The 48,207-nt window shown below is 70.2% G+C and carries 37 protein-coding genes and 1 riboswitch (1 of these 38 only partly in view); of the genes, 33 read left to right on the top strand and 4 right to left on the bottom strand.

Going from position 1 to position 48,207, the window contains the following annotated elements; genetic code table 11:
• From M3T53_RS08080 to pgi, 3 genes are all read left to right on the top strand, one after another.
• A protein-coding gene (locus tag M3T53_RS08080; protein WP_272433993.1) for a dicarboxylate/amino acid:cation symporter crosses the window boundary here: on the top strand, positions 1-708 show its 3' portion. 624 nt of this gene lie to the left of the window's left edge; the window shows 708 of its 1,332 coding nt (coding positions 625-1,332); its start codon lies off the left edge, out of view; its stop codon occupies positions 706-708.
• Between the two features lie 153 nt (positions 709-861).
• Complete coding sequence (locus tag M3T53_RS08085; protein ID WP_272433994.1) at positions 862-3,138, top strand: 6-phosphofructokinase; 2,277 nt, start codon at positions 862-864, stop codon at positions 3,136-3,138.
• A gap of 39 nt (positions 3,139-3,177) precedes the next feature.
• Entirely contained in the window at positions 3,178-4,854 is a 1,677-nt protein-coding gene (pgi, locus tag M3T53_RS08090) for a glucose-6-phosphate isomerase (RefSeq protein ID WP_272433995.1), read from the top strand.
• A 69-nt stretch (positions 4,855-4,923) separates the two neighbouring features.
• Here pgi and M3T53_RS08095 read toward each other — a convergent pair whose 3' ends face one another.
• Positions 4,924-5,958 (bottom strand): LacI family DNA-binding transcriptional regulator, encoded by a 1,035-nt coding sequence (locus M3T53_RS08095; protein ID WP_272433996.1) that lies wholly within the window; start codon positions 5,956-5,958, stop codon positions 4,924-4,926.
• Positions 5,959-6,231: 273 nt separating this feature from the next.
• On the opposite strand from M3T53_RS08095, the gene M3T53_RS08100 reads away from it, so the two are divergent.
• From M3T53_RS08100 to M3T53_RS08130, 7 genes are all read left to right on the top strand, one after another.
• On the top strand, positions 6,232-7,530 hold the full coding sequence (locus tag M3T53_RS08100) for an ABC transporter substrate-binding protein (protein WP_272433997.1): 1,299 nt from the start codon (positions 6,232-6,234) through the stop codon (positions 7,528-7,530).
• Between the two features lie 56 nt (positions 7,531-7,586).
• Complete coding sequence (locus M3T53_RS08105; RefSeq protein ID WP_272433998.1) at positions 7,587-8,528, top strand: carbohydrate ABC transporter permease; 942 nt, start codon at positions 7,587-7,589, stop codon at positions 8,526-8,528.
• Positions 8,521-9,327: a carbohydrate ABC transporter permease gene (locus M3T53_RS08110; RefSeq protein ID WP_272433999.1), complete on the top strand. Its 807-nt coding sequence runs from the start codon at positions 8,521-8,523 to the stop codon at positions 9,325-9,327. The genes M3T53_RS08105 and M3T53_RS08110 overlap by 8 nt, the downstream gene beginning before the upstream one ends.
• Positions 9,324-12,386, top strand: coding sequence for a glycoside hydrolase family 2 TIM barrel-domain containing protein (locus tag M3T53_RS08115; protein ID WP_272434000.1), 3,063 nt, complete (start codon positions 9,324-9,326; stop codon positions 12,384-12,386). Before M3T53_RS08110 ends, M3T53_RS08115 begins: the two co-directional genes overlap by 4 nt.
• Positions 12,387-12,476: 90 nt before the next feature.
• On the top strand, positions 12,477-13,088 hold the full coding sequence (locus M3T53_RS08120) for an MptD family putative ECF transporter S component (RefSeq protein ID WP_272434001.1): 612 nt from the start codon (positions 12,477-12,479) through the stop codon (positions 13,086-13,088).
• Positions 13,085-13,828, top strand: coding sequence for an energy-coupling factor transporter transmembrane component T (locus M3T53_RS08125; RefSeq protein ID WP_272434002.1), 744 nt, complete (start codon positions 13,085-13,087; stop codon positions 13,826-13,828). Before M3T53_RS08120 ends, M3T53_RS08125 begins: the two co-directional genes overlap by 4 nt.
• The gene (locus tag M3T53_RS08130) at positions 13,825-15,372 is read left to right on the top strand and encodes an ABC transporter ATP-binding protein (RefSeq protein ID WP_272434003.1); all 1,548 of its coding nucleotides are present in this window, start codon (positions 13,825-13,827) and stop codon (positions 15,370-15,372) included. Before M3T53_RS08125 ends, M3T53_RS08130 begins: the two co-directional genes overlap by 4 nt.
• A gap of 231 nt (positions 15,373-15,603) precedes the next feature.
• Here M3T53_RS08130 and M3T53_RS08135 read toward each other — a convergent pair whose 3' ends face one another.
• Complete coding sequence (locus M3T53_RS08135) at positions 15,604-17,226, bottom strand: alpha/beta fold hydrolase (protein ID WP_272434004.1); 1,623 nt, start codon at positions 17,224-17,226, stop codon at positions 15,604-15,606.
• Positions 17,227-17,641: 415 nt separating this feature from the next.
• On the opposite strand from M3T53_RS08135, the gene M3T53_RS08140 reads away from it, so the two are divergent.
• From M3T53_RS08140 to M3T53_RS08215, 16 genes are all read left to right on the top strand, one after another.
• On the top strand, positions 17,642-18,631 hold the full coding sequence (locus tag M3T53_RS08140) for a malate dehydrogenase (protein WP_272434005.1): 990 nt from the start codon (positions 17,642-17,644) through the stop codon (positions 18,629-18,631).
• A gap of 339 nt (positions 18,632-18,970) precedes the next feature.
• Positions 18,971-19,534: an alkyl hydroperoxide reductase subunit C gene (gene ahpC / locus M3T53_RS08145; protein WP_272434006.1), complete on the top strand. Its 564-nt coding sequence runs from the start codon at positions 18,971-18,973 to the stop codon at positions 19,532-19,534.
• A complete protein-coding gene (ahpF, locus tag M3T53_RS08150) occupies positions 19,534-21,078 on the top strand; it encodes an alkyl hydroperoxide reductase subunit F (protein WP_272434007.1) in 1,545 nt (514 codons plus the stop codon). Before ahpC ends, ahpF begins: the two co-directional genes overlap by 1 nt.
• Positions 21,079-21,287: 209 nt before the next feature.
• Positions 21,288-22,154, top strand: a complete 867-nt coding sequence (gene purU, locus M3T53_RS08155; protein WP_272434008.1) for a formyltetrahydrofolate deformylase — start codon at positions 21,288-21,290, stop codon at positions 22,152-22,154.
• A gap of 53 nt (positions 22,155-22,207) precedes the next feature.
• Positions 22,208-22,292: riboswitch (ZMP/ZTP riboswitch) on the top strand.
• A 39-nt stretch (positions 22,293-22,331) separates the two neighbouring features.
• Complete coding sequence (glyA, locus tag M3T53_RS08160; protein ID WP_272434009.1) at positions 22,332-23,621, top strand: serine hydroxymethyltransferase; 1,290 nt, start codon at positions 22,332-22,334, stop codon at positions 23,619-23,621.
• Complete coding sequence (locus M3T53_RS08165; RefSeq protein ID WP_272434011.1) at positions 23,618-24,520, top strand: bifunctional methylenetetrahydrofolate dehydrogenase/methenyltetrahydrofolate cyclohydrolase; 903 nt, start codon at positions 23,618-23,620, stop codon at positions 24,518-24,520. The genes glyA and M3T53_RS08165 overlap by 4 nt, the downstream gene beginning before the upstream one ends.
• A 418-nt stretch (positions 24,521-24,938) precedes the next feature.
• Positions 24,939-26,162: an arginine deiminase gene (locus M3T53_RS08170; protein ID WP_272434012.1), complete on the top strand. Its 1,224-nt coding sequence runs from the start codon at positions 24,939-24,941 to the stop codon at positions 26,160-26,162.
• A 34-nt stretch (positions 26,163-26,196) separates the two neighbouring features.
• Entirely contained in the window at positions 26,197-27,198 is a 1,002-nt protein-coding gene (argF, locus tag M3T53_RS08175; RefSeq protein WP_272434013.1) for an ornithine carbamoyltransferase, read from the top strand.
• Position 27,199: 1 nt separating this feature from the next.
• The gene (locus M3T53_RS08180; RefSeq protein ID WP_272434014.1) at positions 27,200-28,180 is read left to right on the top strand and encodes a carbamate kinase; all 981 of its coding nucleotides are present in this window, start codon (positions 27,200-27,202) and stop codon (positions 28,178-28,180) included.
• A 106-nt stretch (positions 28,181-28,286) separates the two neighbouring features.
• Positions 28,287-29,414 carry a serine/threonine protein kinase gene (locus M3T53_RS08185; protein ID WP_272434015.1) on the top strand — a complete coding sequence of 376 codons (1,128 nt, stop codon included), beginning with the start codon at positions 28,287-28,289 and terminating at the stop codon, positions 29,412-29,414.
• 80 nt (positions 29,415-29,494) lie between these two features.
• Positions 29,495-30,562 (top strand): DMT family transporter, encoded by a 1,068-nt coding sequence (locus tag M3T53_RS08190; protein WP_272434016.1) that lies wholly within the window; start codon positions 29,495-29,497, stop codon positions 30,560-30,562.
• A gap of 13 nt (positions 30,563-30,575) precedes the next feature.
• Positions 30,576-31,928, top strand: a complete 1,353-nt coding sequence (locus M3T53_RS08195) for an MFS transporter (RefSeq protein ID WP_442866942.1) — start codon at positions 30,576-30,578, stop codon at positions 31,926-31,928.
• 135 nt (positions 31,929-32,063) lie between these two features.
• Positions 32,064-32,663 carry a TetR/AcrR family transcriptional regulator gene (locus tag M3T53_RS08200; protein ID WP_272434018.1) on the top strand — a complete coding sequence of 200 codons (600 nt, stop codon included), beginning with the start codon at positions 32,064-32,066 and terminating at the stop codon, positions 32,661-32,663.
• Positions 32,664-32,754: 91 nt separating this feature from the next.
• Positions 32,755-33,756: an ornithine carbamoyltransferase gene (gene argF, locus M3T53_RS08205; protein ID WP_272434019.1), complete on the top strand. Its 1,002-nt coding sequence runs from the start codon at positions 32,755-32,757 to the stop codon at positions 33,754-33,756.
• A gap of 13 nt (positions 33,757-33,769) precedes the next feature.
• The gene (gene argB / locus M3T53_RS08210) at positions 33,770-34,708 is read left to right on the top strand and encodes an acetylglutamate kinase (protein WP_272434020.1); all 939 of its coding nucleotides are present in this window, start codon (positions 33,770-33,772) and stop codon (positions 34,706-34,708) included.
• A 5-nt stretch (positions 34,709-34,713) separates the two neighbouring features.
• Positions 34,714-35,544 carry an exodeoxyribonuclease III gene (locus M3T53_RS08215; RefSeq protein WP_272434021.1) on the top strand — a complete coding sequence of 277 codons (831 nt, stop codon included), beginning with the start codon at positions 34,714-34,716 and terminating at the stop codon, positions 35,542-35,544.
• Here the strand turns inward: M3T53_RS08215 and M3T53_RS08220 are convergent.
• Positions 35,532-36,617, bottom strand: coding sequence for a YhjD/YihY/BrkB family envelope integrity protein (locus tag M3T53_RS08220; protein WP_272434022.1), 1,086 nt, complete (start codon positions 36,615-36,617; stop codon positions 35,532-35,534). The two genes, M3T53_RS08215 and M3T53_RS08220, sit on opposite strands and share 13 nt — an antisense overlap.
• A 64-nt stretch (positions 36,618-36,681) precedes the next feature.
• The gene (locus M3T53_RS08225; protein WP_272434023.1) at positions 36,682-37,224 is read right to left on the bottom strand and encodes a 2'-5' RNA ligase family protein; all 543 of its coding nucleotides are present in this window, start codon (positions 37,222-37,224) and stop codon (positions 36,682-36,684) included.
• A 105-nt stretch (positions 37,225-37,329) separates the two neighbouring features.
• On the opposite strand from M3T53_RS08225, the gene galK reads away from it, so the two are divergent.
• From galK to M3T53_RS08260, 7 genes are all read left to right on the top strand, one after another.
• Positions 37,330-38,574: a galactokinase gene (galK, locus tag M3T53_RS08230; RefSeq protein WP_272434024.1), complete on the top strand. Its 1,245-nt coding sequence runs from the start codon at positions 37,330-37,332 to the stop codon at positions 38,572-38,574.
• Between the two features lie 31 nt (positions 38,575-38,605).
• A complete protein-coding gene (locus tag M3T53_RS08235) occupies positions 38,606-39,469 on the top strand; it encodes an SGNH/GDSL hydrolase family protein (protein WP_272434025.1) in 864 nt (287 codons plus the stop codon).
• Entirely contained in the window at positions 39,459-40,058 is a 600-nt protein-coding gene (gene pth, locus M3T53_RS08240; protein WP_272434026.1) for an aminoacyl-tRNA hydrolase, read from the top strand. Before M3T53_RS08235 ends, pth begins: the two co-directional genes overlap by 11 nt.
• Before the next feature lie 29 nt (positions 40,059-40,087).
• Entirely contained in the window at positions 40,088-43,669 is a 3,582-nt protein-coding gene (gene mfd, locus M3T53_RS08245; RefSeq protein WP_272434027.1) for a transcription-repair coupling factor, read from the top strand.
• 88 nt (positions 43,670-43,757) lie between these two features.
• Complete coding sequence (locus M3T53_RS08250; RefSeq protein ID WP_272434028.1) at positions 43,758-44,357, top strand: hypothetical protein; 600 nt, start codon at positions 43,758-43,760, stop codon at positions 44,355-44,357.
• Between the two features lie 204 nt (positions 44,358-44,561).
• Positions 44,562-45,848, top strand: coding sequence for a phosphopyruvate hydratase (gene eno / locus M3T53_RS08255; protein ID WP_442866940.1), 1,287 nt, complete (start codon positions 44,562-44,564; stop codon positions 45,846-45,848).
• Positions 45,849-46,496: 648 nt separating this feature from the next.
• Entirely contained in the window at positions 46,497-47,687 is a 1,191-nt protein-coding gene (locus M3T53_RS08260) for a hypothetical protein (RefSeq protein ID WP_272434030.1), read from the top strand.
• Positions 47,688-48,207 lie beyond the last annotated feature (520 nt).

Below are 48,207 nucleotides of genomic sequence, written 5' to 3' on the forward strand. Positions count from 1 at the left end.
CTCGTGCGCGTCGTCGTCGTTGTCCTCCTCCTCGAGGTCGTCATCCTCGGCGCCCAATACCTCCTGGCCGGCGCCGTCGCCGGCGTCAACCCCCTCACCGCCATCGCGACGATGATGCCCGCCTACCTCACCGCCCTGGGCACCTCCTCGTCGGCCGCGACGATCCCCGTCACCCTGCGCCAGGCGAAGAAGAACGGCGTGTCCGACGCCGTCGCCTCCTTCACCGTCCCCCTGTGCGCGACGATCCATCTGGCCGGGTCCACCTCGAAGATCTTCGCCTTCGCCTTCGCGATCGTCCTCACCCAGGGGATCCCGGTCGGCCCGATCCAGTGGGTCGGCTTCATCTTCATGCTCGGCATCACCATGGTCGCCGCCCCGGGAGTCCCCGGCGGGGCGATCGTCGCCGCCACCGGCATCCTGTCGTCGATGCTCGGCTTCGACGACGCCCAGGTCGCCCTGATGATCGCGACCTACATCGCCCTCGACTCCTTCGGCACCGCCACCAACGTCACCGGCGACGGCGCGATCGCGCTCATCGTCGACCGGATGACCGGGGGCCGCCTCGGCGACGAGGGGGACCCCCGCAACGCCCAGGAGCTGTCCTTCGACGGGATGAAGTACCTCGACCGCGTCTCGGTCGAGGGCGTCGTCAGCCCCGAGGAGCTCGCCGAGTCCGCGGCGCGCAACGGCGCCGACGCCTCCGCCTGATCCCGGGGGCCGCCTCCTCGCGGGCCCGGGGCGCCTGCCCGTCGGGGCCGTCGCCGGACGGCGCCCCGGCCCCCGGCCCGCCCCCGCCCGTCCTAGACTGGACGCGACTCGCGCGCCCGCGAGCCGCACCCGAGGGAAACGGAGCAATCCGGCATGGAAACCGCTGAGCAGACCGCCGTCGACCTGCGCCTGGGCGTCCTCACCTCCGGGGGAGACGCCCAGGGGATGAACGCCGCCGTCCGAGCCGTCGTGCGCACCGCCCTGGCGATGGGGGCCCAGCCCTACGCGATCCTCGAGGGATGGGCCGGGGCGGTCAGCGGCGGCGACGCCATCAAGCGGATGGGCTGGTCGGACGTCTCGAGCATCCTCGCCGAGGGCGGCACCGTCATCGGAACCGCCCGGTGCCCCGAGTTCCGCGACTACGAGGGCCGCCACGCCGCCGCCCTCCACCTCGTCGAGCGCGGCATCGACCGCCTCGTCGTCATCGGCGGCGACGGATCCCTGTCGGGCACCGACGAGTTCCGCGGCGAATGGGCCCAGCACATCGCCGAGCTCGTCGACGAGGGCGCCATCTCCCCCGAGACGGCCGCCGCCCACCCCGACCTCGTCGTCGTCGGCCTCGTCGGCTCCATCGACAACGACATGGTCGGCACCGACATGACGATCGGCGCCGACACCGCCCTCCACCGCATCGTCGACGCCATCGACCAGCTGACGAGCACCGCGGCCTCCCACCAGAGGACCTTCGTCGTCGAGGTCATGGGCCGCCACTGCGGCTACCTCCCCCTCATGGCGGCCGTCGCCGGCGGCGCCGACTACGTCTTCACCCCCGAGGACCCCGCCGGGCCCGACTGGCCCGACGACCTCGCCGAGCACCTGCGCCTCGGGCGCGAGGCGGGGCGGCGCGAGTCGATCGTCCTCGTCGCCGAGGGGGCCACCGACCGCGACGGCACTCTCCTGACGACCCAGCTCATCGCCGACACCATCAAGGAACGCACCGGCGAGGACGCCCGCGTGACGATCCTCGGCCACGTCCAGCGCGGCGGCGCCCCCTCCGCCTACGACCGCTGGATGTCGACGATCCTCGGCTTCGCCGCCGCCCAGGAGGTCCTCACCCGCACCGGCGACGACGCCCCGTGCATCCTCGGCGTCCGGCACAACCGGATCACCCGCATCCCCCTGATGACGGCCGTCCGGAACACCCGCGCCGTCAAGGACCTCGTCGCCGCCGGCGACTACGCCGCCGCCCAGGCCTCGCGCGGGCGCTCCTTCACGATGATGGTCGGCATCAACGAGATCCTCTCGACTCCTCCCCAACTGGCCCCCGACCCGACGGGCTCCCCCCGCAGGATCGCCGTCCTCCACGCCGGCGGGCTCGCCCCCGGGATGAACACCGCAGCCAGGGCCGCCGTCCGCCTGGGCATCGCCCGGGGCTGGACGATGCTCGGCGTCGACGGCTCCTGGAAGGGCCTGGCCGACAGCGCGGTCCGCGAGCTCACCTGGGCCGACGTCGAGGGGTGGGCGTTCAAGGGCGGCGCCGAGCTCGGCACTCGCAGGGACATTCCCGAGGTCGAGGAGTTCTACGCGCTGGGCAGGGCCATCGAGCGCAACTCCATCGACGCGCTCCTCGTCATCGGCGGGCTCAACGCCTACCTCGCGGTCAAGGCGATGATGACCGAGCGGGACCGCTACCCCGCGTTCCGCATCCCCATCGTCCTCGTCCCCGCGAGCATCGACAACAACCTGCCCGGATCGGAGCTGGCGATCGGCGCCGACACCGCCCTGAACAACGCCGTCTGGGCGCTCGACCGGATCAAGGAGTCGGCCGCCGCCACCCGCCGGTGCTTCGTCGCCGAGGTCATGGGCCGGCGCTGCGGCTACCTCACGCTGATGTCGGCCCTCGCCTCGGGCGCCGAGTACGCCTACCTCAACGAGGACGACATCGACCTGGAGGATATCGTGCGCGACACGCGGACGATGTCGACGAGCTTCGACCGGGGGCGCCGCCTCTTCCTCGTCCTCGTCAACGAGGCCGTCTCGAAATTCTACGACCGGGGGTTCCTCGCCTCGGTCTTCGAGGCCGAGGCCGACGGCAAGTACGACGTGCGCCACTCCGCCCTCGGCCACCTCCAGCAGGGCGGGGCTCCCAGCCCCTTCGACCGGCTGCTCGCCACGCGCCTGGCCAATCGGGCCCTCGAGCACATCCAGAACCAGTTCACCCGCGGCGAGTCCGAGGGTGTCTACATCGGGCAGGTCGGCAACCGGATCGAGGCCCGGCTCGTCAAGAACATGTTCGAGGACCTCGACATCCGCAACCGGCGCCCCTTCTCCCAGTGGTGGCACGAGCTGACCCCGATCCACCGGGTCGTGTCGATCCAGGGCGAAGAGCCGGTGACCGCCCGCATCCGAATCGCGGACGCCCAGGCGTGACGGGTAGTCTGCAGGCCGTTGACGACGACAGGAGATGACATGACCGACATCGTGGTGACCGACCCGACGAAGACCCCCGCGTGGGAGGCCCTCGACGCGCGCGCCGAGGACTTCGACCCCGATCTGCGCGCCTGGTTCGCCCAGGACCCGGGCCGCGCCGACGCCTGGACGCGTCGGGCCGCCGACCTGCACGTCGACCTGTCGAAGAACCTCGTCGATGCGGCGGTCCTCGACGACCTCCTCGCCCTCGCCGAGCAGACCGGCGTCCTCGATCTGCGCGATCGGATGTACGCCGGCGAGCGCATCAACGTCACCGAGGACCGCTCGGTCCTCCACACCGCCCTGCGCCGACCGGCCTCCGACAGCCTCGTCGTCGACGGGAGGGACGCGGTGGCCGACGTCCACGCCGAGCTGACGCGCCTGTACGACTTCGCCGAGCGCGTGAGGTCGGGGGAGTGGACCGGCGTCACCGGCAAGCCCGTGCGCACGATCGTCAACATCGGCATCGGCGGCTCCGACCTCGGGCCCGTCATGGCCTACGAGGCCCTGGCCCCCTTCGTCGCCGACGGCCTCGAGTGCCGCTTCATCTCGAACATCGACCCGACCGACGCGGGAGAGACGACGAAGGGCCTGGATCCGGAGACGACCCTCGTCATCGTCGCCTCCAAGACCTTCACGACCCTGGAGACGATCACGAACGCCACGGTCGTGCGCGAGTGGTTCCTCTCGGCGCTGCGCGAGCGCGGGCTGGCCGGCGACGAGGCCTCCACCCGGGAGGCGATCGCCAAGCACTTCGTCGCCGTGTCGACGGCCCTCGACCGGGTCGCCGAGTTCGGCATCGACCCGGCCAACGCCTTCGGGTTCTGGAACTGGGTCGGCGGGCGCTACTCGGTGGACTCCGCGGTGGGCGCGGCCCTGGCCATCGCCATCGGCCCCGATGGATTCTCCGACTTCCTCGGCGGGTTCCACGCGATGGACCGCCATTTCGCCGAGGCCGCCCCCGCCGAGAACGTCCCCCTGATCATGGGCCTCCTCAACGTCTGGTACTCGAACTTCCTGGGGGCGGACACGCACGCGGTCCTGCCGTACTCCCAGTACCTCCACCGCTTCCCCGCCTACCTCCAGCAGTTGACGATGGAGTCGAACGGCAAGTCGGTGCGCCGCGACGGCGCCCCGGTGACCTACGAGACGGGGGAGATCTTCTGGGGCGAGCCGGGGACCAATGGCCAGCACGCGTTCTACCAGCTCATCCATCAGGGGACGCGCATGGTCCCGGCGGACTTCATCGCCTTCGCGAATCCGGCGTGGCCGTTGGCCGACGGGGAGTCGGACATGCACGAGCTGTTCCTGTCGAACTTCTTCGCCCAGACGAAGGCCCTGGCGTTCGGCAAGACCTCCGACGAGGTCCGGGCCGAGGGCACGGACGAGGCGATCGTGCCGGCGCGGGTGTTCACGGGCAATCGCCCGACGACGTCGATCATGGCGCCGTCGTTGACGCCGAGGGTGCTCGGCGAGCTCATCGCCCTGTACGAGCACATCACTTTCGTCCAGGGCGCCGTGTGGGGCATCGATTCCTTCGACCAGTGGGGCGTGGAGCTGGGCAAGGTCCTCGCCAAGCAGATCCTCCCGGCGATCGAGGGGGATGAGGAGGCGCTGGCCTCGCAGGATGCGTCGACTCGTGGGCTCATCGAGTACTACCGGGCGAATCGGGTGTGATCGTCGCGCGGATCGCGCGCGGGGGCCGCTCCTTCGGGGGCGGCCCCTCGTCGTCGGGCGGGCGGGGGCTCAGCGGGAGGGCGCGGGGCCGGTGGAGTCGCGCACGACGAGGGAGGCGGGGACGATCCGGCGTTCGAGGGAGGGGGCGGGCGAGCCGATCCGCGAGAGGAGGAGGTCGACGAGGCCGGCGCCGATGGCGGGGAAGTCGAGGTGGGCGGTCGTCAGCGGGGGGGAGCAGAACTCGGAGAGGGGGATGCCGTCGAAGCCGGTGACGGAGACGTCGTCGGGGACGCGGCGGTGGCGCTCGTGGAGGGCGCGGATGGCGCCGAAGGCGCTCTCGTCGTTGGCGCAGAGGACGGCGGTGGCGCCGGGGTGCTCGTCGACGAGGCGCAGGCCGGCTCGGTAGCCGGAGTGGGCGCTCCAGTCGCCGGGCAGGAGGGGCCCCTCGGGCAGGCCGGCCTCGTGGAGGCAGGACCTCCAGGCGGCGGCGCGCTGGAGGGCGGAGCGGGAGTCGTCGGGGCCGGCGATGTGGGCGATGGAGCGGTGCCCGAGGGAGATCAGGTGGGCCATGACGTCGCGCACGCCCCGGTCCTGGTCGGCGACGACGGAGGGGTAGTCGTTGATGAGGCGGGAGTCGGAGACGACGACGGGCAGGCTCGTGGGCAGGAGGAGGGAGCCGCGGTCGGCTCCCCCGGCCTGGACGATGATGAGGCCGTCGATGGTCTGCTGGCCCAGGCGGACGCCGGCTTCTTGGAGGTCGCCGGTCTCCGGGTGGCTGACGCGCATGAGGGCGACGGAGTATCCGCGGGACTCGGCGGCCGAGGCGATGCCGGCGGTGATGAGGTTCTCGCCCGTGCGCTCGGGGTTCTGGGTGATGACGCCGATGGTGCGGAAGGTTCCCGAGCGCAGGGCGCGGGCCGCGCGGTTGGGGGCGTATCCGAGTTGGTTCATCGCGTCGAGGACGCGTTGGCGGGTGGTCGGGCGGACGTTGGGGGCGTCCCGGGATACGCGTGAGACCGTCTGGGCGGAGACCCCGGCCAGACGGGCGACGTCCTCGATCGACGGGGCGGGGGCGATGCGCCCGCGCGGTGCGGAGGGGGTCATACCGGGGATCGTATCAGAGGCCAAGCGCCGATATATTGATAACGTCAACAATTAGAAAGTGGATGGAGTCGTTCTCAGCACGTACTCAAGTATTTGCTGGAATATCAACAAATAAAGACCCATATGTTATGGAATCGTGATCTGTTTCCTTGTGAATCAAGACGTGATGATCCTACTATTGGCGACGTCAACATCTGCTTGTTCCCGACGTTCGCCGACGAGCGGCCAGCCCCTCGGCGCCCCGGGAGCGCGACACGACGAAGGAGCTCAACGATGAGTGCTACGACCCGGATGATCGCCGCCGCGACGATCGCCCCCCTGTGCCTGGCGATGACCGCCTGCTCGGGGGCCGGCCAGGCCCCGGCCGCCGATCCCGCGCAGGACCAGACCCTGACCGTGTGGGCCTGGGACCCGAACTTCAACATCTACGCCCTCACGGAGGCCGAGAAGATCTACCGGGAGACCCACCCCGACTTCCGCCTCGACATCGTCGAGACCCCGTGGGACGACCTCCAGCCCAAGCTGACGACGATCGCCCAGGCGGGCCAGACCGACCAGCTCCCCGACATCTTCCTCATGCAGAACTACTCCTTCGAGAAGAACGTCGTGAACTACCCCGACATCTTCTCGCCCATCGACGGCGCGGCCCTCGACTTCGACGAGTTCCCCGCCTCCGTCGTCGCCAGCTCGACCGTCGACGGCGCCCACTACGGCGTCCCCTTCGACTCGGGCACCGCCATCACTGCCCTGCGCACCGACGTCCTCGCCCAGGCCGGCTACACCATCGACGACTTCACCGACATCACCTGGGAGGACTTCATCGCCAAGGGCAAGGACGTGCTCGCCGCCACCGGCATGCCGCTCCTGTCGACCACCTCGGGCAACTCCGACCTCGTCATGATGATCATGGGCAGCGCCGGCGCCGGACTCTTCGACGCGCAGGGCGCGCCGACCATCGCCGGCAACGACACCCTCCTCGACGTCGCCGCCATCTACAAGGAGCTCATCGACTCCGGGGTCCTCGTCATCGTCAACTCCTGGGACGAGTACATCGGCAGCTTCGTCAACGGCTCCGTCGCCGGCACGATGAACGGCGTGTGGATCGCCGCGAGCATCCAGACCGCGCAGGACCAGGCCGGCCAGTGGGCCATCACCAACGTCCCCCGCCTCGACTCGGCGCCCGCAGCCACCAACTACACCTCCAACGGAGGATCCTCCTGGGCCATCAGCGCCAACGCCAACGTCGATCTGGCCACCGACTTCCTCGCCTCGACCTTCGCCGGATCCGTCGACTTCTACAACACGATCCTCCCCAAGTCCGGCGCCATCGCCAACTGGACGCCCGCCGCGGGCGCCCCCGCCTACACCGAGCCGCAGGAGTTCTTCGGCGGGCAGGCCATCTACGCCCAGGTCGTCGACTACGGCGGGAAGGTCCCCACCGCCCCCACCGGCGTCTACCACACCGAGGGCCGCGACGCCGTCAACACCGCGCTGACGAAGATCGCCGACGGCGGCGACCCCGTGCAGGCCTTCGCCGAGGCCCAGGCCACCGTCGAATTCGCCATGAAGTGACCCCGTCGGGGCCGGCGGCGCGAGCCGCCGGCCCCGCGGACGAAAGGACCCGCACCATGACGCCGATCCCGGCCCCGACGGCCCCCGAACGCCCGGGGGTCGACACCCGACGGCGCTGGACGACCTCGCGCCGTCGCAGCCTGACCGGCTGGGCCTTCCTCATCCCCGCCTCCCTGCTCATCGCCGTCATGAGCTTCTGGCCGATGATCGAGGCCCTGATCCTGTCCTTCAAGACCGGGCGCGGAACGCGGCTGTCCTTCGCCGAGCCCCTCTGGTCGAACTACGAGCGGCTCCTCCACGACGACGTCTTCCTCATGACCCTCAAGACCACCGTCGTCTACCTCGTCGTCCAGGTCCCCCTCATGCTCCTGGCCGCCCTCGTCCTCGCGGTGATCCTCAACCAGCCGGGCCTGCGATTCACAGCCTTCTGGCGCACCTCGATCTTCCTGCCGTGCGCCGTCTCCCTCGTCTCCTACTCCCTCGTCTTCCGCACCCTCTTCGCCACCGATGGATTCGTCAACGACGTCCTCGTCTCCTGGCACCTCATCGACGGGCCCATCAACTGGCTCGGACAGCCCTCCACCGCCCGCATGGTCATCATCCTCGGACTGCTGTGGCGCTGGACCGGGTACAACATGGTCTTCTTCCTCGCCGGGCTGCAGAACGTCGACCCCGCGACCATCGAGGCCGCCCGCATCGACGGCGCCGGCCCCATCGCCACCTTCTGGTACGTCATCGTCCCCCAGCTCAAGCCCATGATCCTCCTGACCGCCATCATGTCGACCAACGGGACCCTCCAGCTCTTCGACGAATCGTGGAACCTCACGCGCGGGGGCCCCGCCTACGCCTCCATGACGATGTCCCACTACCTCTACGAGCTGTCCTTCCAGAAGAACCCCAACTTCGGCTACGCCGCGGCCCTGTCCTACGTGATCCTCCTGCTCGTCGCCGTCCTCGCCCTGATCCAGATGAAGGTCGGTGACCGCCGTGATGACTAAACTGCGCCGAGCCCCCCAGTACCTCGTCCTCTCCCTCGCCTCCGCCTTCTCCCTCTTCCCCCTGTACTTCATGGCGGTCTCGGCGACGAACACCAGCCAGGACGTCCTATCGACCCGGCTCCTGCCCGGCACCCACCTCCTGCGCAACCTCGACGACCTCCTCGCCGTCCAGGACCTGCCCGCCGCCCTGTGGCACTCGAGCCTCAACGCGGTCGCCACCACCGTCGCCGCCCTCCTCGTGTGCTCGATCGCCGGCTACGGGTTCGAGATCTTCCACTCGCGGGCCAAGGACCGGCTGATGAGCGTCCTCCTCCTGGCGATGATGATCCCCTTCGCGGCGACGATGATCCCCCTGTTCCGCATGTTCGCCACCGCCGGCCTCGTCAACTCCACCCTCGCGGTCATCCTCCCGGCCGTATCCACCCCGTTCCTCATCCTCCTCTTCCGCCAGTCCTCGCGCTCCTTCCCCCACGAGGTGCTCGAGGCCGCCCGCATCGACGGGCTCAGCGAGATCGCGATCTTCCTGCGCATCTACGTCCCCACGATGCGCGCCACCTACGCGGCCGCCGCCGTCATCACCTTCATGACCGCCTGGAACAACTTCCTGTGGCCCAAGGTCATCCTCGTCGACAACGCCTACCAGACCATGCCGATGCTCGTGTCCAACCTGTCGGCCGGGTACGTGACGAACTACGGCGTCCTCATGCTCGCCGTCCTCATCGCCTCCCTGCCGGCGATGATCGTCTTCCTCGTCCTCCAACGGTCCTTCGCCAACGGCATCACGGGAGCGATCAAATGACCCGACGCGCACGCGAATTCTCCCCCGACTGGATCGACGACCCCACGGTCGTCGCCGTCAACCGGCTCGCCCCCCATTCCGACCACCGGTGGTACGCCACCGACGCCGAGGCCGCCGCGCGCGACTCCTCGTACGAGACCGTCCTCGACGGCACCTGGCGCTACCGGCACGCCGATGCCCCCGGCCTCGTCCCCGACGGCCTGGAGGCCGCCGACTGCGACCTGTCCGACTGGGACGAGATCCCCGTCCCCGCCCACGTCCAACTCCACGGCTACGACCGCCCCCAGTACGTCAACGTCCAGTACCCCTGGGACGGGCGCGAGGACGTCGACCCGCCGCGCGCCCCCGCCCGCTACAACCCCGTGTCCACCTACGCCACCGACGTCGACCTCGACGCCCCCGCCGACGGCCAGGGCCTGCGCCTCGTCATCGACGGCGCCGAATCCGCCTGCGCCCTGTGGGTCAACGGGCGCTTCATCGGCTACTCCACCGACTCCTTCACCCCCGCCGAATTCGACATCACCGGGGCCGCCGAGCCCGGGCGCAACCGCATCGTCATCCGAGTGTGGAAGTGGTGCGCCGGATCATGGCTCGAGGACCAGGACTTCTTCCGCTTCTCCGGGATCTTCCGCTCCGTGCGCCTCCTGCGCACCCCCCGCGCCCACGTCGAGGACCTCCACGTCGTCGCCGACGTCCACGACGACCCGGCCCGCGCCGTCCTCACCGTCGAGGCCCGCCTCGACGGCCCCGGCGCCCCCCGGTGCCGCGTCGACTGCGACCTCGCCGGCGTCGGCCCCCTCGCCCCCGACGGCCCCGGACGATGGCGCCTCGAGATCGACCGCCCCCGCCTGTGGAGCGACGAGGACCCCCACCTGTACGACCTGGCCGTGCGGGTGAGCGACGAGGACGGCCGGCTCCTCGAGCACATCCCCGTGGACGTCGGCCTGCGCCGCTTCGGCATCGAGGACGGGCTGCTGCGGATCAACGGCAGGAGAGCCGTCCTCAAAGGGATCAACCGCCACGAGTTCGGCCTCGACGGCCGGGTCGTCGACCGCGCCCGCACCGACGCCGACCTGCGCGCCCTCAAAGCCCTGGGGGTCAACGCGATCCGCACGAGCCACTACCCGAACTCGACGGACCTCTACGAGCTGTGCGACCGCTACGGCCTCTACGTCATCGACGAGGCCAACCTCGAGACCCACGGGACGTGGGACCCCATCGTCCGCGGGCGCCGCCCGATCGACGACGCCGTGCCCGGGGACCGGCCCGAATGGTCCGGCGCCGTCGTCGACCGGGCCGAGTCGATGATCCTCAGGGACCGCAACCACCCGTGCGTCGTCATGTGGTCGCTGGGCAACGAGTCCTTCGGCGGCACCGTCCTGCGCGACCTCGCCGACCACGTCAGGGCCCTCGACGACCGGCCCGTCCACTACCAGGGCATCGAGGAGGACGGACGCCACCCCCAGACCTCCGACGTCGCCTCCCTCATGTACCCGAGCGCCCGCGCAGTCGCCGACCACCTGCGCGAGCACCGCGACAAGCCGCTGATCCTGTGCGAGTACGCGCACGCGATGGGGCACTCCCTGGGGGCCGTCGACGACTACCTCGAACTCATGCGCTCCGACGCGCTCTTCCAGGGCGCCTTCGTCTGGGACTTCGCCGATCAGGCGCTGCCCCTCGGCGACGACGCGGGGCGCCTGGGCTACGGCGGGGACTTCGGCGACGCCCCCCACGACGCGGACTTCTGCGGCAACGGGGTCTTCTTCGCCGACCACACCCCCACGCCCAAGGCCCGAGAGCTCGCCCACCTGTACCGGCCGATCCGCATGACGATCGGAGCGGGGGGCATCGAGGTCGTCAACGACTACGCGTTCACCGGGGCCTCGGAGCTGACCTGCGCGCTCGAACTGGCCCGATGGGGGCGGCCCATCGACTCGCGGACCGTCGACTTGACCGCCGGGCCCGGGCAGTCCGAGCGCATCGAGCCCCCCTTCGAGATCCCCGACGACGGCGCCGAGTACACGATCACCGCCGTCGTCCGACGCAGGGGGGCGACCGCCTGGGCCCCCGCGGGCCAGGTCGTCGCCTGGGACCAGGGCGTCGTCTCCGCGAGCCCGTCGGCCGTCCGCCGCGCCCGCGCCGTCGGCCCCCTCGAGCTCATCGAGGGCCGCCACAACATCGGCGTGCGCGGCGACGGGTTCTCCGTCCTCTTCTCCCGGCTCGCCGGCGGCCTCCAGTCCTACCGCCTCGAGGGCGGCAGCGGGCCCGGGCGCGAGCTCCTGCGCCGCGTCCCCGCCGTGAACTTCTGGCACGCGCCGACCGCGAACGAGCGCGGGTGGGGGGCTCCCGCCGAGGACGGGCAGTGGCTCCTCGCCTCCCGCTACGCCTTCCCCGAGCGCGGGTTCGACGCCCTGGGCGCCGTGCGCCTGGACGACCGGGTCCGCGTCGAGTGGGGGCTCGTCCTGCCGAGCGCCCCCGCCGGGTCCGCGTCGATCCGCGCCGACGTGTTCGCCGACGGCCGGGTCGACACGACGGTCGTCGTCGATCCGGGGCCCGGACTGCCGCCGCCCCCGGAGTTCGGCGTCCTCTTCGCGCTCGACCCGGCCCTGGGCCGTCTGCGCTGGTACGGCGACGGGCCGGAGGAGACGAGCGCCGACCGCAGGTCGGGGGCCCTCCTGGGCCTGCACGAGGCGCGGGTCGTCGACCAGCTGACCCCGTATCTGCGCCCTCAGGAGTCCGGGGGCCATACCGGGGTGCGGTGGGCGTCGGTGACGGACGACGCCGGGGAGGGGATCGCCTTCGAGGCGGGTGGCGCGCCGATGGAGTTCTCCGCTCTGGCGTGGAGCCTGTTCGAGGTCGAGAACGCCGCCCACCCGCAGGATCTGCCGGTCCAGACGGCGACGTGGGTCCGTGCGATGGCGATGCGCCGGGGCGCCGCCGGCGACGACTCGTGGGGGGCCCGCCCCCATCCCCGCTACGAGCTGCCCGAGGGGCGACTGGAGTTCTCGTTCTCCTTCCGGGGGATCGGGCCGACTCGCGAAACCGGGGGTTTTTCCTGACAAATCCGTCACGACCGGGGCCGGGGGCGTGTCGGGCCGGACGGGGCCCGTAGCCTGCTGGGCGGACAGAACCGACACCCAGGAGGACCCATGCCCCCCAGCCCCGCCCCCGCACCGACCGGACGCGGCCCCTCCGTCACGGACCTCGTCGTCATCGGCGCCCTCGCCGCCGTCTACTTCGTCGTCCTCGGCGCCTCGACGATGCTCACCCTCATCTCCCCGGCCTTCCACCTCGTCGGCATCACCCTGTCGACGTTCCTCAACGCCTTCGTCGTCATGGCGCTCCTGGCGCGCAGCCCCCGCATGGGGACGCTGACCATCTTCGGCTCCGTCGTCACCGCCGTCATGGTCCTCCTCGGGCAGTTCTGGGGCTCCATCGTCCTCGGCGCCGCCTGCGGCCTGGCCGCCGACCTCGTGCGCCGGGCGCTGGGGGAGACGACCCGCCGGGGAGCCGTCTGGTCCTACGGGGTCCTCCAACTGTGGCTCATCGGGCCGCTCCTGCCGGTGATCCTCACCCCCGAGGCCTTCTTCGGCAGGATCGCGGTGCGCAGGGGCGCCGACTACGTCGCCGCCATGGAGGCCCTGTTCACGCCGACGAACCTCGTGATCTTCCACGTCCTCAACGCCCTGGCCGGCGTCGCCTTCGCCGCCCTGGCCGCCCGGGCGCTGCACCGCCACTTCGAGCGCTCCCAGGTCCTGTGAGCGCCCTGCGGGCGCTCAGCGCGCCCGGAGCGGCGAAGGGCCTGGGCCCCGCCCTCGACACGAGGACCAGGCTCGCCGTCCTCCTGTGCGTCAACGCCGTCGCCCTGGGACGGTCCTCCCTCCTGTGCGCCTTCGTGTGCGCCGGACTCGTCTCCGCCATGCTCGCCTCGATCCACCGCGCCCTGGCCGCCGGAGCGGTCCTCGCCGTCGCCGCCGCCGGAGCGGCGCTCCACGAGCTCCTCCCCCCGCACGCCCCCGGGGCGGCCTCCGCGGTCCTCGCGGGACTGGGATTCTGGGCGATGCGATTCGCCGTCTGCGCGGGCACCGCCCTCTGGCTGCTCGCGACGACCCGCGTCGGGGCCCTGGCCGCCGCCCTCGACCGCCTGAGGGTCCCGCGGGCCGTCGTCATCCCCCTGACCGTCATGCTCCGCTTCCTCCCGGTCGTCGTCGACGAGGCCCGGGCCGTCGTCGACGCGATGCGCCTGCGCGGCGTCGTCCCCGGGGCCGGGTCCTGGGCCCGCCACCCGGTGCGCGTCGCCGAGTACGTGATGATGCCCCTCCTGGCGGCGACCATGCGCGTGTGCGACGACCTGGCGGCCTCGGCGATCCTGCGGGGCCTGGGCGGCCCCGCGCGACGCACGAGCATCGTCGCCATGGGATTCGGGGCGACCGACGCGGCGGCCGCACTGGTCCTCGTCGGCCTGGTCGCCCTACGGTTGAGCGCGTGGGGCGGGCTGTGAGCGCCCTCCTCCTCGACGGCGCCGGATTCGCCTACGGCGCCCGGGGCGCGCGCCAGTCGTGGCTCGGCGGCGAGCGCCCATCCCCGACGGATCGGGCCGTGTCCGGCGTCGACCTCGACCTGTCCGCGGGGCGCGTCCTCCTCGTGTGCGGGCCATCGGGATGCGGCAAGTCGACGCTTGTGCGGATGGTCAACGGGCTGGCCCCCGAATTCCACCCCGGCGCCCTGACCGGGCGCATCGAGGTCGCCGGCGTCGACGTCGTCGCCGGCGGGCTGAGAGCCGCCGGGGCGCTGACGACGACGGTCTTCCAGAACCCGAGGACCCAGTTCTTCACCGCCGACGTCCTGTCCGAGCTGGCCTTCCGAGGCGAGAACCTCGGGGAGGACCCGGCAGGCCTCGTCGAGCGTGCGCGCGCGGCCCTGGGGGCGCTCGGCGTCGTCGACCTGGAGGACCGGCTCCTCGCCGACCTGTCCGGCGGCCAGCTCCAACGCGTCGCCTGCGCCCAGGCGATCGTCGCCGACACCCCGGTCGTCCTCCTGGACGAGCCGACGTCGAACCTGTCGCCGGCGGGGATCGGCGCCCTGGCGGAGGCGATCGGCACGCTCAAGGACCGGGGGGCGGCCGTCGTCATAGCCGAGCACCGCCTCCACTTCCTGCGCGGGATCGCCGACGAGGTCCTCCTCATGGACCGGGGGAGGCCGGTCCGGCGCTTCGACGCCGACGACTTCTACTCCCTCGACGACGACGCTCGGCGTGGACTCGGGCTGCGCAGCCTCGTCGAGGTCCCGCTGGCCGCGGCGCCGAACGGTCCGCGCCTCGGACCGGGGGAGGCCGCCGACGCCCTCGGGGACCCCGGCGGATCGGTCGCGGGGAGACCGGGTGGCGGCGGATCGCGGGAGGCGGGGGAGTCCGGCGTGCGCATCGAGGGGGTCGGCTTCTCCTACGGGAGGACGCCGGTCCTCGACGACCTCGACATCGACCTGCCCTCCGGGACGATCAGCGCGATCGTCGGTCCCAACGGCGCCGGGAAGACGACTCTCGCCAGACTCCTGTGCGGCCTGGCCTCTCCGCAGAGGGGGAGGATCCTCCTCGACGGGCGGCCGGTCCGGCGCCGCCGACTCCTCGGCGAATCCGCCCTCGTCATGCAGGACGTCACCCGCCAGCTCTTCGCCGAATCCGTGCGCGCCGACGTGCGCCTGGGCGTCGACCCGTCGGCGCTGAGCGACGAGGACGTCATGCGGATCCTCGAATCCGTCGACCTCGCCGACGTCGCCGACCGTCATCCATCGACGCTGTCGGGGGGCCAGAAACAGCGGGCCGCCATCGCCTGCTCCCTCGCTCGCCGCGCCCGCATCCACGTCTTCGACGAGCCGACCTCGGGAGTCGATCTCGCCCACCTCGAATCCATCGCGCGGCTCCTGCGGCGGTTGGCCGACGACGGCGCGGTCGTCGTCGTCATCACGCACGACGCCGAGCTCGTCGAGGCGTGCGCCGACCGCGTGATCCGCCTCGACGCGGTCGAGTCGGCGGGTCTGCGGCCGTAGAGGGGCTGCCGACGAGCGCCCGGGGCCGGTCCGGGTCCCACGGCGCAGGCGCGGCGCGCCCCCGATCCATCGTCGAGGGCGCGCCGCGCCTCCCATGGCCGCTCGCCTCCTCGCTCGTCCGCGCCCGAGGGCGGGTTCGGGCCCGGACCCGCGTCCCGGTCTCGTGAGGACCCGGCCGGGGACAAGGGAGGCCCCCCGCCGACTGGCGGAGGGCCTCATCCGATGAGCGGGTCACGCCGCGGGATCGGGGGAGCACGTCGCGCCCGCGTCGGGCACGACCCCGTCGACGAGGTACTTGCTCGCAGCCGCGTCGGCGCACGACGACTTGCCGGAGAACGTCGCGCCATGGCCGGTGCCCTCCAGCGTCAGGAGGACGGCGTTGCCCAACTGCTCGGTGAGCGTCTGGGCGTGGGGGTACGCGGTCGCGTGGTCGCCGGTGATCCCGACGACGACGATCGGCGTCGTCACACGGGAGGCGTCGAAGGAGGTCGTGATGTCCTGGCCGAACTCGGGCAGGACCGAGCACGACAGGTCGGCGAGATCCTTGAGGAGATCCTCCGTGGACTGGGCGTCGTCCTTGAACAGGCCCGGCAGCTCGGTCGCCTCGACCTCGTCGGCGAGGGCCTGGATGTCGGGGGTGCGGGGGAACGAGTGGCAGGCGACGATCTCACCGGCGATATCGACCTCGGCCTTCGACTCCGCGGCCTTGGCGATGAGGGCGTCCACCGTCTCCTGGCCGGCCGAGGTCGCCTGCGACAGGAGCGTGAGGGAGTCGGCGCGGTCGGCGGGCGAGCCGTAGAGGGAGCCGGCGATGAACTCGACGAGGCTCTGGCCGTTGAACTCGGTGCCGTCGCTGCCCGTCAGCGGGGAGCCGTCGAGCGTCTTCTTCAGCTCGACGATCCCCGACTCGTCGGTGAAGGGGCACGAGGCGGGAGCTCCGTCGGAGGTGACGAGCTCGGGGCAGGAGGCCGCCATCTCGGCGGCCGCGCGGCCGACGGCGACCTGCTGGCCGAAGCTGTGGGAGAGCGAGGCCCACTGGGCGTCCTCGGCGGAGTCGAGGATCATCCGCCCGGTGTTCCCGGGGAAGAGCGTGGCGTAGGTCGCGCCGAGCATCGTCCCGTAGGAGTAGCCGAGGTAGTTCAAGCGATCGGCGCCCGACAGGGCGCGCAGCATCTCCATGTCGCGGGCGACCTGCGAGGTCCCCATGTAGTGGGCGATCGGGTTCGCCTCGATGCACTCGGCGAGCTTGACGGCCCTGACCTCCGTGTCGGATTCGCAGGAGAGGGGGGTGGAGGCCCCGATCCCGCGGGGGTCGAATCCCCACAGGTCGTAGGAGGCGAGGATGTCGGAGAATCCCGGGTTCAGGGGCAGGCCCAGCGTGTACTCGACGCCGGAGACGCCCGGCCCCCCGGGGTTGCCGAAGAGGGGCGTGGACTTCTCGGGGTCTCCGGTCGAGGGGATGCGGATGATCGCCAGATCGACGGTCCGCTCATCGGCGGGATCGGCCCAGTTCATCGCGGCCTTGACGGTCGCGCATTCGATGCGCTGAGGGTCGACGCCGACCTGGGACAGCGCGTCCGTGTACTCCTCGGGGAAGCCGTCGCCGCCCCCGCAGGTCGCCCAGTCGATCTGCTGGCCGTACAGGCCGGCGAAGTGCTCGGCCTGCCATGCGGCGTCGAGGCCGGTGTCGGAGGCGACGCGGGCGACCGCCGTCGAGTCCTGCTCGGCGGAGGACTGCGCTCCGGCGGTCGGGGCGGGGGAGCAGGCCGCGAGGACGAGGGCGCCCGAGGCGAGGGCCGCGAGGCGTGGGAGGCGGGGGGAACGGGTGCGGAGTCCGGGCATGGCTGATGCCACGAGGAGTCCTCCTTCTTCAGATACGTCGTGGTTTCGGGGCGGAGGTGCGAGTGCCGGTCTGCGCCGGTGTCCGAGTGCCGATCATGGGCGGGCCCGCTTTCAGGATCCTGAGCGCATCCTGAGGGAATACTGGGAGGGGGTGAGCGCTGTGGGCGGAGCGGCCTCCGGACCGCCCGGGCATGCGCAGATCGGGGACTAAAGGCCCGTCTCGCGGAGTGATGAACGACTCGACGGCCTTCGCTGCGTCAATCGGCGGGGCCAACGGCCCGCCTCGCGGGGTTGGGCGACCCATCTGGGACCCGTCTCCCTGTGCGCTCGTGGCACGGGGCCGTAGGCTTAGAGCATGTGCGCGGCCGTAGGCCGCCACCAGGGCGACGGACGTCGTCTTCCCCCACCACTGAAGGAGTGCCTCATCATGGCAGAACCTCGCATCGTCACCGTCACCGGCGCCGCCGGCAACATCGGCTACGCCCTGCTGTTCCGCATCGCTTCCGGTCAGCTCTTCGGTCCCGATGTCCCCGTCAAGCTCCACCTCCTCGAGATCCCCCAGGCCGTCAAGGCCGCCGAGGGCACCGCGATGGAGCTCGACGACTGCGCGTTCCCGACTCTGGCCGGCGTCGAGATCTTCGACGACGCGACCAAGGCCTTCGCGGGCACGAACGTCGCCTACCTCGTCGGCGCGATGCCGCGGCGCCAGGGCATGGAGCGCGCCGACCTGCTCGAGGCGAATGCGGGCATCTTCGGCCCTCAGGGCAAGGCCATCAACGACGGCGCCGCCGACGATGTGCGCGTCCTCGTTGTGGGCAACCCCGCCAACACCAACGCGACCATCGCGCAGAACGCCGCGCCGGACGTCCCCGCCTCCCGCTTCACCGCGATGATGCGCCTCGACCACAACCGCGCTGTCGCCCAGCTCGCCCACAAGGTCGGCGCCCCCGTCGCCGACATCAAGAACCTCGTCGTGTGGGGCAACCACTCCGCCGACCAGTACCCGGACGTCTCCTACGCGACCGTCGCCGGCAAGCCGGCCGCCGACCTCGTCGACGAGGCGTGGCTGGCCGACACCTACCGGCCCGTCGTCGCCAAGCGCGGCGCCGCCATCATCGAGGCCCGTGGCGCCTCGTCGGCCGCCTCGGCTGCGAACGCCGCCATCGACCACATGTACTCGTGGATCCACGGGACCCCCGAGGGCGAGTGGGTCACGGCCGGCGTCATGTCGGACGGGACCCACTACGGCGTCCCCGCGGGCCTGTGTTTCGGCTTCCCCGTCACTTCCGACGGCGGCGAATGGCAGGTCGTCGACGGCCTGGAGATCTCGGATGCGACCCGCGCCGGCATCGATCACAACATCGCTGCTCTCCAGGAGGAGTACGACGCCGTCAAGGAACTCGGCTTCATCAAGTGAGCCCGACCGGAGCCGATCCGGCTCCACATCGACCGGGGCCGCGCATCCATTCGGGTGCGCGGCCCCGCCGTGTTTGCGCGGGGGTGTGCACCGGCGTGCGTCTCGACGAGGTTTACCGCCGGATCGCGGCCATTCATGACGCCGAGATGCATCCCGGTGCACAAGGTCACCGGTGAACGAGCCTCGGGCGAGCATCTTTTCGGCTCGTCGCGACCTCGAACGCGACTCTGTTCACATCGGCGCCCCCGGGGTTGACTTCGGGCGCAGGAAAAATATTGTTGAATTTGTAACAACAAGCCGATGAGCCGGTCCACCGCCGGCAGGACGAAGGAGGCACGCATGTCACTCATCAATACCCGGGCCGCCGAATGGTCGGGCACCGCCTACTGCGACGGCGACTTCATCGAGGTCTCGAGCGAGGACCATCGCGGCCAGTGGGCGATCCTCTTCTTCTACCCGGCCGACTTCACCTTCGTGTGCCCCACGGAGCTCGAGGACATGGCCGACCACTATGACGAGTTCCAGCAGCTCGGAGTCAAGGTCTACGCGTTCTCAACGGACAAGCACTTCTCGCACAAGGCCTGGCACGACACCTCCGAGCGGATCGGGAAGATCCGATTCCCCATGGTCGGGGACCCGACCTGCCGGACGGCCGCCGCCTTCGACGCCCTGCGCGAGGACGAGGGCGCCGCCGATCGCTCGACGATCCTCATCGACCCCGACGGGGTGATCCAGTACGTCGAGACGACGTCGGAGGGCGTGGGCCGCAACGCCGCCGAACTCGTCCGCAAGGTGAGGGCCGCGCAGTACGTCCACGCCCACCCCGGAGAGGTCTGCCCCGCGAAGTGGGAAGAGGGCGAGGAGACGCTGGCCCCCTCCTTCGATCTCGCGGGCAAGCTCTGATGGTCCTCGACGACAAGACGATCGACCAGCTCACGGGCCTCATCGGCCACGTCGTCGTCCCGGTCCGCTTCGAGGCCTCGCTCGACGACTCGCCCCGATCGCGCCAGGTCCGAGAGATGCTCGACCAGGTCGCGGCCCTCTCCCCGCTCATCGACGTCGTCGAGGCGCCCGACGAGCGCACCCCGTCATTCGCGATCCGCAGAGTCGACTCCGACGTCTCCGTGCGGATCGCCGGACTGCCGATGGGGGAGGAGTTCTCCAGTTTCGTCCTCGCCCTCGTCCAGGTCGGCGGGCATCCCGTGCGCGCCGACGAGGACGTGATCGAGGCGATCAAGGCCCTCGACGAGCCCCACGAGTTCGTCACCTACATGTCGTTGACGTGCCAGAACTGCCCGACCGTCGTCCAGGCCCTCAACTCCATCTCGATCCTCAACCCGCTGATCCGGCACACGGCGGTCGAGGGAGGGGCCTTCCAGGACGAGATCTCCTCCCGGGGCATTCAAGCCGTCCCGACCGTCTTCATGGACGGGGAGGTCTTCGGACAGGGGCGGATGGGGCTAGCCGAGATCCTCGCCAAGCTCGACGCCGGGTCGGGCGCCAGGCGGGCTGAGCGGCTCAACGCCGCCGAGCCCTTCGACATGCTCATCGTCGGCGGCGGCCCCGCCGGCGCGTCGGCGGCCGTCTACGCGGCCCGCAAGGGCCTGCGCGTGGGCGTCGCCACCGAGAACATCGGCGGGCAGGTCCTCGACACGGCGCTCATCGAGAACCTCACGGTCGTCGATCGGATCGCAGGTCCCGCCCTGGGTGCGGAGCTCGGGCGCTCGATGGACTCCTACGGCGTCGAGGTGATGAGCGGCCTGCGCGCCATCGGGCTGCACGAGAAGGACCAGTCGGGGCTCGTGTCCGTCGATTTCGACGGGGGCGCGACTCTGCGAGCCAGGGCCGTCGTCATCGCGACCGGCGCGCGCTTCCGAACCACCGGGGTCCCCGGCGAGGCCGAGTACCGCAACAGGGGCGTGAGCTTCTGCCCGCATTGCGACGGCCCGCTCTTCAAGGGCAAGCCCGTCGCGGTCATCGGGGGCGGGAACTCGGCGATCGAAGCGGCCATCGATCTGGCGGGCGTCGCCTCGCGCGTCACGGTCATCGAGGTGATGCCCCGGCTCAATGCCGATGACATCCTCTTGAGGAAGCTCGACTCGCTGGGCAACGTCGACGTCATCACCTCGGCCGAGCTTCAATCGGTCGAGGGCGACGAGTCCGCGATGACGGCGGTGACCTATCGGGATGAGGCCGGCCAGGAGCGCTCCGTCGCGGTCAACGGGATGTTCGTGCAGATCGGCCTGGTGCCGAACGCCGAGTGGGTCGACGGGGCGCTCGCCCTCGACCGCGGGGCGATCGCGGTCGACGACCGCAATGCGACGTCGATGCCGGGCGTCTTCGCCGCCGGCGACGTGACGAGCATCCCGTACAAGCAGGTGCTGATCTCGCTGGGGGCGGGGGCCAACGCCGCGCTGAGCGCATTCGACCACCTGATCCGCCAATGAAACCGGTCGCGGGCCCCGCGGGGCCCGCGACCCCCGGCGCGAAGCCCGGGCGCCCTCGGCCCGCGGCGGCCGCCATGAGCCGCGATCCGCGGAGGGCGGTGCGCCGCCCGCAGCCCTCCGTCGAGGCGGCCATCCCCCGGGGAGGGGCCGCCCGCCCGGGCGCGCGGACGTCGAGGGGGAGGGGCGCCGGGGCCCGCTACCCTGGGGGCATGAACGACTCCGCCTCGCAGCCCGTCAAACTCGTCATCACCCTGTCGTGCCCGGATCAGCCGGGGATCGTCCACGCCGTCACCGGCGTCATCGGCGGCGTCGGCGGCAACGTCATCCAGTCCCAGCAGTTCGGGGACCCCGATTCGGGGCTGTTCTTCATGCGCGTCGAGGTCGACTCGCCCGTGGGCCGCGGGCCCGTCGAGACCGGCCTCGCGGAGGTCGCCGAGCGATTCGGGGCGACCTGGAGCATCGATCTGCTCGGCCGCCCCCTGCGAACGGTCATCATGGTGTCGCGCGAAGGGCACTGCCTGACCGATCTCCTGTACCGCCAGCGCACCCAGGGCCTGCCGATCGAGGTCGTCGCCGTCGTGGGCAACCACCCCGATCTCGCCCCCGTCGCCCAGTTCTACTCCGTTCCCTTCCTCAACATCCCGGTGACGGCCGCGACGAAGGAGCGGGCCGAGGCCGAGCTCCTCGACCTCGTGCGCACCGAGCGGATCGAGCTCGTCGTCCTCGCGCGCTACATGCAGATCCTCTCGGAGAAGGTCTGCGAGGAGATGAAGGGCCGGGTCATCAACATCCACCACTCCTTCCTCCCCTCCTTCAAGGGGGCGCGCCCCTACGCCCAGGCCCACGACCGTGGCGTCAAGCTCATCGGCGCGACCGCGCACTACGTGACGGCGGACCTCGACGAGGGGCCGATCATCGAGCAGGACGTCACCCGCGTCACCCACGCGGATTCGACGCCGGACATGGTGGCCCTGGGCCAGGACGTCGAACGGCGGGTCCTCGCCCAGGCGGTCCGCTGGCACGCCGAGCGCCGGGTCCTCATGGACGGATCGAAGACCGTCGTCTTCTCGAAGTGAGGCCCACCCGCGCGCACGGCCGGCGGCCGGGTCCGTGGGGCGACGAGATACACTCGCCGTGTCGTGACTGGCGAACAGGTGGGCGACCACCGGGGAGCGACGAAACGGCATCATCGGCCGCCCGCCTGGGTCGATGCGCCAGCCGCATGCGGTGAGTCCCAAACCCAAGGAGAACCCGTGGATTCCCTCAATGACATGACACTGGCCGAGCTGGATCCGCAGATCCGCGCCGTCCTCGACGACGAGCTCGAGCGCCAGCGCACCACACTGGAGATGATCGCCTCGGAGAACTTCGTCCCCCGGGCAGTCCTCGAGGCGCAGGGGTCGGTCCTGACGAACAAGTACGCCGAGGGCTACCCCGGTCGGCGCTACTACGGGGGCTGCGAGGCCGTCGACGTCGCCGAGTCCCTGGCGATCTCGCGCGCCAAGGAGGTGTTCGGCGCCGACTACGCCAATGTCCAGCCCCACGCCGGCGCCCAGGCCAACGCGGCGGCCCTCATGGCGATGGCGGACGTCGGGGACACGATCCTCGGCCTGTCTCTGGCCCACGGCGGGCACCTGACCCACGGCATGAAGATCAATTTCTCCGGCAAGCACTACAACGCCGTCGCCTACGAGGTGAGCCGCGAGACCATGCGGATCGAGCCCGAGCAGGTGCGCGAGGCCGCTCTGCGCGAGCGTCCCCGGGTCATCATCGCCGGATGGTCCGCCTACCCCCGCCATCTCGACTTCCAGGCGTTCCGGCAGATCGCCGACGAGGTGGGAGCGGCCCTGTGGGTCGACATGGCGCACTTCGCGGGCCTCGTCGCCGCGGGGCTCCACCCCAGTCCCGTCCCCTACGCCGATGTCGTGACGACCACCGTCCACAAGACCCTCGGCGGGCCGCGCTCGGGCATGATCCTGTCGTCGCGCGGCGAGCAGTGGGGCAGGAGGATCAACTCCGCCGTGTTCCCCGGCCAGCAGGGCGGCCCCCTGATGCACGCGATCGCCGCCAAGGCCATCGCGATGAGGGTCGCCCAGACCGAGGAGTTCAAGGATCGTCAGCGTCGCACCCTCGAGGGCGCCCGGCTCCTCGCCGAGCGCCTGGGCGCCGAGGACGCCCGGAAGGCGGGGATCAGGCTCGTCACCGGGGGGACCGACGTCCACCTCGTCCTCGTCGACCTCGTCGATTCGAGCCTCGACGGCAAGCAGGCCGAGGATCTCCTCCACGAGGTCGGCATCACCGTCAACCGCAACGCCGTCCCCTTCGACCCGCGCCCGCCGGCCGTCACCTCCGGCCTGCGGATCGGCACCCCGGCGCTGGCCACGCGCGGCTTCGCCGCCGACGACTTCGCGGAGGTCGCGGACATCATCGCGACGGCCCTGGTCCAGGGGGCCTCGGGCGGCGCGGTCGACGTCGACGGCCTGCGCCGTCGCGTCGCGGCCCTGACCGACGCCCACCCGCTCTACGCCGGGCTCGGCCGGTGAGGGCGCCCTGGGCGGGCCCCGCCCGCGTCCTCGACGGCGCCGCGTGCGCCGCGGCCGTCAAGGCCGAGCTCGCCGAGCGGGTGAGGGCCCTGCGGGCGCTCGGCGTGGTCCCGGGGCTCGGCACCGTCCTCGTCGGCGACGACCCGGGGTCGCGCACGTACGTGGCGGGCAAGCACCGCGATTGCGCGGAGGTCGGGATCGAGTCGATCCGGGTGGATCTGCCCGCCGACGCCTCGCAGGAGGAGATCGAGGCGGCGATCGATCGGCTCAACGCGGATCCGGCGTGCACGGGGTACATCGTCCAGCTGCCCCTGCCGTGGGGCGTCGATCAGAACGCGGTCCTGGAGAGGATCGACCCGGACAAGGACGCCGATGGCCTCCATCCGATGAATCTCGGGCGCCTCGTTCTGCGCGGCTCGGGCGCGATCGACTCGCCGCTGCCGTGCACGCCGCGCGCCGTCATCGAGCTCGTGGGGCGCCACGGGATCGACCTGGCGGGGGCGGACGTGTGCGTCGTCGGGCGAGGGGTGACCGTGGGCCGGTCGATCGGGCTCCTGCTGACCCGGCGCGAGGTCAACGCGACCGTCGACGTGTGCCATACCGGGACCGTCGATCTGGCCGATCATGTGCGCCGCGCCGATGTCGTCGTGGCGGCCGCCGGTTCGGCGGGGCTGATTACTCCGGGCATGGTCAAGCCGGGCGCCGTCGTCCTGGACGTCGGGGTGTCCCGGGTGGCGGGCGAGGACGGTCGTGCGCGCTTGGCGGGGGATGTGGCCGACGGCGTGGACGAGGTGGCGTCGTGGATATCGCCGAATCCGGGCGGGGTGGGCCCGATGACGAGGGCGCTGCTGGTGGCCAATGTCGTCGAGGCGGCGGAGAGAGCGGCGGGCGGACGATAGATAGCGCGCATCGCCGTGGAGACGTGGCGGGGCCTTGGGCCCCGCCACGTCGGTTGTTGGGGGCGGTGGGAGCGGGCGCCCGGGAGGGGCGGGAGGCGCATTTGTCGCCTGCGGTTCGGGCTGCGTCGCGCAAGTGGTGGTGGGGGCTCGGGTTCGAGGACTCCCATGGGAGGCGGCGTCGCGCGTGGGGTGGGGGCGCTGCATGGTCCGCCGGCGGGCGTAGACGACAAGGTCGATGACGGTACGAATGTCAATAGGAAAAAAGTCCTAGATTTTAATGTAAAAAGTACGTTTGTACTACCTGAGAAATAGCTGAAATTGCTCAACCCTCTTGTTGGCACAAGCGTACTGCTAGTACGTTTGTGCCAACACGACGACGTGTGATCCCTCTAACGAAATGACACAGGAGGACAGGGCGATGAAACCCCGAGTCTCATCCGAGGTCGGCTCCCTCAAACAAGTGATGCTCCACCGGCCCGGCAAGGAAATGCTCCGGCTGACGCCGTCCAACAAGGACGACCTCCTCTTCGACGACGTCCTCTGGCTCGAGAAGGCCCAGGAGGAGCACGACGCCTTCGCCCAGTCGCTCACCGAGCGCGGCGTCGACGTCCTCTACTTCCAGGAGCTGCTCGGGCAGGCCCTCGACAACCCCGCCGCCCGCCTTGAGGCCCTCAACGCCGTCTTCACCGAGGAGACCTGCGGAACCGGCGCCGTCGACGTCATCGCCACCTACGCCGAGCAGCTCGACGCCCCCGACCTCGCCGAGCTCCTCATCGCCGGCATCACGAAGAAAGAGCTCTTCGACCGGATCGCCTACACGCGCTCGGTCTCCCTCGAGGCCATCGACAACGACGACTTCGTCCTCGCCCCCCTGCCCAACCACCTCTTCACGCGCGACACCTCGTGCTGGATCTACGACGGCGTCTCCATCAACTCGATGCGCAAGGAGGCCCGGCGCCGCGAGACCATCAACGCCCAGATCGTCTACCGCTACCACCCGCGCTTCACCGCGGACGGCCCCCTCATCCACTCCAACGGCGTCGAGGCCGGACCGGCGACCGTCGAGGGCGGCGACGTCCTCGTCATCGGCAACGGCGCGGTCCTCATCGGCATGAGCGAGCGGACGTGCCCCCAGGGCGTCGAGCGCCTCGCCGCCCGCCTCTTCTCCGCGGGCGAGGTCACCAGCGTCATCGCCCTCGAAATGCCCAAGTCGCGCGCCCAGATGCACCTCGACACCGTGATGACGATGGCCGACCGCGACACCTTCGTCAAATACCCCGGCCTGGGGATGCTCCGCTCCCAGACGATCCGCCCCGGCGACACCCCCAAGGAGCTCGACGTCACCGTCAACGCCCCCGAGGCCATGCACGACGTCATCGCCGACGCCCTCGGCCTCGACTCCCTACGGATCCTCGAACCCCCCTTCGACTCCCTGACCTCCGAGCGCGAGCAGTGGAACGACGGATCGAACGTCCTGGCCATCGCGCCCGGCGTCGTCTCCACCTACGAGCGCAACACGGCGACCAATGAATTCCTCGAGGGCAACGGCATCGAGGTCGTCGCCATCCCCGGCAACGAACTGGGCCGGGGCCGCGGAGGCCCCCGCTGCATGAGCTGCCCCATCGTCCGCGAAGACGCGTGACGCAACCACCCCCACCGAGAAAGGAACGCCCACCATGGCACACGCACTCCAAGGCCGTCATTTCCTCAAGGAGATTGATTTCACTCCGAAGGAGTGGAAGTCGCTTCTTGATTTGTCCGCGTATTTGAAGGCGGCGAAGCGTGAGGGGAGGGAGGCGCAGTATTTGCGGGGTCGGAATATTGCGTTGTTGTTTGAGAAGACGTCGACTCGTACGCGGTGTTCGTTTGAGGTGGCGGCGTATGACCAGGGTGCTCGGGTGACGTATTTGGATCCGTCGGGGTCGCAGATGGGTCATAAGGAGTCGGTTGCTGATACGGCTCGTGTGTTGGGTCGGATGTTTGATGGTATTGAGTTCCGTGGTGCCAAGCAGGAGCATGTTGAGGTTTTGGCGCAGTTGTCGGGTGTTCCGGTGTGGAATGGGTTGACTGATGATTGGCATCCGACTCAGATGCTTGCTGATCAGTTGACGATGATCGAGCACGGTGGTGGTCGTGATTTGTCTGAGTTGTCGATCGCGTATGTGGGTGATGCGCGTAATAACGTGGGTAATTCGATTCTTGTGTCGTGCGCGATGATGGGCATGGATGTGCGGATGGTGGCGCCTGCGGCTCTTCAGAATGATGAGGCTGTGGTGGCTAAGGCGCGTGAGTTGGCTCAGGCGTCTGGTGGCAGTGTTCTGATGACGGATTGTGTTGATGAGGGTGTTGCTGGGGTTGATTTTGTGTACACCGATATTTGGGTGTCGATGGGTGAGCCCAAGGAGGTGTGGGATGAGCGGATTGGGTTGTTGCGTGGGTATCAGGTGAATGCGGGGTTGATGGCGAAGGCTGGTGCTGGTGCGAAGTTCTTGCATTGTTTGCCGTCGTTCCATGATCGCAAGACGAGTGTGGGTGAGGAGATTTTCCAGCGGACGGGTTTGGATGGGCTGGAGGTCACCGATGAGGTGTTCGAGTCTGAGGCGTCGATCGTGTTCGATCAGGCCGAGAACCGGATGCACACGATCAAGGCCGTCATGGTCGCCACACTAGGAGACTGAGATGCGGATCGTCGTCGCACTGGGGGGCAACGCCCTCCTGCGCCGGGGGGATGTCCCCGACGCCACCACCCAGATCGCCCACGTCCAGCACGCCGCCCAGGAGCTCGCCAAGCTCGCCGAGCAGCACGAGCTCATCGTCACCCACGGCAACGGCCCGCAGGTCGGCGTCCTCGCCCTCGAGAGCGCCCAGGACGAGCGCCTCAGCGAGTGCTACCCCTTCGACACCCTCGGCGCCGAGACCCAGGGCATGATCGGCTACTGGCTCCTCCAGGCCCTCCAGAACGCCCTCCCCGGACGCCACGTCGCCTCGCTCGTCAACCAGACCCTCGTCCTGGCCGGAGACCCCGCCTTCGCCAACCCGACGAAGTTCATCGGGGAGGTCTACACGAAGGAGCAGGCCGAGGCCCTCGCCGCCGAGAAGGGATGGGTCGTCAAGCCGGACGGCGAGCACTACCGCCGCGTCATCGGCTCCCCCAAGCCCCAGCGGATCATCGAGACGCGGATGCTCCACGTCCTCGTCAACGCCGGCGCCGTCGTCGTGTGCGCCGGCGGCGGCGGGATCCCCGTGATCCGCAACGAGAAGGGCAAGCTCCAGGGCGTCGAGGCCGTCATCGACAAGGACCGCACCGCCTCGGTCCTCGCCGAATCCCTCGACGCCGACGCCCTCCTGATCCTCACGGACGTCGACGGCGTCCAGGAGGGCTACGGGACCCCCCAGGCCCGCACGATCCGACGGGCGACCCCCGCCCAACTGCGCGGCATGGGACTGCCCGCGGGGTCGATGGGCCCCAAGGTCGACGCCGTGTGCGACTTCGTCGAGCTCACCGGCGGCATGGCCGCCATCGGGCGCCTCGAGGACGCCGTCGACATCATCGCCGGCCAGGCCGGGACGATCGTCACCGCCGGCGGCGACTACGGAGGCCCCGACGATATCCGCCCCGAACTGCCGGACGCCCTCGACGGCCGGATCCGCCGGGTCTGAGCGAATGGGGCTGTGAGAAAGGAGGTGGGAGCACCCGATCGACGGCTTGCGCCGCCACCACGGTCCGGGAGCCGGACCGCCACACCACCACAAAGGAGTGAGAACAATGACGAAGATCGTCAACTCGTGGAATGATTTCGATCCGCTCAAGCACGTCATCGTCGGGCGCGCCGACTTCTCGGTGATCCCGCCCGAGGAGCCCGCCACCTCCGAGAAGGTGCCGATCGACTCCGAGATGCGCGGCATGTGGGGGCCCCGCCCCACCGCCACCGTCGAGGCCGCCAATGAGCAGCTCGACAACTACGTCAAGATCCTCGAGGGCCTGGGCGTCAAGGTCGACCGCCCGACCCCGCTGCAGTGGAACCAGGCCATCCAGACGCCCGACTTCCGCACCGAGTCCGGCTTCACGCAGATGCCGCCGCGCGACATCCTGCTGACCATCGGCGACGAGATCATGTCGTCGGCGAACTCCTTCCGCTGCCGCTACTTCGAGTACCTCGCCTACTGGCCGCTGATGAACCAGTACTTCGAGGAGGACCCGGAGTTCAAGTGGACCCAGGCCCCCCGCCCGCGCCTGACCGACAAGTCGTACAAGCACAACTACTACGACGAGAAGATCACGCTGGAGGAGCGCCTCGAGCGCACCGCGGCCAAGGACTTCGTCACCACCGAGGTCGAGCCGATGTGGGACGCCGCCGACGTCATGCGCATGGGCAAGGACCTGTTCATCCAGCACGGTCTGACCACCAACCGCAAGGCGATGGAGTGGTTCAAGCGGTACTACCCCGACTTCCGCGTCCACGCCGTCAACTTCCCCGGCGACCCCTACCCGATCCACATCGATGCGACCTTCGTGCCGCTGCGCCCGGGCCTCATCATCAACAACCCGCACCGCCGTCTGCCCGAAGAGCAGCGGAAGATCTTCGAGGCCAACGACTGGCAGATCGTCGACGCCGCCCAGCCGGCGCACGACAACCCGCCGCCGCTGTGCTACTCGTCCGTCTGGCTGTCGATGAACTGCCTGGTCATCGACCACAAGACCGTCTGCGTCGAGGCCTCCGAGGTCCACCAGATGGAGCAGATGGACAAGCTCGGCATGAACGTCATCCCGGTTCCGTTCCGCGACGCCTACGCCTTCGGCGGCGGCCTGCACTGCGCGACCGCCGACGTCTACCGCGAGGGCACCTGCGAGGACTACTTCCCGAACCAGGTCGAGGACCCCACCCTCGTCTGATCCCCGATCCGGGGCCGCGCCGGTCCATCCGACGCGGCCCCGGCCTCCCATATCCTCTCGACTTTGACAGGGGGACAACGATGTCCGCTCCCATCTCTCACGAGTACTCGATGAACAAAAGGCTCGGCGCCCTCGCCATGGTGCTCTCAGCCACGGGCATGGGCCTGGTGGGGACCTTCTCCCGCGGCGCGACCGATGGGCTCCTGCCCGAGCACAAGGCCGTTATCGGCTCCTTCCTCGCCTTCGGGCGCATGTCCTTCGGAGTCATCGGCTTCCTCATCATCGCCCTGGCGACGAAGAAGCTCTCCGACGTCTTCCATGCGCGCATCACTCCCGCCGTCGTCCTCGGCGGCATATCGATCGGCCTGTCCCTGGGCTGCTACATCTCCTCGACGCTTCTGACCTCGATCGCCAACGCGGTCTTCCTCATCTACACCGGGCCGCTCTTCTGCACGATCCTGGCCCGGATCTTCCGCAAGGAGAAGGTCTCGCCGCTGGCAGCGGCCTTCCTCTCCCTCGTCTTCATCGGCATGCTGATGACGATCGGCATCATCGGCTGGGAGAACGGGCGCCCGACCTTCGGCCTCGACCTGTCGGCCTCCTCGGCGGAGTACCCGCTCAAGCCGCTCGGCGACCTCCTCGGGCTCCTGTCCGGGGTCTTCTACGGACTCGCCCTCTTCTTCTACGGCTACCGCAAGGACATGGACTCCATCGTCCGGGGGACGTGGAACTTCATCTGGGCGGTCGTCGCCACCCTCGCGATGTCGATCGTCCTGCGCCCGTGGGAGGGCGTGTCGACGTTCACCGGCTCGAACTGGGCCTGGGGCGTCGGCCTCTTCCTCGTGTGCGGACTGTTCGCCCTCGGATGGCTCGTCGTCGCCGGGCGCAACCTGCCCGCCGTCGAGATGTCGACGATCTCCTACTGGGAATGCGTGGTCGCCATCATCTGCGGCCTGCTGATCTTCCACGAGTCGCTCGACTTCGTCTCGGGGATCGGTGGCCTGCTGATCATCATCGGCGGCCTCGCCCCGATCTTCGTCTCCTCCGATCCCGAGCCGATCGTCGAGGCCCCCGCGCCTGAGGCCCACCTCACTGTTGAGGACGGCTCCGGCGAGCATGTCGCCTCACCGACGCGGACCAGGGTATGAGAGGTGTCCCATGATGAACTCATCCTCGACACCATCCATACCCGACGCCCCGGCACCATCCGGCGACGACGAATGCCATCGGCAGACCCTGCGCCGGGCCGCGTCGGCGAGCTTCATCGGGAACTTCATCGAGTGGTTCGACTACGCCTCCTACGGATACCTCGCCACCGTCATCGGCATCGTCTTCTTCCCCGAATCGGACGCCTCGGTCAGGCTGATGTCGACCTTCGCGGTCTTCGCCATGTCCTTCGTCCTGCGACCGGTCGGCGCCGTGATCTGGGGGATGTGGGGCGACCGGTGGGGGAGGCGCTGGGCCCTGTCGTGGTCGATCCTCATCATGTCCGGATCGACCTTCCTCGTCGGGCTCCTGCCGGGCTACTCGTCGATCGGCATCGCCGCCCCCCTGGCCCTGCTCGTCCTGCGGATCATCCAAGGCTTCTCCGCTTCGGGTGAATACGCGGGGGCCGCGACCTTCCTCGCCGAGTACGCGCCGACCGAGCGCAGGGGCGTGTACACCTCGCTCGTCCCGGCCTCGACCGCCGCGGGTCTGCTCGGCGGCTCCCTCATGGTCACCGGGCTCCACTTCTTCCTCGACGCGGCCCAGATGCAGGCGTGGGGATGGAGGATCCCCTTCCTCCTCGCCCTGCCGCTGGGATTCATCGGGCGCTACATCCGTGTCCATCTCGAGGACTCCCCGGTCTTCCAGGAGCTCGTCGAGTCCTCGTCGCGCGCGAGCACGCGCCACTCCTCCCCGCTGCGCGACCTCCTGCGCCATCACTGGCGGGCGGTCCTCATCTCCTTCGGGGTCTCCTCGCTCAACGCGGTCGCCTTCTACCTCCTGTTGAGCTACATGCCGACCTATGTGCACGAGGAGCTCGGGCTGGGGGAGACGATCTCGACGGGCCTGTCCTCGGCGACGCTCGTCATCTACATCCTCGCCATCAGCCTGATGGGGAGGTTCTCCGACCGGTTCGGGCGCCGGCGCATGCTGGTCCTCGCCTCCGTCGGATTCATCGTCGCGTCGGTGCCGATCTTCTGGCTCATGGGATTCGGCTCGATCGGCGTGATCCTCGGCTGCGAGATCGCCTTCGCCCTCATGCTGACGATGAACGACGGGACGCTGGCCACGTTCCTCGCCGAGTCCTTCCCGACCCAGGTCCGGTACTCCGGGTTCGCCCTGTCCTTCAACGCGGCGAACGCCCTGCTGGGAGGGACGGCCCCGTTCATCGCGACGACGCTCATCGCCTGGACCGGGTCCCGCCTGGCCCCGGCCGTCTACCTCGCCGTCATCGCCGCCGCAGCACTGGGCGCGATGCTGTGCGCCCACGAGAACACGGGGCGCGACCTCGTCGATATCGAGGGCTGAGACGAGGCCGCGAGGACGTCGGCGGCGCCGTGGCGCTGCGGGGCCGCCGACGTTCATCACATCGCGCCGCCGTGCGACGGTTGCCCTGGATTCGTAGAATTCAGGAGCGCGAGCAGACGATCCCGAGGAGATGTGATGACGACCGAGACAGCGGATTCCATCGCCTCAACCCGGCGGGGGGAGGAGCGCCGCCGACAGATCGTCGAGGCCGCCGCGGCCATCGTCTCCGAAGAGGGGCCGGGCGCCGTCACCCATCGCTCAGTGGCCGCGCGCGCGGGATGCTCCCTGTCGGCGACGACCTACTACTTCTCAGGACTCGAAGACCTCCTGGGACGGGCCGGCGAGCTCAACATCTCCCGGTGGGCCTCCCGGGCCGAGCGGGTCGCCGAGACGGTCGAGACCCTGAGCGGACCGATCTCGACCGACGCCGCGATCGGCCATCTCCTGAATGCGACCCTCCCCAGGGACGTCTCCCTGTCGGGCCACTATGCGGGACTCATCCACGCCGGATCCTCCGTCCCGATCTCACGGGCCTATCGGACGGGCCGCTCCCGATTGAACTCGGCCGTCGGCCGCGTCCTCGCCCATCTCGGCATCGGGGTCCCCCCCGAACTGGTGATCTCCATCGTCGACGGGGCCGCCGTCTCGGCCCTCTCCGAGGGGCGGGACGTGCGCGAGACAGCCAGCGCCCTGCTCCACCAACTCGCCGAGAAACTGGCCGGGACGAGACGATAGGGCCCGACGGCTCCGGAGCGTCCGGCCCCCGCGGGAGGACACCCAGGGGCGGAAGGGCGATGACGGACATCCACAACGAACGGAGGACCTCATGACCCACCCCCTCGCCGGGAGGCACTTCCTCAAGGAAATCGACTTCACTGCCGATGAATGGCGATCCCTCCTCGACCTTTCCGCCGAGCTCAAGGCGGCGAAGCGTGAGGGGAGGGAGGCGCAGTATTTGCGGGGTCGGAATATTGCGTTGTTGTTTGAGAAGACGTCGACTCGTACGCGGTGTTCGTTTGAGGTGGCGGCGTATGACCAGGGTGCTCGGGTGACGTATTTGGATCCGTCGGGGTCGCAGATGGGTCATAAGGAGTCGGTTGCTGATACGGCTCGTGTGTTGGGTCGGATGTTTGATGGTATTGAGTTCCGTGGTGCCAAGCAGGAGCATGTTGAGGTTTTGGCGCAGTTGTCGGGTGTTCCGGTGTGGAATGGGTTGACTGATGATTGGCATCCGACTCAGATGCTTGCTGATCAGTTGACGATGATCGAGCACGGTGGTGGTCGTGATTTGTCTGAGTTGTCGATCGCGTATGTGGGTGATGCGCGTAATAACGTGGGTAATTCGATTCTTGTGTCGTGCGCGATGATGGGCATGGATGTGCGGATGGTGGCGCCTGCGGCTCTTCAGAATGATGAGGCTGTGGTGGCTAAGGCGCGTGAGTTGGCTCAGGCGTCTGGTGGCAGTGTTCTGATGACGGATTGTGTTGATGAGGGTGTTGCTGGGGTTGATTTTGTGTACACCGATATTTGGGTGTCGATGGGTGAGCCCAAGGAGGTGTGGGATGAGCGGATTGGGTTGTTGCGTGGGTATCAGGTGAATGCGGGGTTGATGGCGAAGGCTGGTGCTGGTGCGAAGTTCTTGCATTGTTTGCCGTCGTTCCATGATCGCAAGACGAGTGTGGGTGAGGAGATTTTCCAGCGGACGGGTTTGGATGGGCTGGAGATCACCGATGAGGTGTTCGAGTCTGAGGCGTCGATCGTGTTCGATCAGGCCGAGAACCGGATGCACACGATCAAGGCCGTCATGGTCGCCACACTAGGAGACTGACCGGGAGGCCCGAATGTCCGATCACACCAGCGCCCTGAGCGCCGCCGAGCGCGCCCACGTCCTCGGCCAGGCCCTGACCTGGATGCGCGAGTTCCGCGGCGAGATCATCGTCATCAAATACGGCGGTCACGCGATGACAGACCCCCAGGCCCAACGGGCCTTCGCCACCGACATCCAGTTCCTCTACCATGCCGGGCTGTTCCCGGTCATCGTCCACGGCGGAGGGCCCCAAGTCACCGCGATGCTCTCCCGCCTGGGGATCGACACCCCCTTCGTCGACGGGGTGCGGGTGACGACCCCCGAGGCGATGGACGTCGTCCGCATGGTCCTCACCGGGTCCGTCCAACGCCGCCTGATCTCCCTGCTCAACGAGTCGGACTCCCTGGCCGTCGGCATCTCCGGCGAGGACGGGGCGCTCCTGCGGGCCAGGCGCCGCACCGGGCGGGCCGCGGACGGCAGGCTCGTCGACTTCGGCCTCGTCGGCGACGTCGAAGCCGTCGACCCCGACCCCATCGTCGAGCTCCTCGCCGCCGGACGGATCCCCGTCATCTCGTCGATCGCCCTCGACGCCGACGACCCCAGCTCCGTCCTCAACATCAACGCCGACGCCGCGGCCTCGGCCATCGCCGTGGCCCTGGGGGCGGCCAAGCTCCTCATGCTCACCGACGTCGAGGGCGTCTACGCCGACTACCCCGACCCCGACTCCCTGGTCAGGAGCGCCACGGCCTCCCAGATTCGTGCCCTCGCCCCGGCGATCTCCACCGGCATGATCCCCAAGATCGAGGCGTGCCTGGAGGCCATCGACGCCGGCGTCGAAGCCGTTCACATCGTCGACGGTCGCCAATCCCACTCCGTCCTCGTCGAGGTCATGACGGACGACGGGACCGGCACGATGATCGTCCCCGACCCCCCGGACGCCCGCGCCTCCACGACCCCGGATCGGAAGGACTGAACCCCATGCCCCTGCGCGTCACCTCGATCAACCTCAACGGCATCCGCGCCGCCGCCAAACGCGGCTTCGAGGACTGGCTCGCCGCCGAGGCGCCGACGGCCCTACTCATGCAGGAGGTCCGCGCCGACGAGGACATCACCCGCACGATCCTCGGCGACGAATGGGACGCGGCCCTCGTCCCCTGCCGCATCAAGGGGCGCGCCGGCGTCGGCATCGCCGTCCACCGCGATCGCGGCCAGATCATCGGCGAGCCTCGATCGATCCTCGACGACGCGGAGTCCGACGTCGACTCGGGCCGATGGGTCGAGGCGCAGGTCCTCGCCGACGGCGCCGACTCGCCGGTGCGCCTGGTCTCCGCCTACTTCCATTCGGGGGAGAAGGACACCCCCAAGCAGGAGGCGAAGATGGCGCATCTGCCGCGCATCTCCGAGCGCCTCGCCCGCCTGCTCGACGAGGCCCGCGGCGCCGACGGCCCCCAGACCGTCGTGTGCGGGGACTTCAACATCGTCCGGTCCCGCGCCGACATCAAGAACTGGACGCCCAACCACAACAAGCGCGCGGGCGTCCTCGACGAGGAGATCGCCTTCCTCGACGCATGGGCGACCGCCGGGTGGCGCGACGTCGTCCGCGAGCTGGCCGGCGACGTCCAGGGCCCCTACTCGTGGTGGTCCTGGCGCGGCAAGGCCTTCGACAACGACGCCGGCTGGCGCATCGACTACCACTGGGCGACGCCCGGACTGGCCGATCGCGCCAGGTCCTTCGCCATCGGCAGGGCCGCGTCCTACGACGATCGCTTCTCCGACCACGCGCCCGTGCGCGTCGACTACGACGCCTGATCGGGGTCGATGATCGCCCGAACCCGCGCGTGGAGGGGGTCCGGCAGGAGGATCCCCGAGTACTCGTCGTAGGGCCAGTCGAGGGTGCGGGGCTCGGAGACCGTGACGTAGTTCGGGGTCTCGTCGAAGTGGAGCTCGTCGTTGGAGTCGGGGATCCTCGCCCGCGGGGGATTCGCGATCCACGCGCACGTCGTGAGGATCACCCGCACCTGGAGGTTGATCCACAGGGCGACGGTGACGACCGCCGCCGCGGCGGCGAGGATCGGGCCCTTCGCGGCGCCGACGGCGCTCGTGCCGAGGAAACGCAGGACCACCGAGGCGACGCCGACGATGACCAGCCCCCAGGCGAGGTCGCGGCCCGGGGGGCGGACCCCGGCGACGACGCGGATGAGGAACCAGACGACGAGGGCGAAGGACAGGGCGGATACCACTTCGGTGAGGACCCGCAGGGCGACGGCGGCCATCGCCGACCCCTCCTGGCCGACGGCCGCGAGCAGGCGATGCCCGGCGAAGTCCACGCCGATGCCGACGCCGGCGCCGAGGACCAGGCCGACGCCGACGGCGAGTGCCCCCAGCGCGTGGAAGGCGACCTGGAGGGGGAACGGGCGGGGAGTGGCGACCAGGGCGAACATCGCTCGGATCGCCGTGGCGAAGTGCCCGACGACCGTGATCGACGACCACGCCATGACGAGCAGGGCGACGATTCCGGTGATCGAGAAGACGCCCGTCATCTGCAGGTCCTCGGGGGCGACGAGCCCGGGCGAGCCCTCGCCCGCGATGACCCCGGGCAGGGCCGAGTCGATGGCGTCGAAGAAGGCGGTCCTCAGCTCCTGGTTCTGGCCGAGGATCGCGAGGAACACGGTGACCGCCAGGGTGAGGGCGGCCGTGAGGGCCAGGAGGCTCGTCAGCGCTAGGCCGCCGGTCAACAGGACCCCTCGGGCGCCGGCGTAACGGGCGAGGGCGCGGGCCGGGCGGCTCCGGTTCCACCGCTCGACGAGGCCGGCGGGGCCGGACGGGAGGCGGGGGTCCCCGTGCGGGGGGAGGGTTCCGGCGGGGGAGTCGGTCGGGCTCATGCGACCAACGTATCGGTGCCGGTCCGCCGACGCGCGGGGAACGGGAGGCCGCCCCGCGGGGCCGCTAGCCGGCGTCGAAGTCGAAGAGCGCCATCGACGAGTACATGCCGTTCTCGTCGACGCGGTCGAGCCGGAACCCGGGGACCACCCACGAGGCCTCGAAATCGGCGGCCACGTCGACGGCCAGGTCGATCGCCGGGTCGTCGACGTCCTGGGCGATCGTCACGTGCGGGTGGTAGGGGAAGCGCAGGTCGGCGTCGAGGGGGCCCGAGCGCACGTCGTCGGCGAGGGCGGCGCACTCCGCGGCCCCCTCGGCCAGGCGCAGGAACGCCACCTGGGAGACGGGCCGGAACGTGCCGGACCCGCGGAGGCGGATCCGGAAGGGCCGGTGCCCCTGGGCGATGGAGGACAGGTGGGCGATGACGTCGGCGCGGGCCGATGCCGGCACGGGGGTGGGGGGCATGATCGTGATGTGCGCCGGTACCCGCGAGCCCTGCATGTCGCCCAGGCTCAGGCGCAGGTCGGTCAGGTGGGTGACCCACGGTTCGGGGATCGCGACGACGACGCCGAGCCAGTCGTGCCCGGGTTTGCGCTGGGGGAGGAACATCACGGCCTCTGGTGGGGGACGGGGGACTCCTCATCCTACGGCGGTGCGCCCCGGGAGGGGACTTCGCTAGACTGGTCCGGACCCGTTCGCAAGGAGGCGCCCGCAGTGAACCCGATCATCCAGGCACGTGCCGCCACCGGCGACGAGGGGGCCAGCGAGGCCTCCCGGCTCTTCGAGACGGCCTTCTCGCACTCCCCTGAGGGCGTATGGTCGGCCCCCGGGCGCGTCAACGTCATCGGCGAGCACGTCGACTACAACGGGGGGCCCTGCCTGCCGATCGCCCTGCCCCACCGGGCGTTCCTCGCCGTCAAGGCGCGCGACGACCGGCGCATCCGACTGGTCTCCCCGCAAACCGCCGAACGCGTCGACGAGATCGACCTCGACGCGATGGGCCCCAAGGGCACCGCGGGGGAGGTCCCCCACTGGGCCGCCTACATCGCCGGCGTCGCCTGGGCCCTCGAACGCGACGGACGCGGGCCGCTGCGCGGATTCGACGCGGCCCTGTGGTCGTGCGTCCCGCGCGGAGGAGGGCTCTCCTCGTCGGCCGCCCTCGAATGCTCGACCGCCGTCGCCCTCGACGAGCTCAACGGGCTGGGACTGGCCGGCACCGCCGAGGATCCCGACGACGAGGGCCGGCGCATCCTCGTGGAGGCGGCGCGCCGGGCCGAGAACGAGATCGCCGGGGCCAACACCGGGGGGCTCGACCAGACGGCCTCCCTGCGCTGCCGCGCCGGGCACGCCCTGGCCCTCGACTGCCGGGACATGTCGACGCGCCAGATCCCCTTCGACATGGGGGCGGTCGGCCTCGAACTCCTCGTCGTCGACACGCGGGCCTCCCACTCCCTGGCCGACGGCCAGTACGGGAGGCGGCGCGCCGACTGCGAGGAGGCCGCTCGAATCCTGGGCGTGCGCGAACTCGTCGAGGTCGACGACCTCGACGCGGCCATGACGGCCCTCGACGACCCGCGGCTCAGGAGCCGCGTCCGCCACGTCGTCTCCGAGATCGCCCGGACCCGGGCGTTCATCGACCTCATGGGCGCCGGCCCCCTGGAGGGCTCCCGACTCGACGCCGCCGCCCTCCTCCTCGACGACTCCCACGACTCGTTGCGCGACGACTACGAGGTGTCCTGCCGGGAACTCGACGTGGTCGTCGGCGCCGCCCGCGCCGCAGGCGCTCACGGAGCCCGCATGACCGGCGGCGGCTTCGGGGGGTCGGCGATCGCCCTCGTCGACTCCGACCGGCTCGAGGCCACCGCCCGGGCGATCCGCGACGCCTTCGCCTCCGAGGGCCTCGACGAGCCCCGCTTCCTCTCCGCCGTAGCCTCCGGGCCCGCCGGCCGCACCCGGTAGGCGGATCCGCACCGAACCCGCAGGAGGACGCATGACCCCGTCCCGCAAGGCCCTCGCCACCGGCTCCCTCCTCGTCGGAGGGGCCGGCGCCGCCTCCATGGTCCTCGCCGCCCGGCGCCTCCTGAGCCTCGACTCCCAGCGGGGCGCCTACCGCAGGGCCTGGGAGGACCACGCCCTCGCCGTCCTCGACGACCTGCGGGCGGTCCGCGACGCGGACGTGGGCGACCGCCCCTTCCTCATGGTCAGCCTCGGGGACTCCTCCGTCCAGGGAATCGGCGCAGCCCGCATCGAGGAGTCCTACCCGGCGCGCCTCGCCGCCGCCATCTCCCAGAGCCTCGACCGACCCGTCGCCCTCCTCAACCTCTCCCTGTCCGGCGGCACGGTCGAATCCGTCGAGCTCTCCCAGATCCCGCAGATGCGCGGGCTCGGACTCCTCGACGCCGACCCCGCGCCCGACCTCGTCACCCTGAGCATCGGGGGCAACGACGTCATGCTCGACGACCTGCCCCCCTCCTCGTACGCCGCCCGACTCGGCCGCGTCCTCGACGCCCTGCCCGCCGGCTCCCTCGTCTCCTCGATCCCCTCCTTCTCGGTCATGCCGCAGGAGAGGCGCGCCCAGGAGATGTCCGACCTGCTCGCCCGCGCCGTCGCCGACGCCGGCCACGTCCTCGTCGACCTGAGGGCCCTGACCCTCTCCTACTCGACCCTCGAATACGCCGTCGGCTACCACGCCGCCGACCTCTTCCACCCCAACTCCGCGGCCTACGCCCGGTGGGCCCAGGAGTTCGCCGACGCCTGGGCGGCCTCCCGGAACCTGCCCGCGCCGGATGTGGCCTGCGCCCCTCAATGGGAGATGCGCTCGGCCCGGATGGCACAATCGGGGCATGACATCTGACTCCCCGTGGCTCGTCGTCGGCCTGGGCAACCCCGGCGCCCACTACGCCTCGACCCGCCACAACGTCGGGCACCTGACCGTCGACGCCCTCGCCGCCCGCGTCGGCGCCGCCCCCGTCTCCCACCGCTCCGGCACCCACGTCGTCGACGCGCGCCTGGGGGTCCTGCCCGGCGGGGCGCCCGGCCCGCGCGTGATCCTCGCGACCTCCGACTCCTACATGAACACCACCGGCGGCCCCGTCGCCCGCCTCATGTCGTTCCTCGGCATCGCGCCCGACCGCCTCCTCGTCGTCCACGACGACCTCGACCTGCCCGTCCACGACCTGCGGCTCAAGACCGGCGGCGGCGAAGGCGGCCACAACGGGCTCAAATCCATCACCCAGCACCTGGGGACCAAGGACTACCACCGCCTGCGCATCGGCATCGGCCGCCCCCCCGGGCGCCAAGACCCCGCCGACTTCGTCCTCGGACGCATCCCCGCCAAGGAGCGGCCCGACTGGGACGTCACGTGCGAGCGCGCCGCCGACGCCGTCGAGGACGTCGTCCTGCGGGGCCTCGCCTCCGCCCAGCAGACCCTCCACACCCGCTGACCGCCCCAGGCGAATCCCGGAAGGAACGCGTGAAACTCACCGGACTGGCCCCCCTCGTCGGCCGTGACGCGGCGATCTCCCAACTCCTCGACTCCGTCGCGGCCGGTCGTTCCGGCACCGCCGTCATGCCGACGGGCATCCGCCCCGCCGTCCTCGCCGCCCTCGCCGATCGGGCGCCCGGGGCGCCCGTCGTCGTCCTCACGGCCACGGGGCGCGAGGCCGAGGCCCTGACCGCCGCCCTGCGCTCGTGGAGCGGCGGCGTCGACATGCTTCCCGCCTGGGAGACCCTCCCCCACGAGCGCCTCTCCCCGCAGGCCGACACCATGGCCCGGCGCGTCGCCGTCCTGCGGCGCCTCGCCCACCCCGTGGCCGACGACGATAGGGCCGGCCCCCTGTCCGTCCTCGTCGTCCCCATCCGCGCCTTCCTCCAGCCCGTCATCGCGGGCCTGGGCGACCTCGAGCCCGTGCACGTGCGCACCGGGGACGTCGTCGACCTCGTCGACCTCGTCGACCGCCTGACCGCCCTGGGCTACCAGCGGGTCGACATGGTCGAGGCCCGCGGTCAGCTCTCCGTGCGCGGCGGCATCCTCGACGTGTTCCCCCCGCACGAGCCCCACCCCCTGCGCGTCGAACTGTGGGGCGACGAGGTCGACGAGATCCGCGCCTTCTCCGTCCAGGACCAGAGGACCCTCGGGGACGCCCCCTCGGGCCTGTGGGCCATCGCCTGCCGGGAGCTCCTCCTGACCGCCGCCGTGCGCTCGCGGGCCCGGGAACTGGCCGAGACCCTGCCCGGGGCCGCCGAGATGCTCTCCCTGGCCGCCGAGGGCATCGCCGCCCCCGGCATCGAATCCCTCGCGCCCGTCCTCGCCGGCGGGATGGAGCGCCTCATCGACCTGATCCCCGCCGACGCGCCGATCGTCGCCTCCGAGCCCGAGCGGATCAGGGCCCGCGCCGCCGACCTGCTCGCCACCACCGAGGAGTTCCTCCAGGCCGCGTGGTCGGCCGCGGCCGGCGGCGGGGCGATCCCCGTCGAGGCGGGGTCCGCCTCCTTCCTCGACCTCGCCGATCTGTGGGGGACGGGGGAGCGCGCGTGGTGGGAGCTCACCCAGATGGCGCCGGCCGAACTGGCCGCGGTCGAAGGAGCCGAGGACGAGGCGGGGAGCGAGCAGCTCCCCCCGGTCGTCGCCTCCGCGACGCTGATGAAGGTCGGAGCCCGCGACGTGCGCCCCTACCGGGGGGATTTCGACGCCGCCCAGCGCGACCTCGCCCGCCTCGCCCGGGACGGGTGGAGCCTCGTCGTCACCACCGAGGGCCCGGGCCCGGGCCGCAGGATCCGGTCGATCCTCGCCGACGCCGGGGTCGGGGCCCGCGTCGTCGACGACCTGCCCGACGCCCCCGAGCCCGGAGTCGTCCACATCACGACCGCCCAGGCGGGACCCGGGTTCGTCATGCCCGGGCAGCGCCTCGCGGTCCTCGCCGACAGCGACCTCACCGGCCGGGCCGGGGCGACCACCCGCGACATGCGGCGCATGCCCTCGCGCCGGCGCACGGGCGTCGACCCACTGTCCCTGCACCCCGGCGACTACATCGTCCACGACCAGCACGGGATCGGCCGCTTCATCGAGCTCGTCTCGCGCACGATGGGGCGCGGCGACTCGGCGACGACGCGCGACTACCTCGTCCTCGAGTACGCCCCGTCCAAGCGCGGCCAGCCCGGCGACCGCCTCTACGTCCCCACCGACGCCCTCGACCAGATCTCGAAGTACACCGGCTCCGACCAGCCCTCCCTGACGAAGATGGGCGGGGCCGAATGGGCCAAGACGAAGGCGCGGGCCAAGAAGGCGGTGAACGAGGTCGCCAAGGAACTGATCCGCCTGTACGCCGCCCGCCAGGCCACCAAGGGGCACGCCTTCGGCCCCGACACCCCCTGGCAGCGCGAGCTCGAGGACGCCTTCCCCTACGCCGAGACCCCCGACCAGCTCGTCACCATCGACGAGGTCAAGGCCGACATGGAGAAGCCCGTCCCCATGGATCGGCTCCTGACCGGCGACGTCGGCTACGGCAAGACCGAGATCGCCGTGCGCGCCGCCTTCAAGGCGATCCAGGACGGCCGCCAGGTCGCCGTCCTCGTCCCGACGACCCTCCTCGTCCAGCAGCACCACGAGACATTCACCGAGCGCTACGCGGGATTCCCCGTGACCATCGGCACCCTCTCGCGGTTCTCCACGCCCGCGCAGGCCGAGGAGGTCAAGGAGGGGCTGGCCTCCGGGCGCGTCGACCTGGTCATCGGCACCCACTCGCTGCTCACCGGCGCCGTCTCCTTCAAGAACCTCGGCCTGGTCGTCATCGACGAGGAACAGCGGTTCGGCGTCGAGCACAAGGAGACCCTCAAGGCCCTGCGCACCGACATCGACGTCCTGTCCATGTCGGCGACGCCGATCCCCAGGACCCTGGAGATGGCGGTGTCGGGCATCCGGGAGATGTCGATCCTCCAGACTCCGCCCGAGGATCGCCAGCCGGTCCTCACCTTCGTCGGCTCCTACACGGACGCGCAGGTCAGCGCGGCGATCCGGCGGGAGCTGCTGCGCGACGGGCAGGTGTTCTTCGTCCACAACCGGGTCGACTCGATCTCGGCGACGGCCGCCCGCGTCCAGGAGCTCGTCCCCGAGGCCCGCATCCGCATCGCCCACGGCAAGCTCTCCGAGGCCCAGCTCGAATCCGTCATCGTCGACTTCTGGAACCACGAATTCGACGTCCTCGTGTGCACGACGATCGTCGAGACCGGCCTGGACATCTCGAACGCGAACACGCTCATCGTTGATCGGGCCGACGTCTTCGGATTGTCCCAGCTCCACCAGCTGCGCGGGCGCGTCGGGCGCGGGCGCGAGCGCGCCTACGCCTACTTCTTCTACCCGGGAGACCGCTCGCTCACCGAGACCGCCCACGAGCGGCTCAAGACGATCGCGGCGAACACCGACCTGGGGGCGGGCCTGGCCGTCGCCCAGCGCGACTTGGAGATCCGCGGCGCCGGCAACCTCCTGGGCGGGGCCCAGTCCGGGCACGTCGAGGGAGTCGGCTTCGACCTGTACGTGCGGATGGTCGCCGACGCGGTCGCGGCGTTCCGCGGGGAGCGGCCCGTCGAGAGGGCAGAGGTCCGCATGGACCTGGCGGTCGACGCCCACATCCCCGAGGACTACGTGCGCGGGGAGCGGCTCCGCCTGGAGGTCTACGGCAAGATCGCGGCGGCGTCCACTCCCGAGCAGGCCGCGGACGTGCGCGATGAGCTCGAGGACCGTTACGGGCGGCTCCCGCGCGAGGTCGACCTGCTCTTCGAGGTGTCGCGCCTGCGGGAGGTCGTCCGCGCCGCCGGGATCGAGGAGGTCGTCACCCAGGGCAAGTACCTGCGCGTCCACCCCGTCGAGTTGCGCGACTCCCAGGCGATGCGCCTCACGCGCCTCCACCCGGGCGCGGTCATCAAGGCGGCGGTGCGCCAGGTCCTCGTCCCGCTGCCGACGACCCAGCGGGTCGGGGGCGCGCCGCTGACCGACGAGCCGCTTCTGACCTGGGTCGAGAACCTCGTGACCCAGGTGCTCGTCCCCTTCTCGCAGTGACGCCGATGCGCCCGACTCGCGGGGGAGGGCCTAGACTGGCGGGGAAAGACCGGGGCCCTCAGCCCGGCCCCCGGAGGAAGGACCGCCCGTGAGCACCGTCCACAGGATCGTCGCGGCCTGCGCCGCCGCCATCGGAGCCGTCGCCCTGTCGGCGTGCGCCGCCCATCCCGGCGTCGCGCTGAGCGTCGACGGGCGCACGTACACCGAGGCCGAGATCGACGAGGGGATCGCCCAATACTCGCAGATGCTCGGCAAGCATCTCGACCGCCCCCAGTTCGTCCTGGGGCTGCCGGCTACTGAGACGATGACGCGGGCGGCGGAGTCGATGGGCGTCGCCGCGACCGTCGAGGAGATCGACGCATTCGTCGCCGAGAAGCAGGCGGAGGGGACGATCGGCCCCATCGACGGGGAGATCTCGTCGACGATGTACGACATCCTCGGCTACCTCCTGAACTCCGAGCGCGTCAACGCCGCCGCAGCGGGGATGAGCGCGGACGAGATCGCCGACCTCCAGGCGAGGATCAACGAGATCTCCTCCTCCCAGCGCGTCGAGGTCAACCCCCGTTACGGGACGATCGACGAGGCCCTCGGCAAGATCGTCGCCCCCCGCTTCGGCGACGTCGTCGACCTCTCCTCGTTCGCCGATGCCGGTGACGGCGCCGACGACCGCCCCGACGGCGGCCGGTGAGGCGCGGCCCCCGGCGCCGTCGGTGTGAGCGATCGCTCGGACCCGCCGGCGCGCACGGGGGACCTACGTCGCCCTCGGGCGACGACGCGGGCCGGGCCCGCACGATGACCCCGCGTCCCCCATTCCGGGGGGATGCCCCGAGAAGAAGCCCGTACTACCGTTGGGACCGACCGAGTCCGCGGTAACGATCGAATGGAGAATGACGTGGCAAGGATTGAGGCAATTGGCGCTCGCGAGATTCTGGACTCGCGCGGCAACCCGACCGTCGAGGTCGAGGTCCTGCTCGAGGACGGCACGCTCTCGCGCGCTTCCGTTCCCTCCGGCGCCTCCACCGGCGCCTTCGAGGCCGTTGAGCGCCGCGACGGCGACAAGGGCCGCTACCTCGGCAAGGGCGTCCAGGACGCCGTCGACGCGGTGACCGACATCATCGCCCCCGAGCTCATCGACGAGGACGCCGCCGATCAGCGTCACATCGACGAGGCCATGATCGACCTGGACGGCACCGACAACAAGGGCAAGCTGGGCGCCAACGCGATCCTCGGCGTCTCCCTGGCCGTCGCTAAGGCCGCCGCCGAATCGGCCGGCCTGCCCCTGTACCGCTACCTCGGCGGCCCCAACGCCCACGTCCTGCCCGTCCCGATGATGAACATCCTCAACGGCGGCTCGCACGCCGACACCAACGTCGACATCCAGGAGTTCATGATCGCCCCGATCGGCGCGGAGTCCTTCCGCGAGGCCCTGCGCATGGGCGCCGAGGTCTACCACACCCTCAAGGGCGTCATCAAGGAGCGCGGCCTGTCCACCGGCCTGGGCGACGAGGGCGGGTTCGCCCCCAACCTCGAGTCGAACGCCGCCGCCCTCGATCTCATCATCGAGGCCATCACGAAGGCCGGGTACGAGCCCGGCAAGGACGTCGCCCTGGCCCTCGATGTCGCCTCGACCGAGTTCTTCGACGAGAAGACGAAGACCTACCGCTTCGAGGGCGAGGCCCGGTCGACCGAGTACATGGTCAACTACTACGAGGAGCTCATCACCAAGTACCCGATGGTCTCCATCGAGGACCCGCTGTCGGAGGACGAGTGGGAGGACTGGAAGGCCCTCACCGACAAGATCGGCGACCGCGTCCAGCTCGTCGGCGACGACTTCTTCGTCACCAACCCGTCGCGCCTGGCCAAGGGCATCGATCTGGGCGCCGCGAACGCCCTCCTCGTCAAGGTCAACCAGATCGGCTCGCTCACCGAGACCCTGGACGCCGTCGAGAAGGCCCACCGCAACGGCTACCGGTCGATGACCTCGCACCGCTCCGGCGAGACCGAGGACACGACGATCGCCGACCTGGCGGTCGCGACGAACTCCGGTCAGATCAAGACCGGCGCCCCGGCCCGCTCCGAGCGCGTCGCCAAGTACAACCAGCTCCTGCGCATCGAGGAGGAGCTGGGCGACGCCGCCGTCTACGCCGGCCGCTCCGCCTTCCCGCGCTTCCAGGCCTGAGAACACGGGGGTCGGGGCCGCTGCCCCTGACCCCTCCCTCCGGTGGGCCCCGGGGACTCGACGAGTCCCCGGGGCCCACCGCGTGTCATCGGGCGCCCGTGGGAGGGGAGCGGAGTGGGACGGCGAATTCCCCGGTTCCCCAGATGAGCACCACAGACGAGGGGTGGCCGGAGGGGCATCGGGTCCCCGTCTCCTCCTGCTGACCGTCGGTGCCCCGAGAGGGGAGGGAAGCGGGCGGCGGGGTTTTCGGTGCCGGCAGGCGGTGGGTTCTTCTTACTTTTCCGCTTCCGCCTGGTGATGGGCGCCGGCTGATTGGGCCTGTCGAGCAAGATAAAATCTTTTTCATCAAAAATAATTTCGGAGTCCGTTAACCCCCGTCATCCCCTATTCGCGGATAGGAAGAAAAGGGCCTCGATAGGGCTTTTCCTGTGCCGATTCTTCAGCTTCCGGTTTATTCCCGTTTTTCATGTCGTCATGGGATGAATCACTGTTCGCTCCATCGATTGATGCGCGGATGCGCCTTCGTTAGCCTGTGGCGCACACGATAAGGGGTGCGAGGGTCTGCGCAGCCCCTTGACATGAATTGAAGGGAAGCGCATGTCAGATTCTCGCCATATTCGACCGGTTCGGCCCTCATTTTCGCGGCGCATGGGCGTCGGCATCCTCGCCGGTGCCATTGTCGCTGTCGGCGCGGGCTCGGCGCTCGCAGTCCCCCTCGCGGATGAGATGCCGGGAGCGGTGTCTTCCGTGGCGGCCTCCGAGGTTCAGTCCGATGACCCTGCGGTGGCCGCCGGGAGGGAGCTCGCCGAGGCCGTCGATGAGGAGAAGGCGGCTGCCGCTGCGGTGAGGGAGGCCGAGAAGGCGTTCGACAAGGCGATCGCCGCTTCCGAGCTCGCCTTGTCCGCAGAGGACGATGATGTGGCCGCGCAGCGGAAGGCCGAGAGGGAGGCCGCGCAGGCCGAGCAGAGGCACGAGGCCGCGAAGAAGCAGTCCGCCGATGCCGATCGCGCCGTTGAGGAGGCGAGGGCGAGGATGCTCCCCGATCAGGAGCAGCTCCAGACGAATGTCTTTTTCAACGAGGCGAAGCAGAAGAACGAGGCCGCGCAGCGCAAGGCGGCGGAGGCCCGAGCGCGGGCCGCAGCCGAGGGCGCGAATGAGGAACTGCAGCGGCTTACGCGCGAGGCCGAGGCCGAAGCGGAGAAGACGGCGAAGACCCTTGCTGAGCTCCAAGGGAAGATCGACGCCATTATCGCTGCGAAGGAAGCGCTGAATCGGGCCCAGAAGCAGGCCGATGAGGCCGCCGCCCGCGTTCGCGCGGCGGCGGACGAGGCCCAGGCCGCCAGGGTGGCGTCCGTTGAGGCGGCTCGCGTCGCGGCCGAGTCCGAGGCGAATGCCCGCAGGCTCGGCCAGGCGGCTCATGATGCGGGGGTCCGCCATACCGCCGCTGTTCGGGCTTATGAGAAGGCTCGTGCGCGTGTGGCCGCTGCCCGTGCGGAGCTTGAGCGACTGCGCAAGTCCGCCCCGGGTGGGCCGGAGGGGCCTGTGGTGCCGGGTGGGCCGGAGGGGCCTGTGGTGCCGGGTGGGCCGGAGGGGCCTGTGGTGCCGGGTGGGCCGGAGGGGCCTGATTCATCGAAGAACACGTCGTCCGATGCAGGTCCTGTGGAGGATCGTGCATCCGCGGCGACTTCGCCCTCGCCAGCCGCCCGGACCGCTCAGAAGCCGACGAAGACGCTAGTCTCCACCGGTGCCAGTGTCGGCGGGGCTCTCGCCTTCATCGTCGCCGCCGGCTGCGGGGGTCTCGTGGCGAGCATCATCCGGGCGCGTATCCGGAAGCGCTGATTTCTCGCACGCCCCCGTGGCGAGGTCTTCACCTTGACCGAGAGAGAAGGGTGATGCCGCCGCTTTAAGGAGCGGTGGCATCACCCTTTCGCGCGACTCGCGCGATATCCGGTCGATCGGATCGCAATGGGTTTCATCGGGTCGTCGAGTGGAAGCCCGCTGATGAATCGGATCTCCCCATACGGCGGGTGAGTGCGCGTTCACTTCCCCTCCTGGCGGCAGGCCCTGTGCGTGGACGCGAACCTGAAGACCGTAGAGGTGCTCGTCGGCTGCACCTGTCTTCGCATGACCGTGAGAGTGCCTCGAAGAGGAGGTGGGGAAACTCTCGTCCGGCCATAAGAACCGCGCCAGCGGATCAGCCTGCCTGACGTGGTACCGGGGCGAGTGTGGGCATGGGTGCTTCGATCGCTGTCGGTCGATCGTCTGTCGGGGTATGTCAGGGATCGTGCCGTGCTGGGATCGGCCCTGGTTTTGGGGGTGTGTTGTCCACAGGTTTGGTGTTGGGGGGTGGTGGGTGCGT

Source organism: Actinomyces sp. B33, from assembly GCF_028437565.1.
GTDB lineage: Bacteria > Actinomycetota > Actinomycetes > Actinomycetales > Actinomycetaceae > Pauljensenia.

Bases quoted from the DNA above. Each gene is read 5' to 3' on its own strand.
- M3T53_RS08215 (WP_272434021.1), top strand. From the start codon at position 34,714: ATGCCCCTGCGCGTCACCTCGATCAACCTCAACGGCATCCGCGCCGCC.
- M3T53_RS08095 (WP_272433996.1), bottom strand. From the start codon at position 5,958: ATGACCCCCTCCGCACCGCGCGGGCGCATCGCCCCCGCCCCGTCGATC.
- ahpF (WP_272434007.1), top strand. From the start codon at position 19,534: ATGGTCCTCGACGACAAGACGATCGACCAGCTCACGGGCCTCATCGGC.
- M3T53_RS08195 (WP_442866942.1), top strand. From the start codon at position 30,576: ATGAACTCATCCTCGACACCATCCATACCCGACGCCCCGGCACCATCC.
- argB (WP_272434020.1), top strand. From the start codon at position 33,770: ATGTCCGATCACACCAGCGCCCTGAGCGCCGCCGAGCGCGCCCACGTC.
- pgi (WP_272433995.1), top strand. From the start codon at position 3,178: ATGACCGACATCGTGGTGACCGACCCGACGAAGACCCCCGCGTGGGAG.
- M3T53_RS08185 (WP_272434015.1), top strand. From the start codon at position 28,287: ATGACGAAGATCGTCAACTCGTGGAATGATTTCGATCCGCTCAAGCAC.
- M3T53_RS08225 (WP_272434023.1), bottom strand. From the start codon at position 37,224: ATGTTCCTCCCCCAGCGCAAACCCGGGCACGACTGGCTCGGCGTCGTC.
- argF (WP_272434013.1), top strand. From the start codon at position 26,197: ATGGCACACGCACTCCAAGGCCGTCATTTCCTCAAGGAGATTGATTTC.
- M3T53_RS08260 (WP_272434030.1), top strand. From the start codon at position 46,497: ATGGGCGTCGGCATCCTCGCCGGTGCCATTGTCGCTGTCGGCGCGGGC.
- M3T53_RS08200 (WP_272434018.1), top strand. From the start codon at position 32,064: ATGACGACCGAGACAGCGGATTCCATCGCCTCAACCCGGCGGGGGGAG.
- M3T53_RS08110 (WP_272433999.1), top strand. From the start codon at position 8,521: ATGACTAAACTGCGCCGAGCCCCCCAGTACCTCGTCCTCTCCCTCGCC.
- M3T53_RS08140 (WP_272434005.1), top strand. From the start codon at position 17,642: ATGGCAGAACCTCGCATCGTCACCGTCACCGGCGCCGCCGGCAACATC.
- M3T53_RS08190 (WP_272434016.1), top strand. From the start codon at position 29,495: ATGTCCGCTCCCATCTCTCACGAGTACTCGATGAACAAAAGGCTCGGC.
- M3T53_RS08105 (WP_272433998.1), top strand. From the start codon at position 7,587: ATGACGCCGATCCCGGCCCCGACGGCCCCCGAACGCCCGGGGGTCGAC.
- M3T53_RS08180 (WP_272434014.1), top strand. From the start codon at position 27,200: ATGCGGATCGTCGTCGCACTGGGGGGCAACGCCCTCCTGCGCCGGGGG.
- M3T53_RS08115 (WP_272434000.1), top strand. From the start codon at position 9,324: ATGACCCGACGCGCACGCGAATTCTCCCCCGACTGGATCGACGACCCC.
- M3T53_RS08220 (WP_272434022.1), bottom strand. From the start codon at position 36,617: ATGAGCCCGACCGACTCCCCCGCCGGAACCCTCCCCCCGCACGGGGAC.
- M3T53_RS08235 (WP_272434025.1), top strand. From the start codon at position 38,606: ATGACCCCGTCCCGCAAGGCCCTCGCCACCGGCTCCCTCCTCGTCGGA.
- purU (WP_272434008.1), top strand. From the start codon at position 21,288: ATGAACGACTCCGCCTCGCAGCCCGTCAAACTCGTCATCACCCTGTCG.
- ahpC (WP_272434006.1), top strand. From the start codon at position 18,971: ATGTCACTCATCAATACCCGGGCCGCCGAATGGTCGGGCACCGCCTAC.
- M3T53_RS08170 (WP_272434012.1), top strand. From the start codon at position 24,939: ATGAAACCCCGAGTCTCATCCGAGGTCGGCTCCCTCAAACAAGTGATG.
- pth (WP_272434026.1), top strand. From the start codon at position 39,459: ATGACATCTGACTCCCCGTGGCTCGTCGTCGGCCTGGGCAACCCCGGC.
- M3T53_RS08100 (WP_272433997.1), top strand. From the start codon at position 6,232: ATGAGTGCTACGACCCGGATGATCGCCGCCGCGACGATCGCCCCCCTG.
- M3T53_RS08085 (WP_272433994.1), top strand. From the start codon at position 862: ATGGAAACCGCTGAGCAGACCGCCGTCGACCTGCGCCTGGGCGTCCTC.
- argF (WP_272434019.1), top strand. From the start codon at position 32,755: ATGACCCACCCCCTCGCCGGGAGGCACTTCCTCAAGGAAATCGACTTC.
- M3T53_RS08120 (WP_272434001.1), top strand. From the start codon at position 12,477: ATGCCCCCCAGCCCCGCCCCCGCACCGACCGGACGCGGCCCCTCCGTC.